Annotated in this window: 46 protein-coding genes and 1 pseudogene (1 of these 47 running past the window's edge); 23 read left to right on the forward strand and 24 right to left on the reverse strand. The window is 72.2% G+C overall.

The genetic code is table 11. From position 1 onward, the window contains the following. Positions 1-76 precede the first annotated feature (76 nt). The gene (locus ACPYN7_RS07565) at positions 77-946 is read right to left on the reverse strand and encodes a sugar phosphate isomerase/epimerase family protein (RefSeq protein ID WP_424347227.1); all 870 of its coding nucleotides are present in this window, start codon (positions 944-946) and stop codon (positions 77-79) included. A gap of 864 nt (positions 947-1810) precedes the next feature. Between ACPYN7_RS07565 and ACPYN7_RS07570 the strand changes: the two genes are divergently transcribed. Then, on the forward strand, positions 1811-1996 hold the full coding sequence (locus ACPYN7_RS07570) for a hypothetical protein (protein WP_058874486.1): 186 nt from the start codon (positions 1811-1813) through the stop codon (positions 1994-1996). 157 nt (positions 1997-2153) lie between these two features. On the opposite strand, the gene ACPYN7_RS07575 is transcribed toward ACPYN7_RS07570, so the two are convergent. Both ACPYN7_RS07575 and ACPYN7_RS07580 read right to left on the reverse strand, forming a co-directional pair. Then, positions 2154-3152, reverse strand: coding sequence for an NAD(P)-dependent alcohol dehydrogenase (locus tag ACPYN7_RS07575; RefSeq protein ID WP_424347228.1), 999 nt, complete (start codon positions 3150-3152; stop codon positions 2154-2156). Between the two features lie 483 nt (positions 3153-3635). Beyond that, positions 3636-4133, reverse strand: a complete 498-nt coding sequence (locus ACPYN7_RS07580) for a DUF6326 family protein (protein WP_424347229.1) — start codon at positions 4131-4133, stop codon at positions 3636-3638. Positions 4134-4254: 121 nt separating this feature from the next. On the opposite strand from ACPYN7_RS07580, the gene ACPYN7_RS07585 reads away from it, so the two are divergent. The 3 genes from ACPYN7_RS07585 (at position 4255) to ACPYN7_RS07595 (ending at position 7655) form a co-directional block, all read left to right on the forward strand. After that, the gene (locus ACPYN7_RS07585) at positions 4255-4923 is read left to right on the forward strand and encodes a TetR/AcrR family transcriptional regulator C-terminal domain-containing protein (protein ID WP_058874489.1); all 669 of its coding nucleotides are present in this window, start codon (positions 4255-4257) and stop codon (positions 4921-4923) included. Between the two features lie 17 nt (positions 4924-4940). Continuing rightward, the gene (locus ACPYN7_RS07590) at positions 4941-5906 is read left to right on the forward strand and encodes an NAD(P)-dependent alcohol dehydrogenase (protein ID WP_424347230.1); all 966 of its coding nucleotides are present in this window, start codon (positions 4941-4943) and stop codon (positions 5904-5906) included. 270 nt (positions 5907-6176) lie between these two features. Further along, positions 6177-7655, forward strand: a complete 1479-nt coding sequence (locus tag ACPYN7_RS07595; protein ID WP_424347231.1) for a glutamine synthetase beta-grasp domain-containing protein — start codon at positions 6177-6179, stop codon at positions 7653-7655. Positions 7656-7699: 44 nt separating this feature from the next. Here ACPYN7_RS07595 and ACPYN7_RS07600 read toward each other — a convergent pair whose 3' ends face one another. After that, positions 7700-8200 (reverse strand): ArsI/CadI family heavy metal resistance metalloenzyme, encoded by a 501-nt coding sequence (locus tag ACPYN7_RS07600; RefSeq protein WP_424347232.1) that lies wholly within the window; start codon positions 8198-8200, stop codon positions 7700-7702. A gap of 99 nt (positions 8201-8299) precedes the next feature. On the opposite strand from ACPYN7_RS07600, the gene ACPYN7_RS07605 reads away from it, so the two are divergent. Beyond that, a complete protein-coding gene (locus tag ACPYN7_RS07605; protein WP_424347233.1) occupies positions 8300-8668 on the forward strand; it encodes a metalloregulator ArsR/SmtB family transcription factor in 369 nt (122 codons plus the stop codon). Between the two features lie 170 nt (positions 8669-8838). On the opposite strand, the gene ACPYN7_RS07610 is transcribed toward ACPYN7_RS07605, so the two are convergent. The 5 genes and pseudogenes from ACPYN7_RS07610 to arsB all read right to left on the reverse strand — a co-directional run bounded on the left by ACPYN7_RS07610 (position 8839) and on the right by arsB (position 12525). Beyond that, complete coding sequence (locus tag ACPYN7_RS07610; RefSeq protein ID WP_424347234.1) at positions 8839-9918, reverse strand: ArsO family NAD(P)H-dependent flavin-containing monooxygenase; 1080 nt, start codon at positions 9916-9918, stop codon at positions 8839-8841. Between the two features lie 235 nt (positions 9919-10153). Beyond that, a pseudogene (locus tag ACPYN7_RS07615) lies at positions 10154-10423 on the reverse strand (FAD-dependent oxidoreductase); the annotation flags it as partial. A gap of 11 nt (positions 10424-10434) precedes the next feature. Then, the gene (locus ACPYN7_RS07620; protein WP_058874496.1) at positions 10435-10908 is read right to left on the reverse strand and encodes an arsenate reductase ArsC; all 474 of its coding nucleotides are present in this window, start codon (positions 10906-10908) and stop codon (positions 10435-10437) included. A 59-nt stretch (positions 10909-10967) separates the two neighbouring features. Next, positions 10968-11405 (reverse strand): low molecular weight phosphatase family protein, encoded by a 438-nt coding sequence (locus ACPYN7_RS07625; protein ID WP_082697116.1) that lies wholly within the window; start codon positions 11403-11405, stop codon positions 10968-10970. Positions 11406-11430: 25 nt separating this feature from the next. Further along, positions 11431-12525, reverse strand: a complete 1095-nt coding sequence (gene arsB / locus ACPYN7_RS07630) for an ACR3 family arsenite efflux transporter (protein ID WP_058874497.1) — start codon at positions 12523-12525, stop codon at positions 11431-11433. Between the two features lie 85 nt (positions 12526-12610). Between arsB and ACPYN7_RS07635 the strand changes: the two genes are divergently transcribed. The 3 genes from ACPYN7_RS07635 (at position 12611) to ACPYN7_RS07645 (ending at position 15066) form a co-directional block, all read left to right on the forward strand. Then, positions 12611-12982 (forward strand): ArsR/SmtB family transcription factor, encoded by a 372-nt coding sequence (locus ACPYN7_RS07635; protein WP_058874498.1) that lies wholly within the window; start codon positions 12611-12613, stop codon positions 12980-12982. Between the two features lie 70 nt (positions 12983-13052). Continuing rightward, positions 13053-13592, forward strand: coding sequence for a DinB family protein (locus ACPYN7_RS07640; RefSeq protein WP_424347235.1), 540 nt, complete (start codon positions 13053-13055; stop codon positions 13590-13592). Positions 13593-13884: 292 nt separating this feature from the next. Beyond that, on the forward strand, positions 13885-15066 hold the full coding sequence (locus ACPYN7_RS07645; protein ID WP_424347236.1) for an alpha/beta hydrolase family protein: 1182 nt from the start codon (positions 13885-13887) through the stop codon (positions 15064-15066). Positions 15067-15218: 152 nt separating this feature from the next. Here the strand turns inward: ACPYN7_RS07645 and ACPYN7_RS07650 are convergent, their stop codons facing one another. After that, positions 15219-15701 (reverse strand): hypothetical protein, encoded by a 483-nt coding sequence (locus ACPYN7_RS07650; RefSeq protein WP_424347237.1) that lies wholly within the window; start codon positions 15699-15701, stop codon positions 15219-15221. Beyond that, a complete protein-coding gene (locus ACPYN7_RS07655; RefSeq protein ID WP_424347238.1) occupies positions 15698-18163 on the reverse strand; it encodes a molybdopterin oxidoreductase family protein in 2466 nt (821 codons plus the stop codon). The genes ACPYN7_RS07650 and ACPYN7_RS07655 overlap by 4 nt, the downstream gene beginning before the upstream one ends. A 184-nt stretch (positions 18164-18347) precedes the next feature. Here ACPYN7_RS07655 and ACPYN7_RS07660 point away from each other — a divergent pair, with 184 nt between their 5' ends. After that, positions 18348-18500 carry a hypothetical protein gene (locus ACPYN7_RS07660; RefSeq protein WP_424347239.1) on the forward strand — a complete coding sequence of 51 codons (153 nt, stop codon included), beginning with the start codon at positions 18348-18350 and terminating at the stop codon, positions 18498-18500. A 46-nt stretch (positions 18501-18546) separates the two neighbouring features. On the opposite strand, the gene ACPYN7_RS07665 is transcribed toward ACPYN7_RS07660, so the two are convergent. Together ACPYN7_RS07665 and ACPYN7_RS07670 are read right to left on the reverse strand one after the other, a co-directional pair. After that, entirely contained in the window at positions 18547-19875 is a 1329-nt protein-coding gene (locus tag ACPYN7_RS07665; protein WP_424347240.1) for a serine hydrolase domain-containing protein, read from the reverse strand. A 335-nt stretch (positions 19876-20210) separates the two neighbouring features. After that, positions 20211-21245, reverse strand: coding sequence for an NAD(P)-dependent alcohol dehydrogenase (locus tag ACPYN7_RS07670; protein ID WP_424347241.1), 1035 nt, complete (start codon positions 21243-21245; stop codon positions 20211-20213). Positions 21246-21998: 753 nt separating this feature from the next. Here ACPYN7_RS07670 and ACPYN7_RS07675 point away from each other — a divergent pair. Then, positions 21999-23153 carry an AI-2E family transporter gene (locus ACPYN7_RS07675; protein ID WP_424347242.1) on the forward strand — a complete coding sequence of 385 codons (1155 nt, stop codon included), beginning with the start codon at positions 21999-22001 and terminating at the stop codon, positions 23151-23153. A 297-nt stretch (positions 23154-23450) separates the two neighbouring features. Here the strand turns inward: ACPYN7_RS07675 and ACPYN7_RS07680 are convergent, their stop codons facing one another. Then, positions 23451-23891 carry a VOC family protein gene (locus tag ACPYN7_RS07680; protein WP_424347243.1) on the reverse strand — a complete coding sequence of 147 codons (441 nt, stop codon included), beginning with the start codon at positions 23889-23891 and terminating at the stop codon, positions 23451-23453. Between the two features lie 222 nt (positions 23892-24113). Next, on the reverse strand, positions 24114-24761 hold the full coding sequence (locus ACPYN7_RS07685) for a dihydrofolate reductase family protein (protein WP_424347244.1): 648 nt from the start codon (positions 24759-24761) through the stop codon (positions 24114-24116). A 248-nt stretch (positions 24762-25009) separates the two neighbouring features. Between ACPYN7_RS07685 and ACPYN7_RS07690 the strand changes: the two genes are divergently transcribed. Both ACPYN7_RS07690 and ACPYN7_RS07695 read left to right on the forward strand, forming a co-directional pair. Beyond that, entirely contained in the window at positions 25010-25417 is a 408-nt protein-coding gene (locus ACPYN7_RS07690; RefSeq protein WP_368825502.1) for a YciI family protein, read from the forward strand. A gap of 6 nt (positions 25418-25423) precedes the next feature. Continuing rightward, on the forward strand, positions 25424-26569 hold the full coding sequence (locus ACPYN7_RS07695; protein ID WP_424347245.1) for an RNA polymerase sigma factor: 1146 nt from the start codon (positions 25424-25426) through the stop codon (positions 26567-26569). 21 nt (positions 26570-26590) lie between these two features. On the opposite strand, the gene ACPYN7_RS07700 is transcribed toward ACPYN7_RS07695, so the two are convergent. After that, a complete protein-coding gene (locus ACPYN7_RS07700) occupies positions 26591-27367 on the reverse strand; it encodes an ANTAR domain-containing protein (protein ID WP_424347246.1) in 777 nt (258 codons plus the stop codon). Positions 27368-27539: 172 nt separating this feature from the next. Here ACPYN7_RS07700 and ACPYN7_RS07705 point away from each other — a divergent pair, with 172 nt between their 5' ends. After that, positions 27540-28367, forward strand: a complete 828-nt coding sequence (locus ACPYN7_RS07705) for a DUF1206 domain-containing protein (RefSeq protein ID WP_424347247.1) — start codon at positions 27540-27542, stop codon at positions 28365-28367. A 112-nt stretch (positions 28368-28479) separates the two neighbouring features. Then, positions 28480-28752, forward strand: a complete 273-nt coding sequence (locus tag ACPYN7_RS07710; protein ID WP_368825496.1) for a hypothetical protein — start codon at positions 28480-28482, stop codon at positions 28750-28752. A gap of 33 nt (positions 28753-28785) precedes the next feature. Here ACPYN7_RS07710 and ACPYN7_RS07715 read toward each other — a convergent pair whose 3' ends face one another. After that, positions 28786-29640, reverse strand: coding sequence for an SDR family oxidoreductase (locus ACPYN7_RS07715; protein WP_424347248.1), 855 nt, complete (start codon positions 29638-29640; stop codon positions 28786-28788). A gap of 195 nt (positions 29641-29835) precedes the next feature. Continuing rightward, positions 29836-30645 carry a phosphatase PAP2 family protein gene (locus tag ACPYN7_RS07720; protein ID WP_424347249.1) on the reverse strand — a complete coding sequence of 270 codons (810 nt, stop codon included), beginning with the start codon at positions 30643-30645 and terminating at the stop codon, positions 29836-29838. Between the two features lie 158 nt (positions 30646-30803). Here ACPYN7_RS07720 and uvrB point away from each other — a divergent pair, with 158 nt between their 5' ends. Both uvrB and ACPYN7_RS07730 read left to right on the forward strand, forming a co-directional pair. Continuing rightward, a complete protein-coding gene (gene uvrB / locus ACPYN7_RS07725) occupies positions 30804-32924 on the forward strand; it encodes an excinuclease ABC subunit UvrB (RefSeq protein ID WP_058874515.1) in 2121 nt (706 codons plus the stop codon). 225 nt (positions 32925-33149) lie between these two features. Then, a complete protein-coding gene (locus ACPYN7_RS07730) occupies positions 33150-34478 on the forward strand; it encodes a TerC family protein (protein ID WP_058874516.1) in 1329 nt (442 codons plus the stop codon). Between the two features lie 123 nt (positions 34479-34601). Here the strand turns inward: ACPYN7_RS07730 and ACPYN7_RS07735 are convergent, their stop codons facing one another. Continuing rightward, the gene (locus ACPYN7_RS07735) at positions 34602-37214 is read right to left on the reverse strand and encodes a DEAD/DEAH box helicase (protein WP_424347250.1); all 2613 of its coding nucleotides are present in this window, start codon (positions 37212-37214) and stop codon (positions 34602-34604) included. A gap of 174 nt (positions 37215-37388) precedes the next feature. On the opposite strand from ACPYN7_RS07735, the gene ACPYN7_RS07740 reads away from it, so the two are divergent. Further along, the gene (locus ACPYN7_RS07740; RefSeq protein WP_058874518.1) at positions 37389-39125 is read left to right on the forward strand and encodes a formate--tetrahydrofolate ligase; all 1737 of its coding nucleotides are present in this window, start codon (positions 37389-37391) and stop codon (positions 39123-39125) included. Between the two features lie 161 nt (positions 39126-39286). Here the strand turns inward: ACPYN7_RS07740 and ACPYN7_RS07745 are convergent, their stop codons facing one another. Genes ACPYN7_RS07745 through ACPYN7_RS07765 form a run of 5 tightly spaced genes read right to left on the reverse strand, consistent with a single transcriptional unit; the run spans position 39287 to position 47958 of the window. Continuing rightward, positions 39287-42799, reverse strand: coding sequence for a DUF3376 domain-containing protein (locus ACPYN7_RS07745; protein WP_424347251.1), 3513 nt, complete (start codon positions 42797-42799; stop codon positions 39287-39289). Then, positions 42789-44087 (reverse strand): glycosyltransferase, encoded by a 1299-nt coding sequence (locus ACPYN7_RS07750; protein WP_424347252.1) that lies wholly within the window; start codon positions 44085-44087, stop codon positions 42789-42791. Before ACPYN7_RS07750 ends, ACPYN7_RS07745 begins: the two co-directional genes overlap by 11 nt. Continuing rightward, positions 44084-46273, reverse strand: coding sequence for a glycosyltransferase (locus tag ACPYN7_RS07755; RefSeq protein ID WP_424347253.1), 2190 nt, complete (start codon positions 46271-46273; stop codon positions 44084-44086). Before ACPYN7_RS07755 ends, ACPYN7_RS07750 begins: the two co-directional genes overlap by 4 nt. A gap of 51 nt (positions 46274-46324) precedes the next feature. Then, a complete protein-coding gene (locus tag ACPYN7_RS07760; RefSeq protein WP_424347254.1) occupies positions 46325-47305 on the reverse strand; it encodes a bile acid:sodium symporter family protein in 981 nt (326 codons plus the stop codon). Further along, positions 47299-47958, reverse strand: a complete 660-nt coding sequence (locus ACPYN7_RS07765; protein ID WP_424347255.1) for an MBL fold metallo-hydrolase — start codon at positions 47956-47958, stop codon at positions 47299-47301. Before ACPYN7_RS07765 ends, ACPYN7_RS07760 begins: the two co-directional genes overlap by 7 nt. A 329-nt stretch (positions 47959-48287) precedes the next feature. On the opposite strand from ACPYN7_RS07765, the gene ACPYN7_RS07770 reads away from it, so the two are divergent. The 6 genes from ACPYN7_RS07770 to rapZ form a co-directional block, all read left to right on the forward strand. Next, positions 48288-48851 (forward strand): MarR family winged helix-turn-helix transcriptional regulator, encoded by a 564-nt coding sequence (locus tag ACPYN7_RS07770; protein ID WP_424347256.1) that lies wholly within the window; start codon positions 48288-48290, stop codon positions 48849-48851. Further along, positions 48848-50608, forward strand: coding sequence for an MDR family MFS transporter (locus ACPYN7_RS07775; RefSeq protein WP_424347257.1), 1761 nt, complete (start codon positions 48848-48850; stop codon positions 50606-50608). Before ACPYN7_RS07770 ends, ACPYN7_RS07775 begins: the two co-directional genes overlap by 4 nt. Before the next feature lie 86 nt (positions 50609-50694). Next, positions 50695-53658, forward strand: coding sequence for an excinuclease ABC subunit UvrA (gene uvrA / locus ACPYN7_RS07780; protein WP_231738401.1), 2964 nt, complete (start codon positions 50695-50697; stop codon positions 53656-53658). Continuing rightward, a complete protein-coding gene (locus tag ACPYN7_RS07785; RefSeq protein ID WP_424347258.1) occupies positions 53655-54350 on the forward strand; it encodes an HAD hydrolase-like protein in 696 nt (231 codons plus the stop codon). Before uvrA ends, ACPYN7_RS07785 begins: the two co-directional genes overlap by 4 nt. An 8-nt stretch (positions 54351-54358) precedes the next feature. Beyond that, positions 54359-56407, forward strand: coding sequence for an excinuclease ABC subunit UvrC (gene uvrC, locus ACPYN7_RS07790; RefSeq protein WP_424347259.1), 2049 nt, complete (start codon positions 54359-54361; stop codon positions 56405-56407). A 166-nt stretch (positions 56408-56573) separates the two neighbouring features. Further along, a protein-coding gene (gene rapZ, locus ACPYN7_RS07795) for an RNase adapter RapZ (RefSeq protein ID WP_058874525.1) crosses the window boundary here: on the forward strand, positions 56574-56912 show its 5' end (the start). Its footprint extends 588 nt past the window's final position; the window shows 339 of its 927 coding nt (coding positions 1-339); its start codon is at positions 56574-56576; the stop codon falls past the right edge of the window.

Genomic DNA, 56912 nt, shown 5'->3' on the forward strand with positions numbered 1-56912 from the left:
CCCGCTGCTCTTGCTCGCCGTCACGCTCATCAACTTCCGCCGACTGCGTCAGGTAGAAGAGTTATGAGACCAGGTCTTAGGAGATCATGATGTCGAGCAGGTTGCGCATGGTGGTCGCAACCTTGAGGAAGTCGTGCTCGTTGGCCTTGTCGCTGAACATTTCCGAGCACCACCACCCGTCGTAGCCGGTCGATTTGATCGCGTCGATCCACTCCTGCAGCGGAATCGCGCCACCGCCGATGACAACGTTGCGGTGCACACTCTGATCCGGCACGTCGTTCACGCGATCGAGGTCGAGGCCGTCGGAGATGTGTGCGGCCTTGATGAGTTCCTTCGGTGTGGCGGCCACCTCCTCAAGGGTGTCGCCGGTGGTCCAGTAGTGCCAGGTGTCCAGGGCGATGCCGACGTTGGCTCGGCCGGCGCGCTCGATGATCTCGAGCGAGTGACGGTGCCGGTTGAGGTTCGACCAGGCGAGTGGCTCGAGGTAGAGGTCGAGTCCACGATCGGCTGCGATGTCGGCGGCCTCCCGCACATTGGATGCCGCGGCATCCAGTGCGTCGTTCTCGCTGAGGCCGATCGTGCCGCGGTAGCGCGGGTCGTGGGCGCTCAAGTGGCCTGCCTTGAAGTCCTTCACGACGTTCCAGTCGACCGGGCCCGTGCACAGCTGCACTATCGGTGCCCCGACCACCACGGCGATGTCGCACATGCGCGTGACCTCGGCGAGGAACCCGGCGCGCGCATCACCTTGCCGCTCGAGATTGAGCACGGCACCGAGCCCGGTGACCTCGATCCCCTCGAGCAGCGGGAGCAACGACTCAGCCGGATATCCCGCGTCGAGGTAACGGTAGAGCTTGGGACTCTGCAGCTCGATGCCGCCGAAGCCCGCCGCCTTGGCGACGGCGATGTCATTGACGACGTTGCCGTAGAAGGTCGTCGTCACGTTCATGGAAATCCTGGGCATCCCTACCTTCAGCATGTACTGACAATAGTACATTAAAGTGGTTTCCGTCACGTGGTGCGTGGACCCGAAGGAGCCGCGTCCGGGCGCCCGAGGGCAGGAAGCAGCCGGCCCCTATGGCACCTACGACGGTCAGCACGATCTGACAGCAGGGACTGCAGCACCGACAGGTGACGGGTGGAGTGTCGAGCCGTGAATGTCACAGCGGAAGGGACTGCCGCGCCATCACCGGCGAGGATCAGGGTTCGGTCGCCGCAGCTCAGCTTCAAGTTGTCGGGTGCTGTGGTGTGGTCCTCGGTCTGCCCTGGGTTCGTGCCGGCTTCTGAGATGGTGCACCCCGGGTCGAGGGTGACCGCGGTGGGCGTGACCTGGGAGGGGGTGGTCGGTCTGTCCTGGAGGAGCAGGTTGTCCTCGCACCCGGTGAGGCCCAGGGATGTGAGAGCGGCAACGGCGACGCTGAGGACACGGACTGATCGCTGCACAGCGGGGCTCCTTGGCGACTGGAGGATGCTCTCCCAGCGTCCGACCGGGGCGGTGCGGGGGGGGTCTATGGCCGCAAGCTGCCGGCGCTGGGCCGTCCGTGCGGACTGCGGTCATCGTGGTGGCGTCGGGCCGGGGTGGAGGGGGCAGGAACGCGGGCTCGACGGGTGTTCGTGCTTCTCACGCTGTCACCGACGGCCGAGGTGAGTGCTTCCGAAGGTACGGTGCCCGGACAGGGCGGACAGCCGGGGAAATTCCTGGTGAGGATGATGAGGTTCCTGTCTCCACCAGGAATTCGCACGCTGAAGCAGACGGCTCAGAGCCGCCCCGGAGGCCGATGCTAGTCTTCACGAACGCAACGGAAGTGATGTCATGCACACCAAGGTTCGAGTCGCAGCGATCGTCGTTCTCCTCCTCGCGCTGGGCCTGTTCGCCGTGACTGAGTGGATGCCGGCCTTGCTGTTCCTGCCTGCGGCAGGAGGTGCGCTGCTGGTGAACGAGCTCGGAATGCTCACGCCCGGACGGTCCGGCAGCGACAGGAACCGTCCCCGCGGCTGACGGCGCGATCGGTGTTCCACATCCGGGTGGTCATGCTGTTGTCAGCCCCGGTTGGTTCTCATTGCTTCGGAGATGGTGTGGGCTCGCCGGTCCAGGACTTGCCGCACGAGGGTCAGGGCGGGCGGTCGAGTCCAACGGGTCCTTCGTTCACGTGCGCTCAGACCGTGATGACCACCTTGCCCCGCACCTGACCCGACTCGAGTCGGGTGATCGCCTCGGCGGCGCGCTCGAGCGGGAACACCTTGTCGACGACGGGCACGACCTCGCCCGCATCGATGCGCCGCGTCAGCTCGGCGAGGTCGCCGCCGTTCCTCCTGGCAGCCAGCGGACGCAGCCGCTGCGACACGAACAACGACATGGTCGATGCGCGGATGATGCGACCGACCGGGCCGAACACCTTCCCTCCCTTTCCGGCTGCGACCAAGAGCGTTCCGTGCCGGGTGAGTGAGCGACGCAACCGTCCGAGGGGGTGGTCGGCGACGAGGTCGAAGATCACGGCGTAGCGACCTCCGCCGGCGGTGAAGTCCTCGCTGGTGTGGTCGATGACGTGGTCGGCGCCGATCGCACGCACGTGGTCGGCCTTCGCGGCGCGACAGACACCCGTCACCTCGGCGCCCATCGCCTTCGCGAGCTGCACGGCGAATCCGCCGACGCCGCCGGAGGCGCCGTTCACGAGCACGTGCTGCCCGGGAGCAACGCCTGCCAGCCTGAGTCCTTGGAGCGCGGTGGTCCCCGAGACCGGCACGGCCGAGGCGTGAACGGCGTCCACGGTCGTCGGGCGCAGCGCGACGAACCGTTCCTGCACCGCGGCGAACTCCGCGTACCCGCCCTGGTTCGACTCCGCGTACACCGCGTCGCCGACGCGGAAGCGGGTCACCTGCGCACCGACCGCCGCGACTACGCCCGCGACGTCCCGGCCGATGGTCGGTTGCCTGGGCCGCCGGAGCCCGAATGCGAGGCGGACCATCCGTGGCTCGCCATGCATCAACAGGATGTCGCCGGCGCTGACCCCGACTGCGCCCAACCGGATGAGCACCTCGTCGTCGCCGGTCACCGGCGTCTCGACCTCGGCGAGCGAGAGCACCTCGGTCCCGCCGTATCGCAGTTGGGTGATGGCCCTCATCGTTTTGCGCGGATGCTGAGTGCGTGTGTTCATGGCGTTCTCCAGTCTCGGTCGGTTCAGGGGCATCGCCGGAGGGTTCCAGGGTGCAGTCCCGGTCAAGAGCGAGCTGTGACCGACGCCCTCTGCCGCCGCACCGTGTGCACGATGACGACCGGGAGCGGCGCGACCAGGACGATCGCCTTGGCGCCGAGGACCGGGATCCGGGCCGGGACTGCCGCGAACGTGGAGCGGATCATGGTGGCGTATTCGCCGGTGATGGACAGGCCGCCCAGGACGGCGATGGCCGGCGTGCCCGTCGTGGCGGGTCGGTGCGGCGGACGACGACGTTGCCGCGCTGGGGGCCGGTGTCGACGATGCGGGGGCTCTGCGTGCGCGTCCGATGACCTGACCTGCCGGTGGGGGCCTTGGAAGGCCCCCACGCGACGTCTCAGTGGTAGTCGGTGTCCCACTGCCAGGAGGCCCGCTCCGCGGCACCGAAGCAGATGGCTCCGAACAGGACGGGAACCGTTCTTGGGTTCACGCTTGCTGCTGGATGCGAGCGGCTTCACGGTCCGGGTTGGCCGGCATGGTCGCCGGCGACGCGGTGCGGGGCCAGGTCCAGGCGGAGCGCAGGATGAAGGCCAGGAGCAGCACCTCGATGGTGATGTGGAAGCCGTAGTAGAAGGCCCAGTCCCAGGACGTCCCGACCGCGTTGAACACCGTGACGGGGATGTAGAGCGATGCCACGACGAGGTTCGTGGCGCGGTTCGCACGGGCGGGCAGCGTCATGGAGAGCATCACCATCAGGGCCGGGATCCCGATGACCACGACGAAGACGGTCATCAACGTCGGGGTGATGCCGAACTCGAAGATGCCGCCACCTCGGATCTGGTCGATGGCGCCGGGCTGGTAGAGGTGGAAGTAGTCGATGTAGATGTAGAAGAACATCAAGCTGGTCCATGCCGCCGCGAGCTTGGCCTGCACCGGGATCCGCAGGTTCTCCAGCGTGGTGGTGCGTTGACGTGTTCTCATCATGGGCTCCGTTGTGGTGGTGAGGATCGCCAGGTCCTCGGGTTTCGTCGAACAAGCGACTTACGCCTGTAAGGGCGTAATCACGAGTTTAGACTTACAGGCGTAAGTGCGCAAGGATGGGAAAATGACGCGACGCACACCATTGAGCAGGGAGAGGATCATCGACGCCGCCGCCGCGGTCGCCGACCGCGCGGGTGTCGCCGCCGTGAGCATGCGCAGTGTCGCGAAGGCGCTCGGCGTCGAGGCGATGTCGCTCTACCATCACGTCCCCAGCAAGGAGGCGCTGCTCGACGACCTCGCCGACTGGGTGTTCGAGAGGATCGAACTGCCCCAGGTCGGCGCGACCTGGCGGGAGGCGCTGACCGGCCGGGCACGATCGGCACGGTCGGTGCTCACCGCTCATCCGTGGGCGCTCGGGATGATGGAGTCGCGCCCCAACCCCGGCCCAGCGCTGCTGCAGCACCACGACCGTCTCCTCGGCGTGCTGATGGCCGAGGGCTTCAGCGCCGCGCTCGCAACACACGCGTTCTCCGCGATCGACGCCTACGTGTACGGGTTCGCGCTGACCTGGACGAGCCTGCCGTTCGAACCGGGGGACGGCGCCGAGGAGGCGTTCGCCGTCAAGGTCGGGGCGTCGGCGGAGCTGTATCCGCACATTGCGCGCTCGCGTGCCGAGCTGCTGGGCGATGGCGTCTACGCGTTCGCGGACGAGTTCGACTACGGGTTGGAGCTGCTGCTGGAGAGCCTGGAGCGTCGGGTCGCCGACGAGAGCCCCACGCTTCGTGGGCGTTAGCGCATGGTCGTGCGGGCATGAGAGCGATCGTCCATGACCGCTACGGCTCGCCCGATGTTCTGCGGCTCGCCGACATCGCCACGCCGACGCCGGGAAGAGGCCAGGTGCTCGTGCGGGTGATCGCGACCTCGGTCAATCTGAGCGATTGGGAGGGGCTGCACGGGGCGCCCGCCTATGCCCGACTCGGCGGCCTGTTCGGACCCGCCCGCCGCACGCTCGGTTCGGACATCGCGGGAGTGGTCCAGGCAGTGGGCGCAGGGGTCACGCTGCTCCGGCCCGGTGACAATGTCTACGGCGACAATCTCACGCTGAAAGGCGGCTTCGCGGAGTACGCCGTGGCGCCCGAGCACGCTCTCGCGCTCAAGCCGGCCGGACTGTCGTTCGCCGAGGCGTCGACACTGCCGCAGTCGGGGGCGATCGCGGTGCAAGCAGTTGCGCGCGCGAAGCCCGGTGAGCGGATGCTGATCAACGGCGCCGGCGGAGGAACGGGGGCGTTCGCGCTCCAGCTCGCCGCTGCTTCCGGCATCCATGTCACCGGCGTCGACAACGCCGGCAAGCTCGACTTCATGCGATCCCTGGGGGCCGCCGAGGTCATCGACTACCGCAGCGACGACTTCACGCGCACCGGTCCGTACGACCTCATCATCGACCTCGCCGCCCGGCGGTCGGTGTTCGCGTATCGCCGTGCGCTCGCCCCCGGTGGCACCTACCTGATCGTCGGCGGGACGACGCGCGCCCTGCTGCGGGTGGTGACGGTAGGCACACTGATCGGCACGATGACGGGTCGGCGGCTGGGGGTTCTCGCCGTCAAGCCGGGTCCGGCGCACTTCTCGCCTCTTGCCGACCGATGCATCGCGGGAGACGTCCGTATCCACATCGACCGCGTGTTCCCACTCGAGCAGGTGCCCGAAGCGCTCGCCTACGTCGGTGGAGGCCACGCGCTCGGCAAAGTGGTGGTCGAGGCGCGGGCGGGTGCCGACTGAAGACCGCGCGAACCTATGAGCGGATCGATCCCGACGCCTCGAGGAGCAGGGCGACCACGACCGTCGCGGCCACGTAGAGCCACACATGCTGGACACGAAATCTCGCCCCGACCCCGGCTGCCCTGTGGGCCAGGTCGGTCGAGTCCGGCCACATCCGGGGTGTCACCAGTTCGGCACGCGGCCAGCATCTTTTCCCGGACCGGTCGCTCTCGGTAGGGCCTTGGCATCTGGACGCTGGTGGAACGCACTGTGGCGCTGGTAGAACGGAGCATGGCCATCGACGCCTTCGAACCCCATCCGATCGTCCGCCTGCTCGGCAAGCCCTCCGCCGACTTCACCGGCGGGGACCTCGTGCGGGCGACCGAACAGCTGGGGCTGCACCAGGTGAACCTGCGCTACGTCGGCGGCGACGGGCGCCTGAAGACCCTGGCCTTCCCCATCAATTCGCGCGAGCACCTCATCGAGGTGCTGACGCGGGGCGAGCGTGTGGACGGCTCGAGTGTCTTCGCCGGCACCGATACCGACAACAGCGACGTCTACATCGTTCCGCGGCACCGCACCGCCTTCCTCAACCCCTTGGGGGCGCGGTGCTCGCTCGACGTGCTGTGTTCGTTCTACGACGAGCTCGGCAAGCCGCTGTCCTACGCGCGCGAGCAGGTGGTGCGCCGCGCGGCCGAGGTGCTGACGCAGGAGACCGGCATGACGCTGGAGGCCTTCGGCGAGCTGGAGTACTACCTCGTCGGCGGGCCCGAGCGGATCTATCCCGTCGAGGAGGAGCGCGGCTATCAGGAGTCGGCGCCCTTCTCGAAGGGCCAGCGGGTCCGGGAACAGGTGCTGGGTCACCTCTGCGCCATGGGGGTGCCGGTGAAGTACGCCCACGGCGAGGTCGGCAACATCCTCGAGGACGACCGGCAGCTGGTGCAGCACGAGATCGAGCTCCAACCCGTGCCCTTGGAGCAGGCGGCCGACAACCTCGTCCTGGCGAAGTGGGTGGTGCGCGAGGTCGCCCACGCCCACGGTCTCGAGGCGACCTTCGCTCCCTCGGTGAGCGGCAAGGGCGCAGGAAACGGCCTGCACATCCACAGCCGGCTGGTGCGCCACGGCGTCAGCACCATCGTCGGCAAGGAGGGGATCAACGACACCGGGCGTCGGCTGATCGCCGGCTATCTCTCGGCGGCCAGGGCGCTGACCGCGTTCGGCAACACGGTCCCCACGTCCTACCTGCGATTCACCGACGGTGCGGAGTCGCCCGAGAGCATCTGCTGGGGTGAGCAGAACCGCACCGGTCTCGTCCGGGTCCCCCTGGCGTGGGGTGGGGACGTGCTGGCCGGAATGGTCGCCCACGCCAATCCCGGCAGCGCCGAGCCCGTCCCCGAACCCGCCACGCACCCGCAGACCGTCGAGTTCCGGCTCGCCGACGGCTCGGCCGACGTGCACCTGCTCCTGGCCGGCATGGCCGTCGCGGCGAAGCATGGGCTGAACGATCCCGGGAGCGTGGAGCTGGCCGAGCGGCTCAGCGCCGCCGACCACGATGACTTCGAGCACCTGCCCAGCTCGTGCGCGGAGTCGGCCGACATGCTCGAGGCCGAGCGCGAGATCTTCGAGGCCGACGGCGTCTTCCCCGGTGCGCTCATCGACGCCTTGCTTGTGGGCTTGCGCGACACCGACGACGCCACGCCGGTCGGGGAGCTCGCAGAAGACGTGGCTGCTCGGAAGGAGCTCATTCGCCGTCACTGGCACGTCGGCTGAACTCGGCCGGCCTTCGGGTGAAGGCGGCTCGCCCCTGGGGCGCCTCAGCAGCAGCTGGGCTGCTCGGTGGTCTGCTCGCCGACGTCGGCCGGGGCGGACCGGTCGTCGGTGGTGCAGCAGGTGCCGTCGCCGGCCACGTCGGACTGCTCGGGATCGGTCTTGCCTTCCAGGTCGGGGCGGGCATCGGCTTTGACGGTGTAGACCTCCCAGGGTTCCTGGCCGGGGCCGGTGACCCAGACCTTGTCCTGGACGGCGTAGCAGCAGGTGGTCTGCTCTTCGGGGCGGGTTGCCAGCCCCGCGTCGGCCAGGCGGGCGGCGGCGACGTTGACGATCTCGGTGGACTCGACCTCCACCCCGAGGTGGTCCATCCGGGTGTCCTCCCCGGGTTCGCCCTCGAGGAGGACGAGCTTGAGGGCGGGTTCGGTGATGGCGAAGTTGGCGTAGCCGGGCCGGCGCTTGGCCGGGGCTGTGTTGAACAGGGTCGAGTAGAACGCGATGGAGGCCTCGAGGTCGGCGACGCGCAGGGCGAGCTGGACTCTGGACATGACGGGTTCCTTTCCGGAAGAGACGACCCACCATCGGATATAGATCGTCGTCGATGTCTCGATGTTGCCACCGGCATCGAAGGAGGTCAATATAGATGTATGTCTATTTCCGGTGACCATTCCTCGGTGGCACCGACCGCCCTGGCGTGCTGCGCCCCGCTGGCCCGGGAACCGCTGGGCAGGGGACAGGCGGAGGGAATCGCCGCGCTGTTGAAGGCTCTGGCGGATCCGGTGCGGCTGCAGCTGCTGTCGATGGTGCTGGCCCACCCCGGTGGGGAGGCGTGTGTGTGCGACCTGCTGCCGGGGTTCGAGCTGTCCCAGCCCACGATCAGCCACCACCTGAAGGTCCTGCACGAGGCGGGGGTGCTGGAGCGGGACAAGCGTGGGGTGTGGGTGTACTACCGCGCCCACCCGGCGGCGCTGGAGGCCCTGGGGACGTTGTTCGCCCCCGCGGCGGCCACCGCATGAGCGGCACACCCCCATTCGCGGACCGTGCGGTGCGGCCGGCGGGTCGGCGCCTGGGGCCGATGAGCCACGGGCCCCAGGCGGGACAGTGGCGCGACGTGAGCCTGCTCGAGCGGCGCAGCGACACTGTCGGCACCTGAACCCGGCCCCGTCGCTCGGCGGGCATGCCGGGGTCAGGGGGTCGGGATGGGCGCCGGGGTGGCCAGCTGGCGTTGGAGGGCGGCGGCGGTGGCCTTGGCGGTGGGGCCGACCCCGATGAGGGTGGCTGAGCCGGGCCCGGTCCAGTCCCCGTAGCCCACCAGGTACAGCCCCGGAACCTGTGCCGAGGCGGTCCCGTCGGTGCGGATCGTCCCGTCGGCCTCACGCACGTGCAGGGGCCGCAGATGGCGCAGGGCGGGGCGGAACCCGGTGCACCAGATCACCGCGTCCACGTCCTGTTCCCGTCCGTCGGCCCAGGCGATCCCGGTGGAGGTGAAGCGGTCGAACATCGGTTCCGGGTGCAGCAGCCCGGCGTCCCGGGCGCGCTTGACCGGGGGCACCACGACGATGTTGCCCAGGGCCGCCACCCCGCCCGGGTCCGGGAGCCCGGCGGCCAGGGCCCGGGATCGTTCGGTGGCCACGCGGAAGAGCTCCCGGCCGTCGACCTCGTCAGGCAACCAGTGCGGCTCGCCCTTGAGGCACCAGGTCAGGTCCGCGACCTCGGCGATCTCGGCGGCGATCTGGGCCCCGGAGTTCGCCCCGCCCACCACGACCACGCGCTCTCCCGCATACGCTGCCGGGCCACCGTAGTGGGCGCTGTGCACCTGGGTCCCGGTGAACGCTCGTTGGCCGGGGACGGTGGGCCAGAAGGGCTGGGACCAGGTGCCGGTGGCACTGACCACCGCCCGGGCGGACCAGGTGCCTTCGATGGTTCGCAGGCGGAAGCCGTCGTCGTCACGGTGCACAGCGCTCACGTGGACCGGCCGGCGGACCGGCAGGTCGTAGCGGTCCTCGTAGTCGGTGAGGTAGTCGATGACATGGGCCGCATCCGGGTTGTCCGCCCCGGTGGAAGGCATGAGCCGGCCGGGGAGGGAGGAGTAGGAGGCGGGGGAGAAAAGGCGCAGCGAGGGCCAGGTGTGCCGCCAGGCCCCGCCCGGGGTGTGCTGGTCGTCGAGGATCACGAAGGACAGGTCCGTGCGGCGGCGCAGGTACCAGCCCACCGCCAACCCGGCCTGACCGCCGCCGATGATCACGACGTCCAGCTGATGCTCCATGATGCTCAGTCTCCCATTCCGTCGCTCTCCATGCGGGTCTGGCCCCGCCTCAATGGACGGGGGCGGCCCCGATGGTGACGGGCTGGGGCCCGGAGCAGCAGGCATCGGCAGGCTCTTTCGTGGCATCCGGGGCGCAGCAGCCCTGCTCCGCGGCACCCGGGGCCGGGAGGTCGCAGGAGCCGCCCAGGTCGGTGGAGCACACCCCGGTCTCCGGCAGCACGAGCTGCACGTCGTCGGCCGCGGTGCGGTCCCCGGCCAGGGCGGCGGCGCATCCGGTGCCGGCGGCTGTGATGGCGTGGCGGTTGCGGTGGTCCACCGCGTCCCCGCAGGAGAAGACCCCGAGCAGGTTGGTGACGGTGGTGGGGGAGTCCACCGTGATGCAGCCCTCGCCGTCCAGCTTCAGCTGGTCCTTGACGAGTTCGGTGCGCGGGGTGTGGCCGATGACCACGAACACCCCGGCGGCCAGTTGGCGAGAGGCCCCGGTGGTGGTGTCCGTGGTCATGACCGTTCCCGTCCTTACTGGGTGGCGGTGGTGTCGTCGGCGGGCAGCAGCTCGGAGATCAGCGCCTGGATGCGGGCCTTGATCTCGTCGCGGATGGGCCGCACGGACTCCACGCCCTTGCCGGCAGGGTCCTCCAGCTTCCAGTCCTCGTAGCGCTTGCCCGGGTAGAACGGGCAAGCGTCCCCGCAGCCCATGGTGATCACCACGTCGGAGTCCTGCACCGCCTCGTCGGTGAGGATCTTCGGGGTCTGGGCGCTCATGTCGATGCCCTCCTCGGCCATGGCCTCCACGGCGGCCGGGTTCACCGCGTCGGCCGGGGCGGAGCCGGCCGAGCGCACCTCGATGCGCCCGCCGGAGAGGTGGGTGAGGTAGGCGGCGGCCATCTGGGACCGGCCGGCGTTGTGCACGCACACGAACAGGACGGAGGGCTTGTCCGTGGTCTCGGCCGGGGTCGTGGAGGTGGTCTCGGGGGTGGTCTCAGCACTCATCGGGATCGTCCGTTCTGTCGCAACGAAAAGAGGGGGGAGGGGAGGGGGAGGGGCGGCGCTCAGGAGGGGCTGCCGTCGGTGAGCTCGGTGAGCAGTTGCTGCACCCGGGTGTCGATGTCGTCGCGGACCAGGCGCATCCGCTCCGCGCCCTCGATCCCGCGTTCCGACGGCTCGTCGGTGTGCCAGGTCTCGATGGTGCCGGTCATGCCTTCGACCGGCTCGACCTTCGCCTCGTCACCGAGCACGACGACGCGGTCCACGGATCGCAGCAGCTCCGGGTCGATCGGCGTGGGGTGTCCTCGCGACATGTCGGCACCGAGCTCGGCGACGACCTCGGCGGACAGGGCGTTGATGTTGGTACCCGGTGTGGTGCCGGCGGAGTGGACCTCCACGGCACCTGCGGCGCGCTCGTCCATGAGGGCGGCGGCCATCTGGGACTTGCCGCCGTTCTTGGCGCAGACGAACAGAACGGAGGGCTTGGTGGTCTCGGTGCTCAACTGGTGCTCCTGGAAGGTCGCGGGGTCAGCGGGTGGGGACGGTGTGGTCACCGGGGAAGAGCTTCCGCCCGGCCCACAGGGACACGTAGACCAGCGCGACCAGGACGGGGACCTCGATGAGCGGGCCGACCACCCCGGCCAGGGCCTGGCCGGAGGTGACCCCGAAGGTGCCGATGGCCACGGCGATGGCGAGCTCGAAGTTGTTTCCGGCGGCGGTGAAGGCCACGGTCGTGGACCTCGCGTAGTTCAGGCCCAGGGCGCGGGAGGCGAGCAGGCCGATGCCGAACATGAGGAAGAAGTACACCAGCAGCGGCCAGGCGATGCGCACCACGTCCCAGGGGTTGGAGGTGATCGCGTCCCCCTGCAGGGCGAAGAGCAGCACGATGGTGAACAGCAGCCCGTACAGGGCCCAGGGGCCGAGCTTGGGCAGGAACGTGCCCTCGTACCAGTCGCGGCCCTTGGCCTTCTCGCCGAGGGTGCGGGTGAGGAACCCGGCGACCAGCGGGATCCCGAGGAACACGAGCACGGAGACGACGATGGACCACACGGAGAACTCCGCGGAGGTGGTGGGCAGGCCCAGCCAGGACGGGAGGACCTGGAGGTAGAACCAGCCCAGGGCGCCGAAGGCGATGACCTGGAACACCGAGTTGATCGCGACCAGCACGGCGGCCGCTTCCCGGTCGCCGCAGGCCAGATCATTCCAGATCAGGACCATGGCGATGCAGCGGGCGAGGCCCACGATGATCAGCCCGGTGCGGTACTCGGGCAGGTCGGGGAGGAAGATCCAGGCCAGGGCGAACATCAGCGCGGGCCCGACGATCCAGTTCAGCACCAGCGAGGCCCCCATGAGGCGGCGGTCGCCGGCCACGCGGTGGGTCTCGTCGTAGCGGACCTTGGCCAGGACGGGGTACATCATCACCAGCAGCCCGATCGCGATGGGCAGTGACACCTCGCCGATCTTCACGGCCTCCAGGGCGGTGTTCAGCCCTGGGACGAAGCGGCCCAGCAGCAGCCCGGCGACCATGGCGGCGATGATCCAGGCGGGCAGCCAGCGGTCGAGGAAGGACAGGTCCTTCATCACCCCCTGGTGGGCGGCGGGGGCGGTGGTGGTGGTGCTCATGATCAGGGGCAGCCCTTCGTATCGACGACGATCTATCGGAAACACTAGGGGGTCACATCGATATTGGTCAATGTAGGATGGGGTGATGACTCTCGCACCGGACCTCCATGCCGCCGCCGATCAGTGCGCTCCCAGCACCACGGGCACGGAGTGCTGCTCGCTGTCGAGCGGGCCCATGGCCGCCGATGACGCCCAGCGGATCGCCGGCCGGCTCAAGGCCCTGTCCGACCCGACCCGCCTGCGGCTGCTCTCGCACGTGGCGGCGCAGGGGTGCGGTGCGGTCTGCGTGTGCGACCTGACCGCGGTGGTGGACATCAGCCAGCCCACCGTGAGCCACCACATGAAGAAGCTCGTCGACGCCGGGCTGCTCACCCGGGAGCAGCGGGGCAAGTGGGCCCACTACTCCGTGGTGCCCGAAGCCTTCGCCGAGCTCCGCTCCTTCCTCGACCTGCGCTGACGCGCCGGCGCCGGACTCCTCGAGCCCGGGCTCTGTCTCATCCAGCACACCGCACGAGGGGATGACCACCATGAGCAGCGATACCTCGTCCACCCGTCAGGAGATCCACGACGAGCTCGAACGGGTCCGGGCGGACTTCCACGCCCTCGTAGCCGCAGCGACGCCGGCGGAGCTGTGCCGGCCGTCGTCGGGCACCCGCTGGACCAACGGTCAGCTGCTGTTCCACATGTTCTTCGGCTATCTGATCGTCCGGCGCCTGCTGCCGCTGGTGCGCCTCATGGGTCGTCTCCCCGAGCCGGTCAGCCGCACCTTCGCCCGGGTGCTGGAGGCGGGCACCCGTCCCTTCCACCTCATCAACTACCAGAGCGACCGTGGGGCCGCGCGGATGATCCACGGTCCGCGGCTCATCCGGTGGTTCGACCGCACCCTCGACGCCCTGCAGGCCCAGCTCGAGGCCGAGCCCGCGGCCGTCCTGGCCCGCGGGATGCACATGCCGGTCTCCTGGGACCCGTACTTCCGCGACTGGATGAGCCTGACCGAGATCTACCACTACGGCACCCAGCACTACGACCACCACCGACAGCAGCTGATCCTCGGCCGGCCATCGTGAAGAGGTCACCTCACGAGCTCGGCACGACGGTGGAGATGGTCTCGTCGGCGTCCTGCGTTCTGGGCGGGATCGCCGGTTCAGGATCGACCACGCTGACGTCGAGGGGACCATGAGCAAGGGGTGAACGAGAATTCCATCCCCGCCGCTCCGCATGCGGCCGGCCACCGGTCACCTCCTGTGAGGGCGACGGTTCAGCAGAGCATTCCTGCCGGGAGCAAATCGGCGGGGTGAGGCGGGTCGCTGGTGCACAGAGAGTCTCGAGCGCCTGCCACGCCAGGCGTACGCTGGCGGTGTGGGCAATCCTGAGCTCGTTGCCCTGCCGGTGGGATTCGAACGTTTTCACCGACGGGACTTCATCAACTATCAACTGAACCGGGCCCATGCACTGGGCTTCGCCGACCGCCGGGAGCTGTTCGACGCCGCGGCGCGCCTGGGGTCGATGGACGACTGTGTTCCCGTGTTCGAGAGCCTCTCGAGCCGGGCCGCCGCCGAGGGCCGGTACCGGCACGCGACAGGTTATGCGCGGATCGCGGAGTTCTTCACGCCGCCGCGGACGGTGCAGAAGGCGGATCGCTATCGCCGGTACCTCGAGCTCTTCGACGCCGCGTTCACTGATGCTCCCATCGTCCGTCACGAGGTGCCCTATGCCGGAGCGGCGCTGCCGGTCTATGCGCTTCCGGCGGGCGGATCGGCGACGGGTGGCACCGTGCTGCTGCACGGTGGATTCGACTCCTTGATCGAGGAGTTCTTCCCCGTCTGGCAGCGGGTCGCAGCTGCTGGCTTCGACGTGATCGCCTTCGAGGGGCCGGGACAAGGCGGCGCGCGGACGGTGCACGGGCTCACCGTCGACCACGACTGGGAAAAGCCGGTCGCGGCGGTGCTGGACCACTTCCGGCTCGACCGGGCCGCTTTGGTCGGCATCTCGATGGGCGGGTACTGGGCGCTGCGTGCGGCCGGGCGCGAGTCCCGCATCCACGGTGTCGTGGCCTGGCCGCCGGTCTACGACTGGTTGCACAGGCTTCCACCGGTGCTGCGTGCCCCGGTCCGCACCATGGTGCGGCACCGGCGCTTCATGCGCTGGAGCGTGCGCACCCGTGCTCGGTTGTCGCCGACCCTGCGTGCCGTGGTCGACCAGGTGCTGTACATGCTCGACAGCGACGACCCGGCCGATGTCGCCGAGTGGTTCCTGGGCATGAACGCCGGACACCTGGACAGCGGGCGGGTGCACCAGGACGTCCTGCTGATGTGCGGGGAGCACGACGCCTTCCAGCCGCCGGCACTGGCACGTGCCCAGGCTCAGGCGCTCACGGGCGCCCACAGTCTCACGACGCGCGTGTTCACCCGAGCGGAGCAGGCCGATCAGCACTGCCAGATGGGCAACCTCGAGCTCGCCTGCCAGGTGCTCACCGACTGGTTGCGCATCGCCGAGTCGAACGTGCACGTGTCCGAGCCGCGACTCGATCCGTCTGCATAGCGCATCGACACCACATCGTGGACACAGCCCCGACCAGGGGCGTTCGTGGCCTGGGACGGGTGACCGCGCCGGCCGGCGGCCGGCCCTGTCCAGCGAGGTGGCCGCCACGATGGCCACGGTGGGCCCGACGTGAGCCGGAGGAACAGATGCAGTCAGCTGATGAGGATCTGCGTGGAGTTGACCTTGAGCATGGCGTTGGCCCAGCGGAGCTGGCGCAGGGTGTCGGGGTGGCAGCGCTGGGTGACGTCGAGCAGGTCGTGGTGCTTGATGCCCTGGGCGGCCTGCGCGAGCATCTCCCAATCGGCCGAGACCCCGGAGGCCATGGTGTAGACCTCCCGCAGGTCGACCAGCATCAGCAGCGCGGCGTGACTGCGCCGGCCGATGAGCTCGCTGCCCTTCTCCCGCAGCTTCTCCGTGAGGCCGTGCTCGCCTTCGGGTTCCGGGTCGAGGTCCTGGTCGTAGTGCCGGCCGATCTCGGCGATCTCCCGGACGTGGTGCTGGGACCAGCGGGCGAGGTCGCGGGCCAGGTGGTAGATCTCGTGGTCGACCTTGTGGCGTTCGGAGACGTGCAGCAGCTTCTGGGCCAGGTCGTTCTCGGAGCGGTGGAGTTCGTGCAGGACCAGGCCGATCTTCATCGCAGTGCCTCCGCGGTGGTGTCGTGGACATTCTCGTCGGCTGCTGCCGACGGGCTGCCGGTGGTGCGGTACCCGACGTCGGCCACCGGGGCCGAGGCCGTGGTGGTCGGGGCCCGGGAGGGGCCCTTGGCCGCGGCGATCTTGGTGATCCTGGCGGCGGCGGTCTTGAAGATCGGCTGCTTGGAGGCCGCGTCCCAGTCGGTGATGGTCAGCTCGTTGGCCGCCCGCCCGGCCTTGCCGGGCTCGTGTCCTTTCTTGGTGTCCCAGTACCCGTAGTGGAAGGGCAGGAACAGCACCCCGGTGCGGATCTCGGTGATCCGCGCCTTGGCCTGCACTGATCCCCTCGGCGTGGTGATCTCGGTCAGGTCGCCCTCGCTGATCCCGGTGGCGGCGGCGTCACCGGCGGAGAGCTCCACCCACACTTCCGGGGCGGCGTCCTGCAGCTGCGGAGCGCGGGCGGTCTTGGTGCGGGTGTGGAAGTGGTAGAGGGTGCGCCCGGTGATCAGCTGCAACGGGAACTCCTGACTGGGCATCTCGTGGGGCGGCAGGTACTGGGCGGCCTTGAGGATCGCCTTGCCCGACGGGTTCAGCGCCTTGTACTCGGCCGGCTCCAGCGGCGCGCCGGTGACCAGGTCCCGGCCGTAGCTCTCGCAGTACTCCGGGTCGGACCAGAAGGCCCCGTCGACGTAGATGCGCTCGGTGCCGTCGGGGTGCTCGTCGTTGCAGGGCCACTGGATGCCGGAGCCACCGCGCAGCTTGTCGTAGCTGAGGCCGGTGTAGTCGCATGGCCGGCCACGGGTGCACTCCTTCCAGGCCTCGAAGGCCGATTCGGGGTCGTGCCACTTGATCAGCGGTTCCCCGTCCTTGTCCTTCAGGCCGAGGCGGTGGGCGTAGTCGAGGAAGATGTCGAGATCCGGTTTCGCCTCCCCGGGCGGGTCGACGGCCTTCTCGGACAGGTGCACGGTGCGGTCCACGTTGGTGAAGGTCCCGGTCTTCTCGCCCCAGGTAGCGGCCGGCAGCACCACGTCGGCCAGCTGGGCCGTCTCGGACAGGAAGATGTCCTGGACCACCAGGAACAGGCGCTTCTGCTGCAGGATCGAACGAATCCGGGCCAGTTCCGGCAAGGACACGGCAGGGTTGGTGCCGCTGACCCAGAGCATGCGGATGGAGCCGTCCTCGACGTAGCGCATCATCTGCATCACGTGGGTGGGCGGGGAGTAGTGCGGGATCTGGAACGGTTCGACGTTCCACACCTTGGCGAGATCGGCGACGTGGGCGTCGTTGGACCAGTTGCGGAATGCGGGGAGGTCGCCGTCGCCGCCGCATTCGCGAGTGTTCTGGGCAGTGGGCTGACCGTTCATCTGCAGGATCCCGCAACCGGGTCTGCCGAGCATGCCGCGGATGATGTTGACGTTGTTCACCTGCACCGCTGCGGCGGTGGCCTGGTGGGACTGGTAGAAGCCCTGCAGCACGGTGGACAGCAACCGCTGGGCACCGCCGATGATGCGGGCGGCTTCCCGGATCTGCTCGGCGGGGACGTCGCAGATCGTGGCCACGGCTTCCGGGGTGTACTCCTGCACCCTCTTCTCGAGTTCGGCGAAGCCCACGGCGTGGGCGTCGATGTAGTCGTGGTCGACCCAGTCGTGGGTGATGATCTCGTGCAGCAGCCCGTTCATCAGGGCGACGTTGGTGCCCGGGCGCGGGGCCAGGTGCACGGTGGCGTGCCGGGCGACCGGGGTGGGCCGGGGGTCCACGCAGATGACCTGCGGTGGATTGGGCCCGGCCAGGCGGTCCAGCACGCGCATCCACAGCACGGACTGGGTTTCGGCCATGTTGTGCCCGTACAGGGCGATGACGTCGGCGTGATCGATGTCGGTGTAGGAACCGGGCTGGCCGTCGGAGGCGAAGGACTCCTTCAGCGCGGCGGCGGCGGTGGCAGTGCACAGCCGGGTGTTGCCGTCCACGTGGTTGGTGCCCAGTCCGCCGTGGGCGAGGACGCCCAGGGTGTAGTACTCCTCGGCGAAGAGCTGGCCGGTGGTGTAGAAGCCGATCGCGCTGGCGCCCTGTTCCTCCAGCAGGTCCTGGGTGCGTCCCACGATCCGGTCCATGGCGGTGTCCCAGTCGGTCTCCACGAGCTTGCCGCCCCGTCGGATCAACGGCCTGGTCAACCGGTCGGGGGAGGCGTTGGCCTGCCACCCGTAGAGATCTTTCACGCCCAGGCGCCCGTGGTTGACCCGGTCCACGGCCCGGCCCCGGACCCCGGCGATCTTTCCGTCCTTGATTCCGATGTCGAGGGCGTCGCCGTTGGAGTGCAGGATCGAGGCGGTCTGCACCCATCGGTCCATGTCCTCGGGGCCCAGACCCTCGGCCAGGTGCGTGTCGACCCGCACCGGCCAGTCCTCCCCGGCGGCGTAGGGGGTTCGGGCGCCCCACGGTTCAGCGATCCGGTCCTTGCTCGTCATCGAGACCCCTCCGGTCCTGCCTCGGCCTGCTCCGGCACGGTGTCCGCGCCCGGACTGCTCCGACTCTACGCACGGCCCACGAAGGCCAACAAGGGTGCTGACAAGAAGGGCAGAGCGGAGTGGCGGCATCGGCAATGGCCTCGTCCCCGGCACCTGCGCGCAGAACGGCTCGGTCACCGAGGCGGTGATCCCCACTGTCCCGGCCACTGTGATCCTGCGGGGGCACCGGTTCGGCCTTCTCGCGACCACCGTGCTGGCCGGCTGGGGCGTCTACCGTCTCGTCGTCGAGGAGGTCGACGACGGGGGAGCAGCCCCGTCGGGCAGGACGACCGGGTGATCCCACGCGCCGGGTCGGCGTTCGACCGATCCGGCGATGCGGACGGTCAGCGTTCCGGGTTGGGGGTGAAGGTGTGGCCCAGGGCGGTGGAGAGCCCCGCGAAGATCCGTGTGGCCGGAGTGGCGCAGGACAGGGTCCTGGGGTCGTCGGCCAGCACCGGGGACTCCGGGCAGTCCCCGGAGGCGATGTCACTGGTGGCCTGCACGACCACGGTGGTGTCGGTGGTGGTGTCGTAGTAGACGGTGGTGTTGTAGCCGGGTTGTGTCCCGGTGTGCCCCACCCAGCCGTCGATGCATCCGAAGCCCAGCCCGTAGCCGGACTCGGGTGGTCGGAACGAGGTGAGGCGCTCCTGCTGGGCCTCCGGCTCCAGCAGCCCGTGCCCGGTGCCCATGGCCCGGCCGTAGACCAGCAGGTCGTCCATGTCCGAGATCAGGGCCCCGGCGGTGTCTCCCCACGAGGGATTCCAGTGGGTGGCATCGGCCGGTGCATCCGGGGTCGCGGTGTCGCCCTGGAGCGTGAAGCCCCGCGCGGAGGGTTCCGGCATCTCGGTGGAGTCCCCGGGCCAGGTGGTCTCGTCGAGGTCCAGTGGATCGAAGATCTGCTCCTCCAGGACCTCCCCGACCGGCTGGCCGGTGACCTGCTCGATGACCAGGCCCAGCAGGATGTAGTTGGTGTTGGAGTAGTCGAACTGCTCACCGGGGGCGAACAGGGGGGATTCGGAGACGCCGACGGCGACCAGTTCCTCCGGGGTGAAGACCTGCTGCGGATCCGCGAAGAAGCGGTCCGTGAACCGAGTGCTGCGGGTGTAGCTGGCCACACCGCTGGTCATGTTGGCGAGCTGCCGCAGGGTGATCTGCTCCCCGTTGGGGATGCCTTCGATGTAGTCGGCGACGGGGTCCTCCAGGGCGAGCTGTCCCTCCTCGGCCAGCTGCAGGATCAAGGTGGCGGTGAAGGGCTTGGTGACCGACCCGATGCGGGTGTGCACGCCCAGCTCCATGGGCTCCCCGGTGGCGGGGTCGGCCACCCCGTAGGCGGCCGTCCAGGTGCCCTCGGGGGAGGAGACGCCCACCACCGCACCGGGCGCGGACGCCTGGCCGAACGAGGCCCGGGCAGCGGCATCCAACGTCGTCGCCAGCTCCTCGGGCAGGGGCTCGGCCATCTGCGCCGAGGGTTCCCGGGTGACGACGTCGTCGACGTCGGTGACACAGGCGTCGGAGCCGGTGGCCGACGCCGACGGGGTCGCTGAAACGGCCGGAGCGGCCGCCGGCCCGGCGGGGGAGGGCGGGGCGGCCGTTGCCCCGCCGGTCCCGAGGAGGAGCACCGCCGCCGTGGCGGCGGCGAACGCGGAACGCGAGGATCGTGCCGATGATGACATTGTCGTCTCCCTCTCGACCGGCGCAGGTCACCTCCGGTGAGGTCCCTGCGCCCGGAGAACAGTGCTGCGGGTCCAGTCGTCATGGACGACGATGTCGACCTCTGGGTCCCACGTCACCGCGACAGCACATCCCGGCAGTACGCACAGACCAAGGAATCGATGGGATGACGGGCCGGTCCACGGCCCCGGACCGCGGGCCGGACCCGAAGGACTCCTGGGCCGGGCGGTGTCCCCAGCGTAGAACGGCCTTCCGGACCGGCCCGCTGACCTCTCCCGGATCGTTACCCGACCACCGAAGATGACACCGCCGCGCAGCTGGTTGGGCCCAGGTGTGCTCAGACGGTGATGGCGATCTTTCCTCGCACTTGACCGGCCTCGAGTCGTGCCATGGCCTCAGCAGCCTGTTCCAACGGGTAGGTGCCGTCGACGTGCGGAGTCACTCGACCGGCCTCGATGAGCTCGGTGAGCCGTTGGAGGCCTGCGGTGCGGGTGGTGGACACGACGTTGGTGAACCGCTGGCCCACGAACGGGGAGAGGGCTGCTGCGCGCAGTGTCCGTCCCATGCCACCGGTGAGGCGGTCGCCCTCCTCCCCGCCCACGAGCACGGCCGTTCCGGTCGGTGCCAGGGCCCGGCGCAGCCGGGACAGCGGTGGGTTGCCGGCCAGGTCCAGGACGAGGTCGTAGTGGTGGGTTCCGTCGGCGAAGTCCTCGCGGGTGCGGTCGATGACGTGGTCCGCGCCCAGGGAGCGGACGTGGTCGACCGTGGCGGTGCTGGTCACGGCGGTGACGTCTGCCCCGAAGGCCTTGGCCAGTTGCACGGCGTAGGACCCGACTCCGCCGGAGGCCCCGGTGATCAGCACCGTCTGCCCTGCCTGCAGGCGTCCGGCCCGTCCCAGGGCCTGCAGGGCGGTGGCTTCGGAGACCGGCACCACCGCCGCCTGCTCGGCGGTCAGGCTCCCCGGGGCGGGGGCGAGCTGATCGGCCCGGGCCACGGCGTACTCGGCGAACGAGCCGCGGGCTGCCCCGTACACCTCCTGCCCGACGGAGAGGCCGGTGACGGCGGCGCCGAGGGCCACGACCGTGCCAGCGACTTCCATCCCGGCCACCGGGTTCCTCGGTGCCCGCAGCCCGAAGCCCAGGCGCAACAGGTAGGGCCGGCCCGTCATCAGGTGCCAGGTGCCCCGGTCCAGACCGGCCGCGCGCACGCGCAGGAGCACCTCCTTCTTGCCGGGCTCGGGCACCGGTATCCGTGCCAGGTGCAGGACCTCGGCAGGGCCGTACCTGTCGCGCACCACCGCGCGCATCGTGCTGTCCGGGGTGGGACCGGTCGTGCCCTGGCCCTCCACGGTGTGGGGTTCCTCAGCGGCCATGATGGTGCTCCTCTCCGGACCGGGTCCGGTCGGTGCCCGAGCGGGAACCCGGGGGCGAATCTGTGGACAGGTCTCCCCGCCGAGCCCAGGACGAGGATCTGGCCCAGGTGCTCGCCCAGCAGGGCCCCGTCGACCTGGTGCTGGGCAGTCCCGGCGGCCTCCACCGCGGTGCCGGTGGCGGAATCCCCCGGAGCGCAGATGGAGGCCAGGGGGACCACGAACACCTAGCGCAGGAACCCGATCACCGACGGCGCCGTGGCCGCGACGGCGAAGGTCAGGGCGCCGGGGACGGTTCCGGCTCTGCCGGTGCTCTTTCCTCCACGTTGCCGGGGAAACCACCCGATGCCGACGGTCGGAGCGGTCGGCTCGATCTGAGTTCCCATGATCCGCCTGATGGCCGGCTCCGCACCGGGACGGACCTTTTATTAAGTGTGCCGCCCGGTCGAGGCGGGTATCACCAGCTGGGTGCTCCTGCCGACACGAAGTAACCGAACGACCCATGCACCGGACAGTGGCCTCGCACTGCGTGCAACCTGCTCCGGCTCAGCAGGACTGCCATGCGACCCCCCTGTGATGCAACAGGGGGGGTGGACCGTCCACTCGCCGGCCGGCGCGTGGGTCGCCGCGTCGGGGCACCGGACCCGGGGCCGGGTGCGGCGCTGTCGTCGGGCACTGTCCCGGGGCTTGGCATCCACGAGCCCGTGGGCGCATCCTGAAGCCAGGTCGACGGCGGGACTGGGGAGGCGGATTCCGATGACGCGCCCACGGCATCGCAGCGCCTCGCACCCTCGTGACCTGTGGGCGGATCCGCTGGGGCGGGCGACCACCCGAGCCTTGCAGGGGCTGGTGCTGCTGAGCGCGGGAGCGGTGGTGGTCTACGGGTTGATCCAGCTCAAACTGGTCGTGATCCCGTTGCTGATCGCCCTGATCCTGGCCGCGGCCCTGAACCCGCTGGTCGCGTTCCTGCGCCGGCGGGGCGTGCCGGGGGCGCTGGCGACCTGGATCGTGTTCCTGGCCGCGATCGTGGTCCTGGGCGGGGTGGTCACCGGCATGGTGTTCGCGGTGCGCAGCGAGTGGGCGGAGCTGGTGGCCTCCGCAGTGGGCGGGCTGGAACGGCTGCGGGAGTTCATCGTGGCCGGTCCGGTTCCGGTCGGTCAGCAGGGCCTGGACGAGGCCATCACGGCCGTCGTGGATTTCACGGCCGGCCCCCGGTTCGGCGCCGGGGCACTTCTGGGGATCTCCGCGGCCACTCAGGTGATCACCGGTGCGGTGCTGGTGGCCGTGATCCTCTACTTCTTCCTCCAGGACGGGGCCAGGATCTGGGCGTTCTTCCTGCGCCGTTTCCACGGTGAGACCTTGGCGAAGCTGCTCGTGTCGGGCACCACGGCCCTGCACGTGCTGGGAGGCTACGTGCGCGGCACCGCCGTGGTGGCGCTGCTGGAGGCGGTGGTCATCGGACTCACCCTGCTGGTGCTGCGGGTGCCTCTGGCCCTGCCCCTGTCCGTGCTGATCTTTCTGGGCGGATTCATCCCCATCGTGGGAGCCGCTCTGATCGGGGGTGTCGCGGCCCTGGTGGCCCTGGTGGCCAACGGTCCCGTGGTGGCGCTGGTGGTGGTGGCGGTGGTGGTGGCCATCAACCAGCTCGACGGCCGGGTGCTCCAGCCGATGGTGCTCGGCCGGGCCCTGAGCCTGCACCCGCTGGTGGTGCTGCTCGCCCTGGCTGCCGGAGGGATCCTCTCCGGTGTCGTCGGGGCCGTGCTGGCCGTGCCGCTGACCGCGGTGGGGTGGGCCCTGGTCCAGATCTGGTTCCCGGATCCCGGGAACCCGGAGGCACTCCCTCCAAGAGCGGTGCGCCCCCGCGCCGGGCCGCCGGACCCATCCGATCCGGCTGCACCCACCGGTGCTTGAGGGCGTCGCCACGCCGCAGGACCGGCGCCGAGCGCTCGGCGAAGAAGGGCTCGGCGTCCTCCGTGGCCTGCCGGACGTCGAGGCCGTGCACGCCCCGCTCGCTCGGACCTCCCGCGTGCAGCACCGGTCCCCGGACGGGCGCGTTTCCGGCGGCCTCGCCCGTCCTGATGCGGGTGTGGAGCGACGTCATACGCGGTGTTCGCCACCGAGCGTGAACTGTTGCGGCAGCTGCTCGAGAGCACGCTCAGGATGGCGCCGAACCCGTGCCGATGGCCGAGCGGCTCGCGTCCCGGGCGCTCAGCCGAGCTGCTCGGCCAGCGCGACGATGATCCCCTCGGGGCCGCGGACGTAGCAGAGCCGGTAGCTGTCCTGGTACTGCACCACGTCACCGACGAGTTCCGCGCCGCGGGACTGCAGCGCCGCGATGGTGGCGTCGATGTCGTCGACGGCGAACATGATGCTGCGCAGCCCCAGGGTGTTCCCCGGGGCGTTCTGCGGCGCAGCGCTGACCGCTTCGGGGCTGTGGAACGTCGTCAGTTCGAGCCGGCCGTGGCCGTCGGGGGTCCGCAGCATGGCGACGTCGACCCGCACGCCCTCGAGCCCCGAGACACGGTCCACCCACTGTCCCTCGATCGGCGCCCGGCCCTCCAGCTCCATGCCGAGGTCGAGGAAGAACGCCACGGCGGCTTCGAGATCGCCGACGACGACACCCACGTGGTCCATCCGCTGGATCGACATGATCTTCTCCTTGCGTCGTGAGGTCCTGGTGCGGCCGGTAGTGGCCACCCGTGCCTTTGGGACGGAGCCGGCACCTCGTTCTCGACACCCGGGAACGGGTGGCGTGCTGCGGGCTCGCCTCGGGCGGTCACCGCCCGGGGGCACCCCCACCGCTGCACGCCGTCTGCTCGCACGCTCGCCGCTCCACCGCGGTGGCCACCACGGGCCCGGAAGATGACCCCGTCACGCGGTCCTGCGGTCGAAGGTCAGGTGGGTGACCCCGCTGGGCGCCGAGACGACCTCGACGTCGTAGTCCTGCTCGAGCGCCTCCAGCCCGTCCCACACCCGGACGCCGCGGCCGAGCACGATCGGCACCTGGACCAGGTGCAGGTGGTCCACCAGGCCCGCGGCCAGGAAGTCCCGCACGACGGTCGGGCCACCGCCGATGCGCACATCCAGTCCGCCGGCGGCCGCACGGGCGGCGTGGAGCGCCTCGGCCGGTGCGGCGTCGAGGAAGTGGAAGGTGGTCCCGCCCTCCATCTCGATCGAGGGCCGCGGGCGGTGGGTCAGCACGAAGGCCGGCGTGCGGAACGGGGGGTTGGGGCCCCACCACCCGGTCCAGTCGGCGTCGTCCTGCCAGCCCGGTGGGCCGAACTTGCCGGCGCCCATGATCTCGGCGCCGATGCCCGGCTGGTGCTGCTGGGCGAACGCGTCGTCCACCCCGGCCGTGCCGCCCCGGCGCCCCATGATCGGTGCGCCGAAGCGGGTGGCGATCATCCACTCGTGCAGCCGTTGGCCGGCGTGTCCCATGGGCGCCTCGGACGACTGGCCGTCGCCGGTCGCGAAGCCGTCCAGCGAGACGGAGAAGTTGTGGATGCGGGTCCGTGCCATCTGGTCGCTCCGTTCGCTCGGCTGCGAGTGCGCAGGGAACTGCTGGCACTCCGGACGACTGCCGGATCCATGAGTCGCACCGGCGCCCACGTCCTCTGCGGCCTCCGTCGAGACCGAGCGTAGTCCTGCCCCGGCCGTGGAGGGAGGGCGCCGGACATCGTCCCGGTGGGATGTCGAAATCCTGTCCGCGGCTCCGTCCCCGGGGTGCATGCGGCCACAATGGGCCGTATCCCAGCGAGGAGGACATCATGGCCAAGTACCTGTTGCTCAAGCACTACCGAGGCGCGCCGGCGGCGGTCAACGACGTGCCGATGGACCGGTGGACGCCGGAGGAGGTCTCGGCGCACGTGCGCTACATGGAGGACTTCGCCGACCGGCTCAAGGGCACCGGGGAGTTCGTCGACGCGCAGGCGCTGTCCCCGGAGGGCACGTTCGTCCGCCACGACGGCGAGGGGCGCCCGCCGGTCACCGACGGCCCGTTCGCGGAGACCAAGGACCTGATCGCCGGCTGGATGGTGATCGACGTCGACTCCTGGGAGCGGGCGCTCGAACTGGCCGGGGAGCTGTCCGCGGCGCCCGGCGCGGGCGGCAGGCCCATCCACGAGTGGCTCGAGGTGCGTCCGTTCCTGGGCGCGCCGCCGACCGTCACGGAGTGATCCACGGTGGACGAGGCCCTGCTGCGGACCCTCATCCCCACCGTGATCGGGGTCCTCGTCCGCCGCGGAGCCGGCTTCGCGGCGGCCGAGGACGCCGTGCAGGACGCCCTGGTCGAGGCGGTGCGCGTGTGGCCGGGGAACCCGCCCCGGAACCCGAGGGCGTGGCTGGTCGCCGTGGCCTGGCGCCGGTTCCTCGACTCCTCGCGCGCCGACACCTCCCGGCGCCGGCGCGAGCTCCGGGCGGAGGACGAGCCCGTGCCCGGACCGGGGACGACGGCCGACGACACGCTGCAGCTGTACTTCCTGTGCGCGCACCCGTCCCTGACACCGGCCTCGGCGGTCGCGCTCACCCTGCGCGCGGTCGGCGGGCTGACCACGCGCCAGATCGCCCGGGCCTATCTCGTGCCCGAGCCCACCATGGCGCAGCGGATCAGCCGGGCCAAGCGGACCGTCGCGGGCGTCCGGCTCGACCGGCCCGGGGACCCGGCCACGGTGCTGCGCGTGCTCTACCTGGTCTTCAACGAGGGCTACTCCGGGGACGTGGACCTCGCCGCCGAGGCGATCCGGCTCACCCGTCAGCTGGCGGCCGGGATCGAGCACGAGGAGGTGGCGGGACTGCTGGCGCTCATGCTGCTCCACCACGCCCGGCGACCCGCCCGGACCCGCGCCGACGGCAGCCTCGTGCCCCTCGCGGAGCAGGACCGCGGCCTGTGGGACACCCACCTGATCGCCGAGGGCGTCGACGTGCTCCAGAGTGCCCTGCGCCGGGACCGCCTGGGCGAGTACCAGGCCCAGGCGGCCGTCGCCGCGCTCCACGCCGACGCCCGCACCGCCGGGGAGACCGACTGGCCGCAGATCGTCGAGTGGTACGACGAGCTCGTGCGGCTCACCGGCAGCCCCGTTGCCCGCCTCAACCGCGCCGTCGCCCTCGGGGAGGCCGAGGGGGCCCGGGCCGGTCTCGCCGCCCTCGCCGACCTCGACCCCGCCCTGCCCCGGTACACCGCCGCCGCGGCGTACCTCCACGAGCGCGACGGCGACCCCGTGACCGCGGCGCGGCTCTACGCCGAAGCCGCCCGGTCGGCGCTCAGCGCCCCCGAACGCGACCACCTCGTGCGACAGGCCGCGCGGCTCAACGCAGGGCTCGGCGGCTGAGCGACCGGGATCCGAGCACGATCAGAAGTCCTGCGGGCCGGCCGCTTCCGCGGGCGGTTCGCCGGTGAGGACACCGGTGGTGGCCAGCTGCTCGGCCACGTCCCGCAGCTTGGTGTTCGTCTGGGAGCTGGCGGTGGTCAGGAGGACGAACGCCTCGTGGGGCGTGATCCTGAACCGTTCCATGAGCACGCCCTTCGCCTGCCCGATGAGGTCCCGGGTGGCCAGGGCCTCGTGCAGGTGGCTCACCTGCTGGGCGGCGGCCAGGGCCACCGCGGCGTGGGCCGCAACCAGCAGGCCGATCTCCTCGGACTCCTCGGTGAAGGCGCCGAAGCCGGCTCCGTAGACGTTGAGCGCCCCGAGGACGTCGCCGTCGGTGTAGAGCTGGAAGGCGAGCATGGACGTGGCACCGGCTTCCAGGGCGGCCGGGGCGAACCGCGGCCACCGGTCCTCGTGGCGGAAGTCGGGCACGCGCACGATCCGCTGCTCGAAGGCCGCGTCCATGCACGGTCCCTCGCCGGTGTCCGCCTGCAGCTGGTCCACCCTGCGGGGCAGCTCCCCGGACGCGGCCCGGGACTCGATCCCGTGCCGGCGCCGGGCCACCGAGATCGAGGCGGCCACCACCCCGGGGACGAGCTCCAGCGCGGCGTGCACCATGGCCTCGAGCGTGCCCTGGACGTCCTGCTCCACCTGCAGGGCGCGGGCCAGGTCGCTCAGCCGCCGGGCCAGGTCCCCGTCCACGGCTCCCGCCCTGGTGCCGCCGGAGGCCGTCGTGGCCGTTCGTCCGAAATCTGTGCTCATGCTCCCAGTCTCCTCCCCGCACCGGCGGGGAGGACCCGCCCGGGACAACTCGTTGCTGCCGGGAACCCCTGCGCCGGGCGGAACGCGGCTGCCGCACGGTGTCAGCCGAACGGCGTCGTGGACACCGGCGGTCCGCAGGCGCACGATGGAGTCCCACACCGCAGGAGGAGCCATGGGCGAGGTCGGCCGGCAGGCCACGAGGGCGGCCGACGCCGCGGACGACGCGACGGACTCCTGGGGGTTCCGCCTCGCCGCGCGCGCCGGATACGTGGCCGCGGGACTGCTGCACGTCATGATCGGCGTCATCGCGCTGCGCGTCGCCACCGGCGGCTCAGGCTCCGCCGACCAGTCCGGCGCCGTCGCCGCGCTCGCCGGCAGCCCCGGCGGCACGGTCCTGCTGTGGGCGTGCTTCCTGGGCTGCGCGGCGCTCGCCGTGTTTCTGTTCAGCGAGGTGTTCTTCGGCGCGACCCGGCGCTCGGACCGGGAACGGCTCAAGCACCGGGCCAAGATGGGCGGCCAAGCAGTCGTCTACGGCGCGATCGGTGCGGTGTTCGGGGTCTACGCCCTCGGGGGCTCGAGCGACAGCAGCCGGTCGACGCAGTCGCTGAGTGCCCGGCTGATGGCGCATCCGGCCGGCACGTTGCTGCTGATCGCCGTGGGCCTGGGTCTCGTCGTCGCCGGTGCCTTCTTCGTCCACCGCGGTGTGACGCGGTCCTTCCGGGAGAACCTGAAGAGCCTGCCGCCCGGCCGGGCCGGATCGGCCGTGGTGGGACTGGGCGCGGCCGGCTACGTCGCGAAGGGCGTGGCCCTGGGCGTGCTCGGCGTGCTCTTCGTCGTGGCCACGGTGCAGCACGACCCGGAGCAGTCGACCGGTCTGGACGGGGCCCTCAAGTCCCTCCAGGAGCAGCCCTTCGGGGCGTGGATCCTCGGGGCCGTCGCCCTGGGGCTCATCTGCTACGGAGCGTTCATGGTGGTCCGGGCCAAGTACCAGCGGATGTGACGGGCGCCCGGGAGACGTCACGGGAGTCTCCGGAGTTCTTGCTCGGCCTTCGCCCGGCGCGGCAGGAGGCTTAGAATGGTCCCATCCGCATCGCGGTCACCGGGGGGACGCCATGACCGAAGACCAGCACACCGTCAACGAGGACTCACCGTCGTCGGGCTACCGCCTGCTGGACCGGCTGAACCAGATCGCCCTCAAGGTCTACGGGGCCGCCGATCGCGTGCCGCCGGAGACCCACGGCGCCGAGGAGAGCGAACGGGCCCACGCCTGGTACGAGGAGTGCCAGAAGCACTTCGTGATCGAGCGGGACGAGCACGGCAACGAGTACCTGTACCACCGTGACGACTCCCGCGGCGGCCCGCGGGCCGGGACCTCCCGCAACTGACGAACCGGCCCTCGGGAACCGGGGGAGCGGGGATCAGCGCATCTCGCGCAGCGCGTCGACCAGCGGGGTGGTGTGCCGGCCGAGCAGCCGGGACAGGTCCCCGGTGACGAGGTCCAGGGCGCCGTCCTCGATGTTGGCGTCCAGGGCCACCAGGAAGCGCGCGGTGCTCTCGTCCACCCCGGTCCGCTCCAGCTCGGCCAGGTGCTGCTCGGGGGTCAGGCGCCGGTAGGTCACCTCCCGGTCCAGGACCTCGGTGAGCGCCGCGGCGAGCTCGTCGAAGCTCCACGCCACGTCCCCGGAGAGCTCGTAGGTCTGCCCGGAGTGGCCGTCCTGGGCGAGGACCGCGGCGATCGCCTCCGCGTAGTCCTCGCGCGTGGCGCTGGCCACCCGGCCGTCCCCGGCGCTGGCCAGGACCACGCCGGTGCGCTCCGCGTGCCGCAGGGCCGGCTCGAAGTTCTCCGTGTACCAGCCGTTGCGCAGGATCGTGTAAGGGAGCCCGGACTCGGCGATGGCCTGCTCCGTGGCCAGGTGCTCGTCCGCGAGCAGCAGCTTCCCGCGGTCGGCGCCGAGGGCGCTGGTGTAGACGAGCCGGGACACCCCGGCCCGGACGGCGGCGTCCACCGCGTTCCGGTGCTGGGACACCCGCCGGCCCACCTCGCTGCTCGAGATCAGCAGCACCGTGCCGGCCCCGGCGAAGGCCTCGTCCAGGGTCGCGGGATCGGTGTAGTCGACCCGGACCGTGGCCAGGCCCAGCTCACGCAGGGCCCCGAGCTTGTCCTCGTTGCGGCCGGCGGCCACGAGGTCCGGCAGCTGCACGTCCAGGCGCAGGAGCGAGCTGATGACGTGGCGGCCCAGCTGGCCGGTGGCTCCGGTGATGACGATGGACACGGTGTTCCTCTCGACGGTGGCCTGCAGGCTCGGGTGGCGGCCCGCCGGGCGGCGGCGGTGTGCCCTGTGCAACCGGCGACGCCCGCGGCGTATTTCCCGTCCGCCCGGGTCCGCGTCCCCGGCGGTCGCCGTCCGCCGGGGGCCGGCGGCCTCCGGCGGGATCCCGGTGCGGTGGGCGGGACGGGAGCCGGCCGGTCAGGGGCGGGCGCCGCCGGCATCCCGGTGCCGGACGGTGAGGTGCAGCCGGTGCGTCGTGATGACCACCGCCAGCCACGCCGCCCCGAGGGTCTGCGCGACCAGCACGTCGGTGAACCAGTGGTGGCCCAGGTACACCCGGCTCAGCGCCATGGTGAGCGCGAAGGCCGCCGCGGCGGCGATCGTCAGGACCCGGGCCGGACGGGCGCGCTGCCGCAGGACCAGCAGATAGGCCACGATCCCCGCGATGACGAACGCGTTCAGGGAGTGGCCGCTGGGGAAGGACGCCGAGTACTCGTAGGGCGGGACGGCGTCCTCGAGGTCCGGCCGGGACCGGCCGATCAGCGGCTTCCCGGCGACGGTCATGAGCAGGGAGCCCGCAGCGGCCGCCGTGACCAGCACGACCGGGGTCCAGGACCGCCGCGCCAGGGCCAGCGCCGCCATGACGGCCACCGTCAGGACCGTCATGCCGACCGGCCCGCCCACGTGCGTGTAGGCCGTCACGAGAGCGTCCAGGGCCGGCGAGCGCACCGCCATTGCCGCCTCCAGCAGCGGCTCGTCCAGCGCCGCGGCGTCGTCCTGGTCCATGACGGACTCGTAGACCTCCGCCGTGGCGACCGTCATGGTCACCGCGACGCCCAGGCCGAGCCCGAGCGGGACGAGGACCGCCGCGTGGGGCCCGAGCCGCCGGGCCAGCCACCGGACGCACCGGACCAGGAGCTGCCCGAGGCGGGTCGGCCAGGCCGTGAGGTCCTGCCCGCCCACGGAGCGGTCCTCGTGGCCGCCGCTCCGCCGTCGTTCCTCGGCCACGCCGTCCTCCTGTCGTCCTGCCACCGGGCCCGGCGCCGGCGGCGGCACGGAGCCTCCCGGAGCGCCTCGTGGGACGAGCCTACGGCGTCCCGCGCACCGGCCGATCGCCTCCGGAGGAACCCGGGTCCCGTGTCCGGGGCGGCGCGTAGCCTGGTGCCATGAGCCTCGCCCAGAAGATCAACCGTGTCGTCGCACCCTTCGAGGTCATCTCCGACTACGTGCCCGCGGGCGACCAGCCCCGGGCCATCGAGGAGCTCGCCACGAGGATCGAGGCGGGGGAGAAGGACGTCGTGCTGCTCGGCGCCACCGGCACCGGCAAGTCCGCGACCGCCGCGTGGCTCATCGAGCGCGTCCAGCGGCCGACCCTCGTCATGGTGCAGAACAAGACGCTCGCCGCGCAGCTCGCGAACGAGCTGCGCGAGCTGCTGCCGAACAACGCCGTCGAGTACTTCGTGTCCTACTACGACTACTACCAGCCCGAGGCCTACGTCCCGCAGACGGACACCTTCATCGAGAAGGACTCCTCGATCAACGAGGAGGTCGAGCGGCTGCGGCACTCGGCGACCAACGCGCTGCTGACCCGGCGCGACGTCGTCGTCGTCGCCACCGTCTCCTGCATCTACGGCCTGGGCACCCCCGAGGAGTACGTGGCGCAGATGGTCACCCTGCGCCGGGGCCAGGAGATGGACCGCGACGAGCTGCTGCGCCGGTTCGTGAACATGCAGTACGCCCGCAACGACGTCGACTTCCACCGAGGCACGTTCCGCGTGCGCGGGGACACCGTGGAGATCATCCCGATGTACGAGGAGCACGCGATCCGCGTGGAGTTCTTCGGCGACGAGATCGAGTCCATCTACACCCTCCACCCGCTCACGGGGGAAATCATCCGGGAGGAGACCGAGATGTACGTCTTCCCCGCCTCCCACTACGTGGCGGGCGCGGACCGGATGGCCACGGCCGTGAAGTCCATCGAGGACGAGCTCGCCGCGCGGCTCAAGGAGCTGGAGGCGCAGAACAAGCTCGTCGAGGCCCAGCGGCTGCGGATGCGCACCACGTACGACCTCGAGATGATGGAGCAGATGGGCTACTGCAACGGCATCGAGAACTACTCGCTGCACATCGACGGCCGCCCCCGCGGCTCCGCACCGCACTGCCTCATCGACTACTTCCCCGACGACTTCCTGCTGGTGGTCGACGAGTCCCACGTGACCATCCCGCAGATCGGCGGCATGTACGAGGGCGACATGTCCCGCAAGCGCACCCTGGTGGAGCACGGCTTCCGGCTGCCCTCCGCGATGGACAACCGCCCGCTGAAGTGGGACGAGTTCCTGGAGCGGATCGGCCAGACCGTCTACCTCTCCGCGACCCCGGGCAAGTACGAGCTGTCCCAGGCGGACGGCTACGTGGAGCAGATCATCCGGCCCACGGGCCTGGTGGACCCCGAGGTGATCGTCAAGCCCACCAAGGGGCAGATCGACGACCTCCTCGACGAGATCAACCTGCGGGTCGAGCGGGACGAGCGCGTGCTCGTCACCACCCTCACCAAGCGGATGGCCGAGGACCTCACCGAGTACCTCATGGAGCACGGGGTCCGGGTCCAGTACCTGCACTCCGACGTCGACACGCTGCGCCGCGTGGAGCTGCTGCGCGAGCTGCGGATGGGCTCGTTCGACGTCCTGGTCGGCATCAACCTGCTCCGGGAGGGCCTGGACCTGCCCGAGGTGTCCCTCGTGGCGATCCTCGACGCCGACAAGGAGGGCTTCCTGCGCTCGACGACGTCCCTGATCCAGACGATCGGCCGCGCCGCCCGCAACGTCTCCGGGCAGGTGCACATGTACGCCGACCGGATCACCGACTCGATGGCCACGGCGATCGAGGAGACGAACCGGCGCCGGGAGATCCAGGTCGCCTACAACACGGAGCACGGGATCGACCCGCAGCCGCTGCGGAAGAAGATCGCCGACATCACGGACCAGCTCCAGCGCGAGGAGGAGGACACCCGGGAGCTGCTCGCCCGGCGGGCCGCCGCCGGCAAGAAGACCGCCCCGACCGGGGGGAAGGGCGGACGGGACGCCGCCGCGGCCGCGGAGGACAAGCTGCGCCAGGACGGGTTCACGGCCGCCCCAGCGGAGGACCTCGTGGACCTCATCGCGCAGATGACCGAGCAGATGCAGGCCGCGGCCCAGGAGCTGCAGTTCGAGCTCGCCGCGCGGATCCGGGACGAGCTCTCGGACCTGAAGAAGGAGCTGCGGCAGATGCAGCAGGCCGGGCACGCCTGAGCCCGCCGGGGCGGCCCGCCCCGGGCCTGTGCGGAAGGCGCGCGGGGCCCGTATAGACTGTCCCCAGCCTAGGGGAGTATCCCTCAGCGCTGTGGACGTCAGCACGTCGGGTGACTCAGCCCGGCCGGACGCAGCGGCCGAGCCCAGCACGACGGACCGGAACGGTCCCGCGCGGCCGGCGGAGAGACTTACGGCTGTCCCGTACTCGACCCCGAAAGCAGAACCATGGAAGTCTCACTCACCGTCTGGATCGTCACGGTCGCGGCCATCATCGGCCTGCTCCTGTTCGACTACGTGTTCCACGTGCGCAAGGCGCACGAGCCCCAGCTGAAGGAAGCCGCGATCTGGTCGGCGATCTACGTGGGCATCGCCCTAGTCTTCGGCCTGTACGTGCTCCTCCAGTGGGGAGGCCGGTACGCCGGGGAGTACTACGCCGGGTACATCACGGAGAAGGCCCTGTCGGTGGACAACCTCTTCGTGTTCCTCATCATCATGGCGTCCTTCAAGGTCCCGCGCGCGGACCAGCAGAAGGTCCTGCTGTTCGGCATCACCTTCGCCCTGATCGCCCGGACCGCCCTGATCTTCGTGGGCGCGGGGCTGATCAACCAGTTCGCGTGGGTCTTCTACCTGTTCGGTCTCATCCTGCTGCTGACGGCCGGCTCCCTGATCAAGGGCGAGCTCTCGGACTCCGCGCACGACGAGGCCGACAACTTCATCATCCGCACCGCCAAGCGCTTCATGCACACCTCGGACGAGTACGACGGCGACAAGCTGTTCACGATGGAGAACGGCAAGAAGGTCATGACGCCGATGCTCCTCGTCATGGTGGCCATCGGCGGCACGGACGTCCTCTTCGCCCTGGACTCGATCCCCGCGATCTTCGGCCTGACCCAGCAGACCTACCTGGTGTTCACCGCCGTGGCGTTCTCGCTGATGGGCCTGCGCCAGCTGTACTTCCTCATCGACGGGCTGCTGGACCGGCTCATCTACCTCTCCTGGGGCCTGGCCATCATCCTCGGCTTCATCGGGATCAAGCTGATCCTGCACGCGCTGCACGAGAACAACCTGGGCTTCATCAACAACGGCGAGCACGTGGAGGTCGTCGAGGTCGGCATCGGCCTGTCGCTGACCGTCATCGTGGGCGTCCTGGCCGTCACCGTCCTGGCCTCCCTCTACAGCCCCAAGGGCCGGGCCCTGCGGGTGCTCAACGGCCTGCAGACCGTCGCCGAGAAGTACGTGACCCTGCCGCAGGACGCCCCGGCCGAGGAGCGCCGGAAGCTGGCCGACAAGGCCGCCAGGTACCAGCAGCAGATGCCGAAGATCTCCGACAAGCACCGCCAGGAGCTGCTCGAGTCCGAGAAGCACTTCCACGAGCTGCTGGACCGCGCCCGCGGCAAGCACGACGAGTTCGAGACCACCGGTGTGGGCCCCGAGCCGGACGCCGTGCCGGACCCGGAGGCCGAGGCGCTCTCCGGCGCCCGGTCCGAGACGCAGGACGCGACCGGGACCACGACCCCGGACGATCCCCGCGGCGGCGGCAGCTCCGCCGTCTGAGCACCGGCGCCCCGCGCACCGGGACCAGGAGCCCCCGGCGCGCACCGAGCAGGTGCGCACCGGGGGCTCCGTCGTCGTCCCGGGGCGGGGCGGGCAGGCGCCGCGGCGCGGAGGGAGTCCGGCTCAGCGCCCCGTCTCGGTGATGGGACCCACGTTGTCCACGACCACGGCCGGGAAGCCGTCCTCGTCCGAGACCCGCAGGTCGATGCGGGCGTTGATGCCCCAGTCGTGGTGGCCGTCCGGGTCGTCGAAGACCTGCACCACGGTCCAGTACCCGGGCAGGCCCTCGGGCTGCTCGTCGATCCGGATCAGTCCCGGACCCCGCGACTGGGGATCCGTGTAGATGTCCTCGTGCTCGGCGAAGTACGCGTCCATGGCGTCCGCCCACCGGTCCCGGTCCCAGCCGTGCTCCCCGTCGAGGGCGCCCAGGACCTTGTCCTTCTCGTCCGCGAACAGCTCCACGCGCTGGAACAGGGCGTTGCGGACCATCACCCGGAACGCCCGGAGGTTGGACGTGATCGCGGGCGGCTGCTCGTCGATGAGCTCCTCGAGGGAGTCCGCGGACGTGCCCATGGGGGACTCCTCGCCGGCGGCCAGCTTCTCCCACTCGTCGAGCAGCGAGTTGTCGGTCTGCCGGATGAGCTCGCCCAGCCACTCGACGAGGTCCTCGAGGTCCTCCCGGAGCAGGTCCAGCGGCACGGTCTGGCGCAGCGCCTTGTAGGCGTCGGAGAGGTAGCGCAGCAGGATGCCCTCGGAGCGGGCCAGCCCGTAGAACTGCACGTAGTCACCGAACGTCATGGCGCGCTCGTACATGTCCCGCACCACGGACTTCGGCGTCAGCTCGAACTGCGCCACCCAGGGGGCGCCGGTGCGGTAGGTCTCGAACGCCTGGGTCAGCAGCTCCTCGAGCGGCTTGGCGTAGCTGACGTCCTCGAGCTCCTTCATCCGCTCGTCGTAGTCGAGGCCCTCCGCCTTCATCGACGCCACGGCCTCCCCGCGGGCCTTCTTCTCCTGCATGTTGAGCACCTGGCGGGGCTTCTCCAGGGTGGCCTCGATGACGGAGACAACGTCCAGGGCGTAGCCCGGGTCCTCGCGGTCCAGCAGGGTGAGGGCGGCGAGGGCGAACGGGGACAGCGGCTGGTTGAGGGCGAAGTTCTCCTGCAGCTCCACGGTGAGCCGCCAGGTGCGGCCCTCCTCGTCCGGGGTGTCGAGCTTCTCCACCACACCGGCGGCGCGCAGCTCCTTGAGGATGCCGATGGCCTGCCGGAGCAGGACGCGCTGGCGCTGCCGCGTCTCGTGGTTGTGGGTCAGCAGGTGCCACGCCGCCAGCACCGGGTCCCCTGGGCGCTGCAGCAGATTGAGCAGCATCGAGTGGGTCACCGTGAAGGAGGAGGTCAGCGGCTCCGGCTCGGAGGCCACCAGGGTCTCGAAGGTGGGCTTGCCCCAGGACACGAAGCCCTGCGGCGGCTTCTTCCGCACCACCTGCCGCAGCTTCTTCTGATCGTCGCCGAACTTGGCGTGGGCCTTCTTCATGGCCTTGTTGTTCTCGATGACGTGCTCGGGGGCCTGGACCACCACGGTGCCCGCGGTGTCGTAGCCGGCCCGTCCCGCCCGGCCGGCGATCTGGTGGAACTCGCGGGCGTTGAGCCGGCGGGTGCGCTCGCCGTCGAACTTGGACAGCGCCGTGATCACCACGGTGCGGATGGGCACGTTGATGCCCACCCCCAGGGTGTCGGTGCCGCAGATGACCTTGAGCAGCCCGGTCTGGGCGAGCTGCTCCACGAGCCGGCGGTACTTGGGCAGCATCCCGGCGTGGTGGACGCCGATGCCGTGGCGGACCAGGCGGTTGAGGGTCTTGCCGAAGCCGGCGGAGAAGCGGAACCCGGCGATCAGCTCGCCGATGCGCTCCTTCTCCTCCTTGGTCAGCACGTTCACGGACATCAGGTTCTGCGCCTGGTCCATGGCCTGCAGCTGGGAGAAGTGCACCACGTAGACCGGGGCCTGGTTGGTGCCCAGCAGCTCCTCGAGGGCCTCGTGGATGGGGTCCTCGGACCAGTAGTGGTGCAGCGGGATGGGCCGCTCCGCGGAGGAGACCGTGGTGGTCGGGCGCCCGGTGAGCTCCGTGATCCCCTCCTCGAAGCGGGAGACGTCCCCGAGCGTGGCGCTCATGAGCAGGAACTGCGCCTGGGGCAGCTCCAGCAGCGGCACCTGCCAGGCCCAGCCGCGCTGGGGGTCGGAGTAGAAGTGGAACTCGTCCATGACCACGGGCCCCACGTCCGCGTCCCGGCCCTCGCGCAGGGCGACGTTGGCGAGGATCTCGGCGGTGCAGCAGATGATCGGGGCGGCGGCGTTGACCGCGGAGTCACCGGTGACCATGCCGACGTTCTCCGCGCCGAAGATCTCCACGAGGGAGAAGAACTTCTCGGACACGAGCGCCTTGATCGGGGCGGTGTAGTAGGAGCGCTGCCCGGCGGCGAGGCCCGCGAAGTGCGCCGCGACCGCCACGGTGGACTTCCCGGACCCGGTCGGGGTCGCGAGGATCACGTTCGACCCGCTCGCGAACTCGAGCACGGCCTCGTCCTGCGCGGGGTAGAGCTCCATGTCCCGGGAGGCGATCCAGCCGAGGAACCCCTCGTAGACCTCGTCCCCGGACAGGGCGTTGGTGGCGAAGTCGCCGCGGTAGTACGGATGGCCCGGGGCGCCGAGCTCGGGGGAGAGGGCTTCGAGGAGTTTCATCGTCCTCCACTGTATCGGGCACGGTATTCGGGACGGCGCCGCGGGGCCCGTGCCGGTTCCGGGACCGCGGGCCCGTGCGCGTTCCGCACCGCCGGGAGCCGGAACCGGCACGAGGACGGCAGGACGACGGCGGGGCGCTCGCCGGAGCGGGCCCGGATCCAGCAGACTGGGCCCATGACGCACGGCACCGCCCCGCTGCCCTCGGACCTGGAGATCGCCCAGGCCGCCCGGCCCCGCCCCGTGACCGAGATCGCGGCCGCGGCCGGCATCGCCCCCGACCGCCTGGAGCCCTACGGGCGGTTCGTCGCGAAGGTCGACCCGCGACCGGACGAGGTGACCACCCCCGAGGAGGCCACCGGCCGCAAGCACGCCCGCGGCGTGCGCTACGTGGTGGTCACGGCGCTGACGCCCACGCCGCTGGGCGAGGGGAAGACGGCCACGGCGGTGGGCCTGGCCCAGGGGATGGCCGCCACCGGGCGCTCCGCCGCCCTGACCCTGCGCCAGCCCTCCATGGGCCCCACGTTCGGCATCAAGGGCGGCGCCGCGGGGGCGGGCTACGCCCAGCTGCTGCCGATGGACAAGCTCAACCTGCACCTGACCGGAGACTTCCACGCCGTGACCGCCGCGCACAACCTGCTGGCGGCGATGATCGACAACCACCTGCACCACGGCAACGCACTGGGCCTGGACGTCCGCTCGATCACGTGGCGGCGGGTCCTCGACGTCAACGACCGGGCCCTGCGCACCGTGGTGGTGGGCCTCGGCGACCACCAGGACGGCGTGCCCCGGCAGACGGGCTTCGACATCACGGCCGCGTCCGAGGTGATGGTGATCCTCTCGCTCGCCACGTCCTTCGCCGACCTCCGCCGCCGCCTGGGCCGGATCGTGGTGGGCTACACGCACGACGGCGAGCCCGTCTCCGCGGAGGACCTCAGGGCCGCCGGCTCCATGGCGGTGATGCTGCAGGACGCCTTCCAGCCGAACCTGCTGCAGACCCTCGAGGCGACCCCGGCCCTGGTCCACGCCGGGCCGTTCGGCAACATCGCGACCGGCAACTCCTCCGTGGTCGCCGACTACGTGGCCATGGCGCACGCCGACTACGTCATCACCGAGGCCGGGTTCGGCGCGGACATGGGCCTGGAGCGTCTGGTCAACGTCAAGGCCAGGGTCTCCGGCCTGACCCCGGACGCGGCCGTGCTCGTCACCACGGTGCGGGCGTTGAAGGCCCACTCGGGCCGCTACTCCGTGCGGCCGGGCCGGGCGCTGCCCGCCGAGATGCTCCAGGAGAACCCCGGGGACGTCGAGGCCGGGGCCGTCAACCTGCTCCACCACCTGGCCATCGCCCGGTCCTTCGGGGTCTCCCCGGTGGTGGCGATCAACGCGTTCCCCGGGGACCACCCCTCGGAGCACGAGGCGATCCGCCGGATCGCCCGGGCGGCCGGGGCCGAGGTGGCCGTGTGCACGTCGGTCGCCGACGGCGGGGCGGGGGCTGCCGAGCTCGCCGACGCCGTGGCCGCCGCGTGCGAGCACCCGGCCGGCTACACCCCGACCTACGGGCTCACCGAGTCGCTCGAGGACAAGCTCACCGCGGTCGCCACCCGCGTCTACGGCGCCGACGGCCTCGAGATCTCCCCGGCCGCGGAGCGCCAGCTGGAGCGCTACGAGGAGCTGGGTTTCGGCGGGCTGCCGGTCGTCGTGGCCAAGACCCACCTGTCGACCACCGCCGACCCGTCCCTCAAGGGCGCCCCCAGCGGGTGGTCCCTGCCGGTCCGGGAGCTGCGTGCCGCCGTGGGCGCCGGGTACCTCTACGCGATCTGCGGGACGATGCGCACCATGCCCGGCCTGGGCACCTCCCCGGCCGCCGAGCGGATCGGGATCGACGACGACGGGCGCGTCACCGGCCTCTTCTGACGCCCTCGACCGCCGGCGCACCCCGTTCCGAAGGCACGTCTGTCCTGGCGCACCCCTGTTCCGGCGCACCCCTGTTCCGGCGCACGCCGGTCCTGGCGTACCCCTGTTCCGGCGCACGCCGGTTCCGGCGAGCGTCTCCCCGGCCCGCACCTCATGTCGGCTCACCGGCGGGGCAGCAGCTCCTCACCGGGCCCGAACCGCCGCAGCACGGCCTCACCGGGCGCCCACCACAGCACGGCCGCCCAGCCGAGCACCGCTCCCGCCACGGCCGGCAGATCGGCCCGGAGCGCGCCGGGCCCGCCCGCCCAGGTCCACAGCAGCCAGGCCGCGGCGCCCCCGAGGGCCGCGGCGGCCGCCGCGACGGCCAGGGCAGGAACGGGCCGCACCCATCCCGCCAGCAGCAGCGCGCCCGCCACGAACAGGGCCAGGGCGAGCACGGCGGCCCGCGGTCCGGCGCCGGCCGGCACCCCGTCCAGGAGCCCCGTCAGGGCGGCCCCGGCCCACACGGCCACCGCCGAGAGCACCACGAGGGCTGCGCGCCCGACCTCGTCCACGCCCGCGCGGCCCGGCACCCGCACCGCCAGGACCGCGGCGAGGCGCTCCAGGCCGAGCGCGGCGAGCACCAGGAGCAGGGCCGCGGCGGCGCGCCGGGACGGCACGGCCGCCCAGAGCGGGAGCAGCAGGGACAGCGCGGCCGCCCCCAGCAGGGCGGCCCGCCGCAGCGCCCGGCGGCGGGCGGCGGCCACGTCGTCCGCCGTGACGGCCGGGACCGCAGCCCCCGCGGGCCCGGTGGGCGGGGGCGGCCGGACCCCGGTGGCGTCCCGGACGGCCGCCCACCGCCGCAGCGCGCGCCGTCCCGTGCGCAGGAGGGACAGCACCAGCGCGGCGGACGCTGCGGCGAGCAGCACGGTCCCCGGCCAGGACCAGGCCGGACCGGCGCCGGCGACCGGGCCCGTGGCCGGCCACAGCCCGGCCGCCAGCACCACGGCGACCAGGGCGGCGCGCACCGGGACGACCACGGTGGGCACGAGCACGAGCACGGGCTGCAGCACCAGCAGCACCGCCTCCCAGGCGGGCCGGGGCAGGTCCGGGGTGCCGGCCAGGGCGCGGCCGAGCACGCGCACCCCGCGCGAGGCCAGCGAGAGGCGGTGGCCCGGGGCCAGCCGGTCCAGCCCGTCGGCGCCCGCGGCGACCGCCGCCCGGCCCCGTGCGGCGGAGCCGTCGCCGAGGTCCCGCAGCAGGCTGGTCTGCAGGCGGGCGACGGCGGGGTCGTCCGTCGCCGAGCTCGTGCCGCGAGGTCCGTCGGCCGCGCCGGACGCCGCACTGGACGCCGCGCCGGACGCCGGGGCGGCGCCGGGCACCGGCAGGCCGCGCAGGAACCCGGCGACGCCGGCCGCCGCGTCAAGGCGGCCCCACCACCAGTCGTTGGCCCGCCAGTCCCCGGCCAGGAACCCCCGGAAGTTCAGCAGCCCGGCACCGGCCAGCTTGGCGCCGGCCGGCATCCGGTTGTCGTCGGCCGTGAGCAGCCCTGCGAGCTCCCGCGGCCCCGCGCCCCGCGCGTCGAGGGCCTGCTGGAGGCGGTCGCGCACGAGCGAGTCCCGGAGGGCGGCGTGCGCGGCGGGCTCCGCGGGGGCCTGGTCCCCGCGGATCTCGCCGTAGGCCACGGGGGACACCGCGGCGGGGATCCCGGCCGCGGCCAGGAGCGGGGGCAGGTCCACGGCACCCAGCGCGGCGTCCCCGGCGGGGATCCTCGACCAGGGTGACGCTTCCCACACCGCCCGACGCCCCGCCCGTGCCGGGCCGTCGGCGTCCAGCTGCTGCGCCACCGCGGAGTGCAGACGCCGCAGCCCGTCCACGACCGCGTCGAGCTCCGCCCAGGAGCCCGCCGCCGGCCCGTGCTCGGCGCCGGCCGCGCCCAGCCAGGGGCCGACGGCCGCCGCCGGCTCGGCGGCGGGGTCCGCGAGGGCGGCGAGCACGGCGTGGAACCGCCGGTCGCGCTGGTGGCGAGCGACCGTCAGCACCCGGTAGGCGCGCTGCCGGGCGCCGGCCGCGTCGAAGCCACCGGCCGGGCCCGGCAGGCCGGCGAGGCCCAGCTCCTCCAGGACGCGCACCCAGGACAGCACGCAGGAGGCGGCGTCGAACAGCGCCTGCGCTCCCCGCAGCACCGCCGCGGCGGAGGGCTCCTCGAGCGGACCCCGGGAGAGTGCGTCGTAGCGCCGGAGCAGCTCCGTCCGCAAGGGCTCGAGCGCACGGGGCGGCCGGGCCCGCAGGGCGTCGCGGCGGGCCGTGGTCGAGGTGAGCTGCCACTCCGCGGGCCGGGTCAGGAGGCGGGACAGCAGGTCGGCGTCGGCCCGGGCCCGGTAGCGGAGATAGCCCCGGCGGCGCTCCTCGAGCGCGGCCCCGTCCCAGGAGTCGATCAGGGCCGCGAGCGGGTGCAGGCGGCCCCGGGCCACGAGCTGGGCGTCCAGGTAGTCGGACAGGGCCAGCACCTCGTCGTCGTCCGACTCCCGCCGGGGCAGCCGGGCGACCGTGGCGGCGAGCGTGCCCACCAGACGCGGGAGATCGCGCTCGAAGGGCACGCGGGGCTCGCGGTGGGGCGGGTCCGGGTCGAGGTACAGCAGGCCCCGGTCGGCGTGCCGCAGGGACGTCCTGGTACGAGCGGCCTCCAGCGCCCGGTCGATGGGGATGTTGTCGAACACGCCGCCGTCCACCACGTGGTAGGGAAGCTCCGCGGGCTCACGGTGCGCGCCGAAGGCGTGGCTCAGGTCGGGGCGCCCGGCGGCCGGGCCCGGTGCCCCCCGGGGGCCCGGGGTGGGGGCGGACCACACCGAGGCCGGCTCGAAGGCGCCGGGGAAGGAGGCCGTCGCCCGGGCCGCGTAGGCCAGCCGGGAGAGCGCTGCGGCGGCCTCCCCGGGTGCGGTGTCCCGCGCCGGGATGTCGTTGCCCAGGGGCGGGGCGGGGGCGCCGGGCTCCCGCGACGCGAAGTGGAAGTCGCCGCGCCCCTCCGCCGTCGCACTGTAGAGGGAGGGGTCGCTGTCCAGGACCGTGGCGGAGAGCTCCACCGTGACGTGCTCCGCGACCAGGTCCGGGTGGTGCTCCGCGCTGCCGTGGAGGGATCGGAGCGCCTCGAGCAGCCGCGGCCACAGGTAGTCGTCCCCGCGCAGCATCGAGTCCACGGGGCGCCGCCCGAGCGGGCGCAGCAGACGGTCCAGGGCGCCGTGCTCCGCCCAGATCCGGCCGAGGGCGTCCAGGTCGGTGCCGGCGCGCTGGGCCACCGCGTGCACCACGCCGTTGAGCCCGCCGGCGCTGGCCCCGGCGAGGAGGTCGAGCTCCACCCGGTCGTAGCCGGCGTCCGCGAGCAGCCGGGCGTACACCGCCGCGCGCTCGGCCAGCCGGGGGTCGGCCTCCTCCGCGGGGTGCAGGAGCACCGCGTGCAGCCGGCCCGCGCCGTCCCGGTGGAGGCGGATCCGGCGCAGCACGTCGAGCTCGGCCACCGCGCCGCCGATCCACACGGCGAGGCTCACGCCGCCGCGCATCGCGAGGGCGAGCCGGAGGGTCCGGCCGAAGGCCGGTGCCTGCCCCGCCGTCGCGTCGGTGAGCCGCCGGGAGGGCGGGAGGACCGTCAGCCGCAGGTCGCCGGGCGGGACGGCGCCGGCCGGCCGCTCAGCCGGCAAGGGCCGCGAACGCCCGCCCCGGCCCGGGCCGGCGGGTCAGGTCGTGCCGGAGGTCCTCGAGCGTCCCCCGCCGCTCGTGGCCCTCGTCGAGCAGCTCGGCCACGGCGTCCCGCACCTCGGCCGCGGTCAGGGCGTTGGGATCGAGCACCGTGCCCAGCCCCGCCGCCTCGAGCGCGGCGGCCCCGGCGAACTGGTCCGTGGACATCGGGAGCAGGAGCAGGGGCACCCCGGCGGTGAGGGCCTCGGTCACGCTGTTGTTGCCCCCGTGGGAGACCGCGACGGCCGCCCGGTGCAGCAGCGTGACCTGCGGCAGGGTCGCCCGGACCAGCCAGGAGTCCGGGACGGGGCCCAGATCGGCCGGCCGGGTGGAGCCGGACGCGAGGGCGACCCGCACGTCCAGGCCGCGAAGGGCCTCGGCCACCCGGGCCAGGACGTCCCCGCGCACGGACAGGAAGCTGCCCAGGCTGAGGTAGACGACCGGGCGGTCCGAGCCGGCCAGCCACGCGGCGACCTCCGGGTCCTCCGCCTCCTCCCGGACGGCGGAGCCGAGGAACGTGTGCTCGGGCAGCGCCCTGGTGCGGTGCTCGTCGTGGAGCTCGCCCGGATAGTTGAGCAGGAGGTCGTCGCCGGTCTCCGCGAAGGCGTCGGCGCTCGCCGGGGTCCCCGGGGCGATCTGCTGCAGGGCCTCGTTCCACTGCTCGGTGAACCCGTCCCGCACGGCGGAGCACAGCCGGTGCAGCGCCTCGAGCTCGGCCGGGGACGGGCGCAGCCGGCCCGGCCACGCGGGCGGGTGCCCGTAGACCTCGTCCGCCACCGTCAGGGCCGAGGGGTGGCCGAGCACCACGTCGGCGTGCCGGATCCCGGCGCCGGTCAGGGCCAGGCGCGCCGCGAAGGCCAGGTGGTCCACGACCACCTGGTCCGGCCGGACGCGGTCCACGACGCCCTGGACCCGCCGGGCCGTGCCCAGGGGGTCCCAGAGCAGGTCGTCGCGCCGTGCCCGCGCCTGGAAGGACAGGGTCTCCGCGGGGCCGCGGCGGGTGGCGGCGAAGAAGCCGCGCAGGGCCTCGTCCTCCCCGGGTGGCTGCTCCTCCGCGCGGATGACCCCGGGGTTGGAGCCGCGGCCCAGCGGCAGGAGCTCGACGTCGAAGCCGAAGCCCCGGGCGATGGGAGCCGTCGCGGGACCGGTGGCCACGACCACGCGCTCCCCGGCGTCCCGCCACGCGGTGGCCAGGGTCGCGAGGGGGTACAGGTGGGACGCGTAGTCCGGGCTGATGACGAGCAGGGTCACGGGGTGGGGCTCCTGTCGGCCGCGCGCGCCGCGGCGTGGTCGTAGACGGAGGTGAGGGCGGCGGCCATCACCTCGATGCTGAAGCGTTCGCGGACCATGGCGCGGGCCGCGTCGGCGGTGCGCTCCGCGTCGGGGTGGGCCGCCAGATCGAGGGCCCGGCCCACGGCCCGGGCCAGCGCGGCAGGCTCCCGGGTGTCGACGAGCACGCCGGTGACGCCGTCCTCCACGAAGGTCGCCGGCCCGCCGGAGTCGGGCGCCACGACCGGCAGACCGCTCGCCAGGGCCTCGACGAGCGCCACCCCGAACTCCTCCTTGAGGCTCGCACAGACGTAGGCGCCCGCGGGGGAGGACAGGCCCGGACGGCCCCGGCGCACCGCGGCGAGCCAGGCGGCCACCGTGCCGTGGGGCCGGTGCCCGGCCAGGAGCAGGCCGGCGGCGGCGGCCTCGTCCCGGGGGAGGACGGCGTCGATGCGGCCGAGCTGCTCGCGCTCGTCGAGGGAGGGGGACACCAGGTCCCCGCCCACCACGAGCAGATTGCACCGGGCGCGCAGCCCCGCGTCCCCGGCCCAGGCCTCGACGAGGGTGGCGGTGCCCTTGACCCGGTGCAGGCGGCCCACCGTGATGACGAGCGGCAGCCCGCGCCGCTCGGCGGGCAGGTCGGCGAGGACGGCGTCGAGCTCCGCCGGCTGGGAGCCGGTACCGTCCCGCACCTGTTCGGCGGCGCGGTCCACGGCGCCGAGGTCGATGCCCTCGGGCACGACCGTGCACCGGGCGGCGTCTCCCGGGTCCACGGCGAGGAGCTCGCGCGCGTCCCGCGCCAGGTCCGGCCGCGGGAAGAGCACCACGTGCTCCGCCCGGGCGGCGAGGTCGGCGAGCAGGCGCACGCGGAACCACAGGTGCTCCACGTGGTCGGCGGCGCCGAAACCGGCGCGGGTCAGGGTGCCGGCTCGCTCCCGCGCGGCGACGAGCGCGTGCGGATCGGGGGCCATGGTGAGCACCCAGGGGACGCCGAGCTCCGTGGCGACGGCGGCGGCAGCCATCGAGCCGACGTCGGCCATGCGCAGGTGCAGGACGTCGACGGGTCCGGCCCGCCGGAGCACGCGCCGCAGCCCGCGCTCCGCGGCCACGCGCCGCGGCCACGCGTCCGCCATGTGCACCGGGGGTCCGGTGAAGGGCACGACGGCGAAGACGTGTCCCGGCCCCGTGACGCGCGGCAGCGCCTCCCGGGCCTCGTCGTGGGTGCCCCGGGACGCCGTCACCACGCGGGTGACGCCGGCGGGCGCGGAGCGGGCGCTGAGGGCGTCGCCCAGCTGGGCGAGGAGCGTGGCGATCCCGCCGTTGTCCCCCCGCCCGGAGAAGGTGAGGTCCCGGTCGATCTCCGCGTGCAGGAAGGACTGCAGGACGGTCAGCCCGCCGCCGGCCGGGGCGGGGTCTCCCGCGTCGTCGATCTCCGCGAGGGCGAGCCGGGCCGTCGCGGCCAGGGGGCCGGCCGCCCGCGCGCAGGCCCGGGCGAGCTCCGCCAGGCCGGCCACGTCGCCGGAGTCTGCGTGCCACCGGTCCACCAGGGCCTCGAGGGCGGCGCCGCGCACGTCCTCGTGCTCCGCGGGGTCGGCGGCCAGGCCCCGGAGGAGTCCGGCGGGACCCGTGCCGGGCACGAGCCCGAGGGTCTCGGTGAGCCGGGCCCGTGCCGCGGGGGCGAGAGCCCCCGCGAGGGCGTGCTCGAGGGCCGGGCCCACGGTTCCCGCGGCCGCCGGCGCCCACGCCTGCAGGGTGCGCTGGGCGAGCATGCCGGGGAAGCCGCCGCCGGCGACGAGCCCGGCCAGGGAGGCCTCCGCCCCGGGCAGGGGAGCGCGGTCCGCGAGCGCCCAGGCGGTGTGCTCGCGCAGCCACGGCTCGTCGTGGCCGAGGAGCCCGGTGAGGAGGACGTCCGCCCGCGGCCCGGGCACCGCCGCCAGGGCGTGGACCGCGGCGATCGCGGCGACCTGGTCGTCGCGCCGGTGGATCTCCGCCGCGAGCACGGGCAGGGCCTCGTCCGGGTGCTGCCGGGCGGCCGCCGGCAGGTCGTCCGCACGGCGGATGGCGTCGAGGAGGGAAGGGGCGCACCGGACGGTCTCGAGGGCCTCGCGTACCGCCGTGCCGGCGGGCTCCGCGCTGGTTCGCGGGGCGCGGGGCGCGGCGAAGGTCATGGGCTCACGGTAGCCGAGGCCCGGGTCCGCGGACAGCGGCCCCGGGGATTCTCAGGATGCTGGGAGGCGCGGCGCGGTCCGGGCGTCGGCACGGCGGCAGAGCACGGCGAACAGCGCGCCGGAGAGGTTGTGCCAGACCGAGAACACCGCCGCGGGCAGGGCCGCGAGCGGGTTCATGTACTGGGCGGCGAGCGCGGCGGCCAGGCCGGAGTTCTGCATGCCGACCTCCACCGCGGTGGTGCGGCGCACGGCGATCGGCTGCCGCGTCACCGCGCCCACGAGGTGGCCCAGGGCCAGGCCCAGGGCGTTGTGCAGGACCACGGCCGCGAGCACGAGCAGGCCGGCCTCCACGATCCGGTCGGCGCTGCCCGAGACCACGATCGTCACGATCAGGGCGATGGCCGCGACCGACACCCACGGCAGGACGGGCAGGGCGCGCTCGACCAGGCGCGGCGCGAGCAGGCGCACGGCCAGGCCCGCAACGACGGGCAGGAGGACGATCTTGGTGATCGACCAGGCCATGGCCCCGCCGTCCACCGGCAGGTACTGCCCGGCCAGCCAGAGCGTGAGCAGGGGAGTGAGCAGCGGGGCGAGCAGCGTGGAGAGCGAGGTCATGGCGACCGACAGCGCCACGTCGCCGCGGGCGAGGTAGGCGACGACGTTGGAGGCCGTGCCGCCGGGCGCGCAGCCCACCAGGATCACGCCCGCGGCGAGCTCCGGCGGCAGCCGGAGCAGGAACACCACGAGCAGCGCCACGAGGGGCATCACCACGTACTGCGCCGCGACGCCGAGCAGCACCGGCAGCGGCCGCCTGGCCACGAGCGCGAAGTCCACGGGCCGCAGGGTCAGGCCCATGCCGAACATGACCACCCCGAGCAGGGGGTTGATCCACCCGGTCAGTCCGCCCACGGCGCCGGGGGCCAGGAACCCCACGAGCCCGCCCACGATCACGAGGACGGGGAAGACCAGGACGGCGGTGTAGGCGCTCCGGTCGGGGGCCGTGGTCCCGGTCGCGGGACCGGCGTTCACCATCCGCGGGCCCGCCACTCGTCGAGGTGCGGTCGCTCCGCCCCCAGCGTGGTGGGCTTGCCGTGGCCGGGGTGGACCACGGTGTCGTCGTCGAAGCGCTCGAAGACGCGCTCGGTGACGTCGTCGATCAGCTGCCGGAAGTCCTCGGGGCTGTTGGTCTTGCCCACGCCGCCGGGGAAGAGGGAGTCGCCGGAGAAGATGTGCGCCGGGCCCTCGGGGTCGCGGTAGACCAGGGCGATCGAGCCCGGGGTGTGTCCGCGCAGGCCGATGACCTCGAGGTCGAAGCCGTCGAACTCGGCGGTGTCGCCGTCCTCGAAGGTCAGGTCCATGGGCACCGCGATGTCGGACTCGTCGTCGGCGCCGCACGCCGTCATGGCCTCGGAGCGGGAGCGGACCTCCTCGAGGGCGCGGACGTGGTCCCAGTGCGAGTGGGTGGTGATGATGAGCTGCAGGTTGCCGTAGGCGTTCGAGCAGTCGCCGTTGCCGGCGCCCACGAGACCGGCGATCGCGCGGGCGTCGTCGGCCGCGTCGATGAGGACCTGCGTGCCCTCGTCCTTGGACGTGAGGAGATAGACGTTGTTGTCCATCTCGCTCACGGAGATCCGGCGAATCGTGACCTCGGGGAGGTCGGTGACCTCCGTCTTCGTTGCGATCATGAGCACGAAGGTACTCCCGCGCCCCGGTGCTGGCCAATTGCGGGGCCCGGATCGGTCCGGCCGGTGGGCACGATCGGCTCCGCGGATTGCCCCGGAGGGGTTCCGGCCGCCCGGGGACGGGCCGCCCGCTGTGTCCGACGGCACGGAGTCTGCGGTTGTCCCCGGCGCCGCACCCGGATACAGTTGCGTGCGGCAACTAATTATCAGGGCATCCGGTGGCACCACGCCTGCGTCGTCGTCGACGCGGCTCCCGCGACGTGCGGGGGAGTGCGGACCGGGTGCCTGTCTGTCGTTGTCGCCCCGAAACGTCCCGATCCCGGAGGAGTCCCTTGCCCGTCTCCCACGACACCGCCGTGGAGCTGGTGCGCGACCTGCTCGAGCTGCAGCGCGTCATGAAGCGCGTGACCAAGACCGACGCCGGCGGGCGCCGGCTCAACCCCACGGCCATCGCCCTGCTCTACTACCTCGACAGCAACGGGCCGCGCCGGGCCACGGTCATGGCCTCCGAGACCGGGCTGGGCCCCTCGGGGCTGAGCCGCCAGCTGGCCGTCCTCGAGGACGAGGGCCACGTGGAGCGCACCCCCGACCCCGACGACGGGCGGGCCGCACTGGTGGCCATCACGGAGCGGGGCCGGGGCCAGGTCCGTGCCGTGCTGGAGGAGGACGCCCAGCGTCTCGCCGCGCGGCTCGAGGGCTGGGACGAGGAGCAGGCCCGCACCAGCCGGGGCGCCATCAACGAGATCACCACCGTCTTCCTGACCTCCCTCGGCGTGGAGCGCACCACGTCCTGCCGGGGCCCGCAGGAGCAGGACCGTCCCGGCGCGGTGCCCGGCGCGGACGACGCCGACCAGGAGCACGCAGACCGAGAGCACGAGGAGCCGACCGCACGATGACGTCACAGCAACCGACCGCCGCACCGGGCGGGGGGACCGGCGCCTCCCACCAGGACGTGCTGCGGGCGCTCACCGGGATCCTCTCCGTGTTCTTCATGGCGATGGTCACCCTCACCATCATCGGCACGGCCCTGCCGGTGATCATGGCCGACCTCGGCGGGGACCAGACCTCGCTGTCCTGGACGGTCACCGGCACCCTGCTCGCCAACGCCGCGACCACCCCCGTGTGGGGCAAGCTCGCCGACCTCTTCGACAAGAAGAAGCTGCTGCAGCTGTCCATCGTGATCTTCGTGCTCGGCTCCGGCATGGCCGGACTGGCCCCGACCGTGGAGTTCCTCGTGCTGGCCCGTGTGGTCCAGGGCGTGGCCATGGGCGGGATCATGGCCCTGGCCATGACGATCATGGGCACGATCATCCCGCCCCGGGAGCGGGGCCGCTACGCCGGCTACATGGGCGCCGTGATGGCCGTGGCCACGTCCGCGGGCCCGCTGCTCGGCGGGCTCATCGTGGACCTCTTCGGCTGGCGCTGGGTGTTCCTCATCCCCGCCCCGCTGGCCGTCCTGGCGGCGGTGCTCGTCCACCGCACCCTGCACATCCCGCCGCAGGCGCCCCGGAAGGTGAGCATCGACTGGCTCGGCATCGCCCTGCTGATCGTCTCGGCCTCCGCGCTGCTGCTGTGGGTCTCCCTCGCCGGGCAGCCGGGCATGTTCGAGTGGGTCTCGCCGACCTCGGCGGCCCTCGTGGCCACCGCGCTCGTGGGCACCGTGCTGTTCGTGCTCGTGGAGCAGCGCGCCGCCGAGCCCGTGCTGCCCATCCGGGTGGTCACCGAGCGCACCACCGCCCTGGCCATCCTGGCGGCCATCGCCACCGGCGGGGCCATGTTCGCCTCGACCACCTACCTGGGCCAGTACTTCCAGCTCGGCCAGGGCTTCAGCCCGACCATGGCCGGGATGCTCATGCTCCCGCAGGTGTTCGGCTCCCTCGTGGGCGCCACGGTCGCCGGGCAGCTGATCACCCGCTACGGGCGGTGGAAGATCATCCTGGTGGTCGCCGCGGTGCTCATGTCCACGGGCCTGTTCCTCGCCGCGACGCTCACGCACGACACCGCGCTGTGGGCCGTGAGCGTGTTCATCTTCCTCGTGGGCCTGGGCATCGGCGCGCTGAACCAGAACCTGGTCCTGGCCGTGCAGAACACCGTGGGGCTCAAGGACATGGGCGCGGCGTCCTCCTCGGTCGCCTTCTTCCGCACCATGGGCGGCGCCGTGGCGGTCGCCGTGTTCGGCGCCCTCATGAGCTCCCACCTCGCCGGGCAGCTGGCCGAGAGCACCCGGGCCCGCGGCGGGGACCCCGCCGCCGTGGACAGCCCCACGATGGACCTGGAGTCGCTGCCCGCCTCCGTCGAGGGCGTGGTGCGCGAGGCCTACGGCACGGGCACCGGCCTCGTCTTCCTGGTCGCCGCCGTCGCGTCCCTGGTGACCCTGCTCGCGGTGCTCCTCATCAAGGAGGTCCCGCTGCGCCGCACCGTGGACATCGTCGAGGTGGACCCCGCCACGGGCCGGCTCAAGGTCGTCACCCGCACCCTCGACGCCCGCGAGATCCGGCGCCGGCAGCAGGAAGAGGAGACCGGCCGGGAGCCGGGGACGGCCGGCGCCCCCGGGAACGACGGCACCGGCTCGCCGGGCGGACCCTCCGCCGGGGGCGCGGCGGGGGAGCGGGTCCGCGAGGACACCTCCACCGGCCCCGTGGACCGGGTGTGAACCCGCCCACGGACCCGGTCCCGATGTCCGGGCCCGGTACTAGAGTGGAGGGCGTGTCTGAGCCGATCCCCACGTCCACCCTGGTCATGAGCCCGTCGACCGAGCCCTCCGAAGCCCTCGACGGTCCCGTGACCACCGCCGCCGCACGGACCGCCCGCCGGTCCGACCTCACCGAGATCGTGGTGCAGGGCGCGCGCGAGCACAACCTCGACAACGTCTCGCTGACCGTGCCCCGGGACGCCATGGTCGTGTTCACGGGGCTGTCCGGCTCCGGGAAGTCGTCGCTGGCGTTCGACACGATCTTCGCCGAGGGCCAGCGCCGCTACGTCGAGTCCCTGTCCTCCTACGCCCGGATGTTCCTGGGCCGGGTGGACAAGCCGGACGTCGACTTCATCGAGGGCCTGTCCCCGGCGGTGTCGATCGACCAGAAGTCCACCTCCCGCAACCCGCGCTCCACCGTGGGCACCATCACCGAGATCTACGACTACATGCGCCTGCTGTGGGCGCGCGTCGGCCACCCGCACTGCCCCGAGTGCGGCGAGGCGATCGAGAAGCAGACCCCCCAGCAGATCGTGGACCAGCTCCTCGAGATGCCGGAGAAGACCCGCTTCCAGGTGCTCGCGCCCGTGGTGCGCGAGCGCAAGGGCGAGTTCGTGGACCTCTTCCAGGAGCTCACCGCGAAGGGCTTCTCCCGCGCCACCGTGGACGGCGAGACGGTCCAGCTCTCGGACCCGCCCAAGCTCAAGAAGCAGTACAAGCACACCATCGAGGTGGTCGTGGACCGGCTCGTGGTCAAGGAGGGCATCCGCCAGCGCCTGACCGACTCCGTCGAGACGGCGCTGGGCCTCGCCGAGGGCCGCGTCGTCGTCGAACTGGTGCCCCGCACGGACGAGGAGATCGCCCACCCGCTGGAGCTGCGCCGCCCCTTCTCCGAGAACCTCGCGTGCCCCAACGAGCACCCCCTCCAGGCCGACGAGATCGAGCCCCGGTCCTTCTCCTTCAACGCCCCGTTCGGCGCGTGCCCGGAGTGCGACGGCATCGGCTCCCGGCTCGAGGTCGACGAGGAGCTCGTGGTCCCCAACCCGGACCTCTCCCTCGTGGAGGGCGCGATCGCCCCGTGGTCGCTCGGCAAGGCCACCAGCGAGTACTGGAACCGCCTGCTCGCCGGGCTGGGCCAGGAGCTCGGCTTCGACCTCGTCACCCCGTGGGGCAAGCTGCCCGCCAAGGCGCGCAAGGCGATCCTCGAGGGCAAGGACTACCAGGTCACCGTGGCCTACCGGAACCGGTTCGGCCGGGAGCGCCGCTACACCCAGGGCTTCGAGGGCGTGATCGGCTACATCAAGCGCAAGCACGCCGAGACGGAGTCGGACAACGCCAAGGACCGCTACGAGCAGTACATGCGCCAGGTGGCCTGCCCGGCCTGCGACGGCGCGCGGCTGAACCCCACCATGCTCGCCGTGACCGTGGGCGGGAAGAACATCGCCGAGACCACCCGCATGCCCATGCGCGAGGCGCACGCCTTCTTCCGGGACCTCGAGCTCAGCACCCGCGAGGCGAAGATCGGCGAGCAGGTGCTCAAGGAGATCCAGTCCCGGCTGACGTTCCTCGTGGACGTGGGCCTGGACTACCTCAACCTCGAGCGGGCCGCCGCGACGCTGTCCGGCGGCGAGGCCCAGCGCATCCGCCTGGCCACCCAGATCGGGGCCGGGCTCGTGGGGGTGCTCTACGTCCTGGACGAGCCGTCCATCGGCCTGCACCAGCGGGACAACCGCCGGCTCATCGAGACCCTCACCAAGCTGCGGGACATGGGCAACACCCTGATCGTGGTCGAGCACGACGAGGACACCATCCGCGAGGCCGACTGGATCGTGGACGTCGGCCCCGGCGCCGGCGAGCGCGGCGGGCGCGTGGTGCACTCCGGGACCTACGAGGAGCTGCTCGCCAACGAGGGGTCCATCACCGCGGACTACCTCTCCGGCCGCCGGGCCATCCGGGTGCCCGCGCAGCGCCGCGCGATCGACCGCAAGCGGATGCTCAAGGTCGTGGGCGCCCGGGAGAACAACCTGCGCGGCATCGACGTCTCCTTCCCGCTGGGGGTGCTGACCGCCGTGACCGGGGTCTCCGGGTCCGGGAAGTCCACGCTGGTCAACGACATCCTCTACACCTCGCTGGCCAACACGCTCAACGGGGCCAAGCAGGTCCCCGGCCGGCACAAGCGGATCGACGGCGTGGACCAGCTGGACAAGGTGGTGCACGTGGACCAGAGCCCGATCGGTCGGACCCCGCGCTCCAACCCCGCCACGTACACGGGCGTGTTCGACCACATCCGCAAGCTCTTCGCCGAGACCCCGGAGGCGAAGGTGCGCGGCTACCAGGCCGGCCGGTTCTCCTTCAACGTCAAGGGCGGGCGCTGCGAGGCGTGCTCGGGCGACGGCACGATCAAGATCGAGATGAACTTCCTGCCGGACGTCTACGTCCCGTGCGAGGTGTGCAAGGGGGCCCGGTACAACCGGGAGACCCTCGAGGTGCACTACAAGGGGAAGACCATCGCCGAGGTGCTGGCGATGCCCATCGAGGAGGCCGCCGAGTTCTTCAAGGCGTTCGGCCCGATCGCCCGGCACCTGAACACCCTCGTGGACGTCGGTCTGGGCTACGTGCGGCTCGGCCAGCCCGCCACGACCCTGTCCGGCGGCGAGGCCCAGCGCGTGAAGCTCGGCGCGGAGCTGCAGAAGCGCTCCAACGGCCGCTCCATCTACGTGCTGGACGAGCCCACCACCGGGCTGCACTTCGAGGACATCCGCAAGCTGCTGCTCGTGCTGCAGGGGCTCGTGGACAAGGGCAACACCGTGATGACCATCGAGCACAACCTGGACGTCATCAAGTCCGCCGACTGGATCGTGGACCTCGGCCCGGACGGCGGCTCGGGCGGCGGCCAGGTCGTGGCCGAGGGCACCCCGGAGCAGGTCGCCCGGAACACGGACAGCCACACCGGCCGGTTCCTCGCCGAGGTGCTCGCCGAGCGCCCCGCCCCCGCGGGGGCCGGCCGATGAGCGCCCCCGTGGTGCTCTGGGACCTGGACGGCACCCTCCTCGACCCGGCCGGGGCCATCACCGGGGGCATCGCCCGGGCCCTGGCCGAGCACGGCCACGCCGTGCCCGAGGACCTGCGCCGGTTCGTGGGGCCGCCCGTGGGCTTCTCCCTGCGGACCTTCACCGACGTCCCGGAGGACGAGATCCCCGCGGTGGTCGCCTCCTACCGGGCCCGCTACCGCACCGAGGGACTGGCGCAGACCCGGATCTACCCGGGGGTGGAGGAGCTCCTGGAGCGTCTGCACGGCGCCGGGGTGCGGATGGCCGTGGCCACGCAGAAGCCGGAGCCCACGGCCGAGCTCGCCGTGGCGCGGTTCGGGCTGAGCCGCTGGTTCGAGACCGTCTCGGGGGCCGCCGACGACGCCGCGGCCGCCCCGCGCGACGGACAGGCCCACGACAAGCCCGCGATCATCGGCGAGGCGCTGCGCCGGCTCGGCGTGCACGCCCCGGACCCCGCGCGCACGGTGATGATCGGGGACCGCCGCTACGACGCCGAGGGCGCGCTCGCCCACGGCATCGACTGCCTCGGCGTCGCGTGGGGCTTCGCCGACGAGGACGAGCTGGGCACCGGCTTCGCCGCCGTGGCCCAGGACGCCGTCGAGCTCGGGGAGCTGCTGGCCCGGTACACCTCCCCGGCCCCGACCGGCCGCTGAGGAGGACCGTGGCCGACCCCGAGAGCTACCGCCCCGCCCGTCAGGACATCCCGACCGCCCCCGGGGTCTACCGCTTCCGCGACGAGTACGGGCGCGTGGTCTACGTGGGCAAGGCCAAGAACCTGCGCAACCGGCTGAGCTCCTACTTCGCGCCCCCGCACGCCCTGAGCCCCAAGACCCGCGCCATGGTCACCACCGCGGCCGGCGTCGAGTGGACGGTGGTGGGCAGCGAGCTGGAGTCCCTGCAGCTCGAGTACACGTGGATCAAGGAGTTCAAGCCCCGGTTCAACATCGCCTACCGGGACGACAAGTCCTATCCCTACCTCGCGGTGACCATGGCCGAGTCCGTGCCCCGGGCCCAGGTGGTGCGCGGGGAGAAGAAGAAGGGCAACCGGTACTTCGGCCCCTACTCCCAGGCCTGGGCGATCCGCGAGACCCTCGACGCGCTGCTGCGCGTCTTCCCCGTCCGCACGTGCTCCAAGGGCGTCTACCGGCGCGCCGAGCAGTCCGGGCGCCCGTGCCTGCTCGGCTACATCGACAAGTGCTCCGCCCCCTGCGTCGGGCGGATCTCCGCGGAGGACCACTACGCGCTCGCGGAGGACCTGTGCCGGTTCATGGCCGGGCACGCGACGCCGTTCATCAAGGAGCTGCAGCGGCAGATGCAGGAGGCCGCCGCGGCCATGGACTTCGAGACCGCCGCCGCGCGCCGGGACGACATCGCCGCCCTGGAGAAGGCCTTCGAGCGCAACGCCGTGGTGCTCTCCGACAGCACCGACGCCGACTTCTTCGCCCTCGCCGAGGACGAGCTGGAGGCCGCGGTCCAGGTCTTCCACGTCCGGGGCGGCCGGATCCGCGGCCAGCGCGGCTGGGTCACCGAGAAGGTCGAGGAGGCCGACGGCGGACGGCTGCTCGAGCAGCTGCTCGAGCAGGTCTACGGCGAGACCGCCGCGGACGCCGCCGAGAGCGCCCAGGCCGCCGCGCCCCCGTCCCCGGGCGGGTCCAAGCACCGGCCCGCCGCGGAGGCCGCCTACCGCGAGGACGCCATCCCGCGCACCGTGCTGCTCTCCGAGCCCGCCGACAGCGCCGACCGGCTCGAGGAGTGGCTCTCGGGCCTGCGCGGGTCCCGCGTGTCGATCGCCGTCCCGCAGCGCGGGGAGAAGGCGCACCTGATGGAGACGGTCCAGGAGAACGCCCGGCAGGCCCTCAAGCTGCACAAGTCCCGGCGGGCCGGCGACATCACCACCCGCTCCGCGTCCCTGCAGGAGCTGCAGGAGGCCCTGGACATCCCCGTGCCGCTGATGCGCATCGAGTGCTACGACATCTCCCACGTGCAGGGCACCAACGTCGTCGCCTCCATGGTGGTCTTCGAGGACGGACTGCCCAAGAAGTCGGACTACCGGAAGTTCTCGGTCACGGGCGAGGCCGCGCGGGACGACACCGCGTCCATGTACGACGTCATCTCGCGGCGCTTCCGCCGCCACCTCGAGGAGCAGGCCGAGCGGGAGGCCGCCGGGCCGCGCACCGGCGAGGTGGACGCGGGGGCCGAGGCCCCCGAGCGGGCCCGCTTCGCCTATCCGCCCAGCCTCGTGGTGGTCGACGGCGGGCCCCCGCAGGTCGCCGCGGCCGCCCGGGCGCTGCAGGACCTCGGGATCGAGGACGTGCACGTGGTCGGCCTGGCCAAGCGGCTCGAGGAGGTCTGGGTGCCGGACGACGAGTTCCCCGTGATCCTGCCGCGCGCCAGCCAGGGGCTGTACCTGCTCCAGCGGATCCGCGACGAGGCCCACCGCTTCGCCATCACCTTCCACCGCAAGAAGCGCTCCTCCGCCATGACGGTCTCCGTGCTCGACGAGCTGCCCGGGGTGGGCCCCGCCAAGCAGAAGGCGCTGCTCAAGCACTTCGGCTCCGTCAAGAAGCTCCGGGCCGCCCGGGTGGAGGAGATCGAGCAGGTCCCCGGTTTCGGGCGCACCCTGGCGGAGAAGGTGGCCGCCGCGCTGCAGTCCGCCGACGACACCGCCGCCCCGGCCGTGAACATGACCACCGGCGAGGTGCTCTCCTGAGCGCGGGGCCGCGCCCCGCCGCACGGCGGCACCCCGCGGACTTCGTTAGGCTGGGGCGGGACCGCCGCGCGGGCCCCGCCGCGACCGGTGCACCGGCCGGCGCGGAGCCGCCGCGGCGGGCACGGCACGCCAGGCGCAGGGCAGGACGACGGGAGACGGAGCGGACATGAGCGAGCACACCGCCGGAGCGGACGTCGGGACGGCCGCCGGGACGGACCACGCGAAGCCGACGAGCTCGGAGCTGCTCGTCGTCACGGGCATGTCCGGGGCCGGCCGCAGCACGGCCGCGAACGCCCTCGAGGACCTCGGCTGGTACGTGGTCGACAACCTGCCCCCGCAGATGCTGCACACCCTCGCGGACCTCGTCTCCCGCACCCCGCAGGCCCTGCCCAAGCTGGCGGTCGTCATCGACGTGCGCGGCAAGGCCCTGTTCAACGACATGAAGGAGACCCTGGCCGCCCTCGAGGCGTCCGACGTCGACTTCTCGGTGCTCTTCCTGGACGCC

It is taken from the genome of Kocuria sp. CH-021, assembly GCF_049716185.1.
GTDB classification, from domain to species: Bacteria; Actinomycetota; Actinomycetes; order Actinomycetales; family Micrococcaceae; genus Kocuria; species Kocuria cellulosilytica.

Excerpts from the sequence above, each read along its gene's own strand:
- ACPYN7_RS07565 (WP_424347227.1), bottom strand. The coding sequence starts at position 946 with ATGAACGTGACGACGACCTTCTACGGCAACGTCGTCAATGACATCGCC.
- ACPYN7_RS07570 (WP_058874486.1), top strand. The coding sequence starts at position 1,811 with ATGCACACCAAGGTTCGAGTCGCAGCGATCGTCGTTCTCCTCCTCGCG.
- ACPYN7_RS07575 (WP_424347228.1), bottom strand. The coding sequence starts at position 3,152 with ATGAACACACGCACTCAGCATCCGCGCAAAACGATGAGGGCCATCACC.
- ACPYN7_RS07580 (WP_424347229.1), bottom strand. The coding sequence starts at position 4,133 with ATGATGAGAACACGTCAACGCACCACCACGCTGGAGAACCTGCGGATC.
- ACPYN7_RS07585 (WP_058874489.1), top strand. The coding sequence starts at position 4,255 with ATGACGCGACGCACACCATTGAGCAGGGAGAGGATCATCGACGCCGCC.
- ACPYN7_RS07590 (WP_424347230.1), top strand. The coding sequence starts at position 4,941 with ATGAGAGCGATCGTCCATGACCGCTACGGCTCGCCCGATGTTCTGCGG.
- ACPYN7_RS07595 (WP_424347231.1), top strand. The coding sequence starts at position 6,177 with ATGGCCATCGACGCCTTCGAACCCCATCCGATCGTCCGCCTGCTCGGC.
- ACPYN7_RS07600 (WP_424347232.1), bottom strand. The coding sequence starts at position 8,200 with ATGTCCAGAGTCCAGCTCGCCCTGCGCGTCGCCGACCTCGAGGCCTCC.
- ACPYN7_RS07605 (WP_424347233.1), top strand. The coding sequence starts at position 8,300 with ATGTCTATTTCCGGTGACCATTCCTCGGTGGCACCGACCGCCCTGGCG.
- ACPYN7_RS07610 (WP_424347234.1), bottom strand. The coding sequence starts at position 9,918 with ATGGAGCATCAGCTGGACGTCGTGATCATCGGCGGCGGTCAGGCCGGG.
- ACPYN7_RS07620 (WP_058874496.1), bottom strand. The coding sequence starts at position 10,908 with ATGAGTGCTGAGACCACCCCCGAGACCACCTCCACGACCCCGGCCGAG.
- arsB (WP_058874497.1), bottom strand. The coding sequence starts at position 12,525 with ATGAGCACCACCACCACCGCCCCCGCCGCCCACCAGGGGGTGATGAAG.
- ACPYN7_RS07635 (WP_058874498.1), top strand. The coding sequence starts at position 12,611 with ATGACTCTCGCACCGGACCTCCATGCCGCCGCCGATCAGTGCGCTCCC.
- ACPYN7_RS07640 (WP_424347235.1), top strand. The coding sequence starts at position 13,053 with ATGAGCAGCGATACCTCGTCCACCCGTCAGGAGATCCACGACGAGCTC.
- ACPYN7_RS07650 (WP_424347237.1), bottom strand. The coding sequence starts at position 15,701 with ATGAAGATCGGCCTGGTCCTGCACGAACTCCACCGCTCCGAGAACGAC.
- ACPYN7_RS07655 (WP_424347238.1), bottom strand. The coding sequence starts at position 18,163 with ATGACGAGCAAGGACCGGATCGCTGAACCGTGGGGCGCCCGAACCCCC.
- ACPYN7_RS07665 (WP_424347240.1), bottom strand. The coding sequence starts at position 19,875 with ATGTCATCATCGGCACGATCCTCGCGTTCCGCGTTCGCCGCCGCCACG.
- ACPYN7_RS07670 (WP_424347241.1), bottom strand. The coding sequence starts at position 21,245 with ATGGCCGCTGAGGAACCCCACACCGTGGAGGGCCAGGGCACGACCGGT.
- ACPYN7_RS07675 (WP_424347242.1), top strand. The coding sequence starts at position 21,999 with ATGACGCGCCCACGGCATCGCAGCGCCTCGCACCCTCGTGACCTGTGG.
- ACPYN7_RS07680 (WP_424347243.1), bottom strand. The coding sequence starts at position 23,891 with ATGTCGATCCAGCGGATGGACCACGTGGGTGTCGTCGTCGGCGATCTC.
- ACPYN7_RS07685 (WP_424347244.1), bottom strand. The coding sequence starts at position 24,761 with ATGGCACGGACCCGCATCCACAACTTCTCCGTCTCGCTGGACGGCTTC.
- ACPYN7_RS07690 (WP_368825502.1), top strand. The coding sequence starts at position 25,010 with ATGGCCAAGTACCTGTTGCTCAAGCACTACCGAGGCGCGCCGGCGGCG.
- ACPYN7_RS07700 (WP_424347246.1), bottom strand. The coding sequence starts at position 27,367 with ATGAGCACAGATTTCGGACGAACGGCCACGACGGCCTCCGGCGGCACC.
- ACPYN7_RS07705 (WP_424347247.1), top strand. The coding sequence starts at position 27,540 with ATGGGCGAGGTCGGCCGGCAGGCCACGAGGGCGGCCGACGCCGCGGAC.
- ACPYN7_RS07710 (WP_368825496.1), top strand. The coding sequence starts at position 28,480 with ATGACCGAAGACCAGCACACCGTCAACGAGGACTCACCGTCGTCGGGC.
- uvrB (WP_058874515.1), top strand. The coding sequence starts at position 30,804 with ATGAGCCTCGCCCAGAAGATCAACCGTGTCGTCGCACCCTTCGAGGTC.
- ACPYN7_RS07730 (WP_058874516.1), top strand. The coding sequence starts at position 33,150 with ATGGAAGTCTCACTCACCGTCTGGATCGTCACGGTCGCGGCCATCATC.
- ACPYN7_RS07735 (WP_424347250.1), bottom strand. The coding sequence starts at position 37,214 with ATGAAACTCCTCGAAGCCCTCTCCCCCGAGCTCGGCGCCCCGGGCCAT.
- ACPYN7_RS07740 (WP_058874518.1), top strand. The coding sequence starts at position 37,389 with ATGACGCACGGCACCGCCCCGCTGCCCTCGGACCTGGAGATCGCCCAG.
- ACPYN7_RS07755 (WP_424347253.1), bottom strand. The coding sequence starts at position 46,273 with ATGACCTTCGCCGCGCCCCGCGCCCCGCGAACCAGCGCGGAGCCCGCC.
- ACPYN7_RS07760 (WP_424347254.1), bottom strand. The coding sequence starts at position 47,305 with ATGGTGAACGCCGGTCCCGCGACCGGGACCACGGCCCCCGACCGGAGC.
- ACPYN7_RS07765 (WP_424347255.1), bottom strand. The coding sequence starts at position 47,958 with ATGATCGCAACGAAGACGGAGGTCACCGACCTCCCCGAGGTCACGATT.
- ACPYN7_RS07775 (WP_424347257.1), top strand. The coding sequence starts at position 48,848 with ATGACGTCACAGCAACCGACCGCCGCACCGGGCGGGGGGACCGGCGCC.
- uvrA (WP_231738401.1), top strand. The coding sequence starts at position 50,695 with ATGAGCCCGTCGACCGAGCCCTCCGAAGCCCTCGACGGTCCCGTGACC.
- ACPYN7_RS07785 (WP_424347258.1), top strand. The coding sequence starts at position 53,655 with ATGAGCGCCCCCGTGGTGCTCTGGGACCTGGACGGCACCCTCCTCGAC.